The sequence below is a fragment of the Streptomyces sp. NPDC050416 genome, assembly GCF_044458845.1.
Classification (GTDB): domain Bacteria; phylum Actinomycetota; class Actinomycetes; order Streptomycetales; family Streptomycetaceae; genus Streptomyces.
Genome location: NZ_JBITII010000015.1, coordinates 60810 through 118480, shown reverse-complemented (window position 1 = coordinate 118480; position 57671 = coordinate 60810). Strand labels below are relative to the sequence as shown.

General features: G+C 70.6%; 45 protein-coding genes (1 of these 45 only partly in view). 15 read left to right on the top strand and 30 right to left on the bottom strand.

The genetic code is table 11. The features are described 5' to 3' along the window. On the top strand, positions 1-612 hold the 3' end of the coding sequence (locus tag ACIBL4_RS35910; protein WP_399415999.1) for a DNA topoisomerase (ATP-hydrolyzing) subunit A. Its footprint begins 1845 nt before the window's first position; 612 of the gene's 2457 nt are visible here — the last part of the coding sequence; the start codon falls outside the window, past its left edge; the stop codon is at positions 610-612. Positions 613-630: 18 nt separating this feature from the next. Here ACIBL4_RS35910 and ACIBL4_RS35905 read toward each other — a convergent pair whose 3' ends face one another. Next, a complete protein-coding gene (locus ACIBL4_RS35905; protein WP_399415998.1) occupies positions 631-1695 on the bottom strand; it encodes a CobW family GTP-binding protein in 1065 nt (354 codons plus the stop codon). Positions 1696-2016: 321 nt separating this feature from the next. On the opposite strand from ACIBL4_RS35905, the gene ACIBL4_RS35900 reads away from it, so the two are divergent. Next, positions 2017-2574, top strand: a complete 558-nt coding sequence (locus tag ACIBL4_RS35900; RefSeq protein WP_399415996.1) for a DUF6082 family protein — start codon at positions 2017-2019, stop codon at positions 2572-2574. Positions 2575-2874: 300 nt separating this feature from the next. Then, on the top strand, positions 2875-3114 hold the full coding sequence (locus ACIBL4_RS35895; protein WP_399415995.1) for a hypothetical protein: 240 nt from the start codon (positions 2875-2877) through the stop codon (positions 3112-3114). A gap of 133 nt (positions 3115-3247) precedes the next feature. Here the strand turns inward: ACIBL4_RS35895 and ACIBL4_RS35890 are convergent, their stop codons facing one another. Beyond that, entirely contained in the window at positions 3248-4408 is a 1161-nt protein-coding gene (locus ACIBL4_RS35890) for a citrate synthase/methylcitrate synthase (protein ID WP_399415994.1), read from the bottom strand. 109 nt (positions 4409-4517) lie between these two features. Here ACIBL4_RS35890 and ACIBL4_RS35885 point away from each other — a divergent pair, with 109 nt between their 5' ends. The 4 genes from ACIBL4_RS35885 (at position 4518) to ACIBL4_RS35870 (ending at position 9229) form a co-directional block, all read left to right on the top strand. Beyond that, positions 4518-5777 carry a citrate synthase family protein gene (locus ACIBL4_RS35885; RefSeq protein ID WP_399415993.1) on the top strand — a complete coding sequence of 420 codons (1260 nt, stop codon included), beginning with the start codon at positions 4518-4520 and terminating at the stop codon, positions 5775-5777. A gap of 53 nt (positions 5778-5830) precedes the next feature. Beyond that, on the top strand, positions 5831-6775 hold the full coding sequence (locus ACIBL4_RS35880; RefSeq protein WP_399415991.1) for a sucrase ferredoxin: 945 nt from the start codon (positions 5831-5833) through the stop codon (positions 6773-6775). 103 nt (positions 6776-6878) lie between these two features. Continuing rightward, complete coding sequence (locus ACIBL4_RS35875; protein WP_399415990.1) at positions 6879-8549, top strand: ATP-binding protein; 1671 nt, start codon at positions 6879-6881, stop codon at positions 8547-8549. Further along, a complete protein-coding gene (locus ACIBL4_RS35870; protein WP_356923605.1) occupies positions 8549-9229 on the top strand; it encodes a response regulator in 681 nt (226 codons plus the stop codon). Before ACIBL4_RS35875 ends, ACIBL4_RS35870 begins: the two co-directional genes overlap by 1 nt. Before the next feature lie 29 nt (positions 9230-9258). Here ACIBL4_RS35870 and ACIBL4_RS35865 read toward each other — a convergent pair whose 3' ends face one another. From ACIBL4_RS35865 to ACIBL4_RS35855, 3 genes are read right to left on the bottom strand one after another with little or no spacing between them, the layout of a single operon-like run. Beyond that, positions 9259-10320, bottom strand: a complete 1062-nt coding sequence (locus ACIBL4_RS35865; protein ID WP_399415989.1) for an ABC transporter substrate-binding protein — start codon at positions 10318-10320, stop codon at positions 9259-9261. Between the two features lie 53 nt (positions 10321-10373). Then, positions 10374-11237, bottom strand: a complete 864-nt coding sequence (locus tag ACIBL4_RS35860) for an ABC transporter permease (protein WP_399415988.1) — start codon at positions 11235-11237, stop codon at positions 10374-10376. Further along, positions 11227-12042: an ABC transporter ATP-binding protein gene (locus ACIBL4_RS35855; protein WP_399415987.1), complete on the bottom strand. Its 816-nt coding sequence runs from the start codon at positions 12040-12042 to the stop codon at positions 11227-11229. Before ACIBL4_RS35855 ends, ACIBL4_RS35860 begins: the two co-directional genes overlap by 11 nt. A gap of 161 nt (positions 12043-12203) precedes the next feature. On the opposite strand from ACIBL4_RS35855, the gene ACIBL4_RS35850 reads away from it, so the two are divergent. Next, positions 12204-12899 carry a response regulator gene (locus ACIBL4_RS35850; protein ID WP_399415986.1) on the top strand — a complete coding sequence of 232 codons (696 nt, stop codon included), beginning with the start codon at positions 12204-12206 and terminating at the stop codon, positions 12897-12899. Between the two features lie 72 nt (positions 12900-12971). On the opposite strand, the gene ACIBL4_RS35845 is transcribed toward ACIBL4_RS35850, so the two are convergent. The 6 genes from ACIBL4_RS35845 to ACIBL4_RS35820 form a co-directional block, all read right to left on the bottom strand. After that, positions 12972-14564, bottom strand: coding sequence for a cation acetate symporter (locus ACIBL4_RS35845; RefSeq protein ID WP_399415985.1), 1593 nt, complete (start codon positions 14562-14564; stop codon positions 12972-12974). Further along, on the bottom strand, positions 14561-15115 hold the full coding sequence (locus ACIBL4_RS35840) for a DUF485 domain-containing protein (RefSeq protein ID WP_399415984.1): 555 nt from the start codon (positions 15113-15115) through the stop codon (positions 14561-14563). The genes ACIBL4_RS35845 and ACIBL4_RS35840 overlap by 4 nt, the downstream gene beginning before the upstream one ends. A gap of 69 nt (positions 15116-15184) precedes the next feature. Beyond that, positions 15185-15868, bottom strand: a complete 684-nt coding sequence (locus ACIBL4_RS35835) for a response regulator (protein ID WP_399415983.1) — start codon at positions 15866-15868, stop codon at positions 15185-15187. Continuing rightward, positions 15865-17016: a sensor histidine kinase gene (locus ACIBL4_RS35830; RefSeq protein ID WP_399415982.1), complete on the bottom strand. Its 1152-nt coding sequence runs from the start codon at positions 17014-17016 to the stop codon at positions 15865-15867. Before ACIBL4_RS35830 ends, ACIBL4_RS35835 begins: the two co-directional genes overlap by 4 nt. Further along, a complete protein-coding gene (locus ACIBL4_RS35825) occupies positions 17013-17537 on the bottom strand; it encodes a DUF1453 domain-containing protein (RefSeq protein ID WP_399415980.1) in 525 nt (174 codons plus the stop codon). The genes ACIBL4_RS35830 and ACIBL4_RS35825 overlap by 4 nt, the downstream gene beginning before the upstream one ends. Positions 17538-17913: 376 nt before the next feature. After that, on the bottom strand, positions 17914-20037 hold the full coding sequence (locus ACIBL4_RS35820) for a type IIA DNA topoisomerase subunit B (protein WP_399415979.1): 2124 nt from the start codon (positions 20035-20037) through the stop codon (positions 17914-17916). 442 nt (positions 20038-20479) lie between these two features. Here ACIBL4_RS35820 and ACIBL4_RS35815 point away from each other — a divergent pair, with 442 nt between their 5' ends. Beyond that, positions 20480-20713, top strand: coding sequence for a hypothetical protein (locus ACIBL4_RS35815; protein WP_356923528.1), 234 nt, complete (start codon positions 20480-20482; stop codon positions 20711-20713). Between the two features lie 247 nt (positions 20714-20960). On the opposite strand, the gene ACIBL4_RS35810 is transcribed toward ACIBL4_RS35815, so the two are convergent. The 7 genes from ACIBL4_RS35810 to ACIBL4_RS35780 form a co-directional block, all read right to left on the bottom strand. Beyond that, entirely contained in the window at positions 20961-21797 is an 837-nt protein-coding gene (locus ACIBL4_RS35810) for a S1 family peptidase (protein WP_399415978.1), read from the bottom strand. A 136-nt stretch (positions 21798-21933) separates the two neighbouring features. Beyond that, entirely contained in the window at positions 21934-23466 is a 1533-nt protein-coding gene (locus ACIBL4_RS35805) for an RNA polymerase sigma factor (protein WP_399415976.1), read from the bottom strand. 428 nt (positions 23467-23894) lie between these two features. Beyond that, a complete protein-coding gene (locus ACIBL4_RS35800) occupies positions 23895-24782 on the bottom strand; it encodes a FadR/GntR family transcriptional regulator (protein ID WP_399415975.1) in 888 nt (295 codons plus the stop codon). Positions 24783-24943: 161 nt separating this feature from the next. After that, positions 24944-27145: an ATP-binding cassette domain-containing protein gene (locus tag ACIBL4_RS35795; protein WP_399415974.1), complete on the bottom strand. Its 2202-nt coding sequence runs from the start codon at positions 27143-27145 to the stop codon at positions 24944-24946. 110 nt (positions 27146-27255) lie between these two features. Next, positions 27256-28014, bottom strand: coding sequence for an NUDIX domain-containing protein (locus ACIBL4_RS35790; RefSeq protein WP_399415973.1), 759 nt, complete (start codon positions 28012-28014; stop codon positions 27256-27258). 130 nt (positions 28015-28144) lie between these two features. After that, on the bottom strand, positions 28145-30067 hold the full coding sequence (locus tag ACIBL4_RS35785; protein ID WP_399416050.1) for a glycogen debranching N-terminal domain-containing protein: 1923 nt from the start codon (positions 30065-30067) through the stop codon (positions 28145-28147). 612 nt (positions 30068-30679) lie between these two features. Further along, positions 30680-32536, bottom strand: coding sequence for a DUF4192 domain-containing protein (locus tag ACIBL4_RS35780; RefSeq protein ID WP_399415972.1), 1857 nt, complete (start codon positions 32534-32536; stop codon positions 30680-30682). 141 nt (positions 32537-32677) lie between these two features. On the opposite strand from ACIBL4_RS35780, the gene ACIBL4_RS35775 reads away from it, so the two are divergent. Together ACIBL4_RS35775 and ACIBL4_RS35770 are read left to right on the top strand one after the other, a co-directional pair. Next, complete coding sequence (locus ACIBL4_RS35775) at positions 32678-34843, top strand: RecQ family ATP-dependent DNA helicase (RefSeq protein ID WP_399415971.1); 2166 nt, start codon at positions 32678-32680, stop codon at positions 34841-34843. A 358-nt stretch (positions 34844-35201) separates the two neighbouring features. Then, complete coding sequence (locus ACIBL4_RS35770) at positions 35202-35816, top strand: hypothetical protein (RefSeq protein WP_399415970.1); 615 nt, start codon at positions 35202-35204, stop codon at positions 35814-35816. A gap of 351 nt (positions 35817-36167) precedes the next feature. Here the strand turns inward: ACIBL4_RS35770 and ACIBL4_RS35765 are convergent, their stop codons facing one another. The 3 genes from ACIBL4_RS35765 to ACIBL4_RS35755 all read right to left on the bottom strand — a co-directional run bounded on the left by ACIBL4_RS35765 (position 36168) and on the right by ACIBL4_RS35755 (position 38270). Then, on the bottom strand, positions 36168-36797 hold the full coding sequence (locus tag ACIBL4_RS35765) for a hypothetical protein (RefSeq protein ID WP_399415969.1): 630 nt from the start codon (positions 36795-36797) through the stop codon (positions 36168-36170). A 68-nt stretch (positions 36798-36865) separates the two neighbouring features. Then, positions 36866-37567, bottom strand: coding sequence for a ribonuclease HII (locus tag ACIBL4_RS35760; protein ID WP_356923537.1), 702 nt, complete (start codon positions 37565-37567; stop codon positions 36866-36868). Positions 37568-37649: 82 nt separating this feature from the next. Beyond that, positions 37650-38270 carry a TetR/AcrR family transcriptional regulator gene (locus tag ACIBL4_RS35755; protein WP_399416049.1) on the bottom strand — a complete coding sequence of 207 codons (621 nt, stop codon included), beginning with the start codon at positions 38268-38270 and terminating at the stop codon, positions 37650-37652. Between the two features lie 187 nt (positions 38271-38457). Between ACIBL4_RS35755 and ACIBL4_RS35750 the strand changes: the two genes are divergently transcribed. Beyond that, entirely contained in the window at positions 38458-40005 is a 1548-nt protein-coding gene (locus tag ACIBL4_RS35750) for an MFS transporter (RefSeq protein WP_399415967.1), read from the top strand. Positions 40006-40396: 391 nt separating this feature from the next. Here ACIBL4_RS35750 and ACIBL4_RS35745 read toward each other — a convergent pair whose 3' ends face one another. From ACIBL4_RS35745 to ACIBL4_RS35735, 3 genes are all read right to left on the bottom strand, one after another. Next, complete coding sequence (locus ACIBL4_RS35745) at positions 40397-41305, bottom strand: ADP-ribosylglycohydrolase family protein (protein ID WP_399415966.1); 909 nt, start codon at positions 41303-41305, stop codon at positions 40397-40399. Positions 41306-41317: 12 nt separating this feature from the next. Next, positions 41318-41977, bottom strand: coding sequence for a histidine phosphatase family protein (locus ACIBL4_RS35740; protein ID WP_399415964.1), 660 nt, complete (start codon positions 41975-41977; stop codon positions 41318-41320). Between the two features lie 151 nt (positions 41978-42128). Further along, positions 42129-42734 (bottom strand): YdbC family protein, encoded by a 606-nt coding sequence (locus ACIBL4_RS35735; RefSeq protein ID WP_307177836.1) that lies wholly within the window; start codon positions 42732-42734, stop codon positions 42129-42131. 155 nt (positions 42735-42889) lie between these two features. Between ACIBL4_RS35735 and ACIBL4_RS35730 the strand changes: the two genes are divergently transcribed. Then, entirely contained in the window at positions 42890-43423 is a 534-nt protein-coding gene (locus ACIBL4_RS35730) for a TerD family protein (RefSeq protein WP_399415963.1), read from the top strand. A gap of 229 nt (positions 43424-43652) precedes the next feature. Here ACIBL4_RS35730 and ACIBL4_RS35725 read toward each other — a convergent pair whose 3' ends face one another. Both ACIBL4_RS35725 and nrdR read right to left on the bottom strand, forming a co-directional pair. Further along, positions 43653-46538: a vitamin B12-dependent ribonucleotide reductase gene (locus ACIBL4_RS35725; RefSeq protein ID WP_399415962.1), complete on the bottom strand. Its 2886-nt coding sequence runs from the start codon at positions 46536-46538 to the stop codon at positions 43653-43655. Between the two features lie 164 nt (positions 46539-46702). After that, a complete protein-coding gene (nrdR, locus tag ACIBL4_RS35720) occupies positions 46703-47263 on the bottom strand; it encodes a transcriptional regulator NrdR (protein WP_399415961.1) in 561 nt (186 codons plus the stop codon). A gap of 620 nt (positions 47264-47883) precedes the next feature. Between nrdR and lexA the strand changes: the two genes are divergently transcribed. After that, entirely contained in the window at positions 47884-48663 is a 780-nt protein-coding gene (gene lexA / locus ACIBL4_RS35715) for a transcriptional repressor LexA (RefSeq protein WP_030845416.1), read from the top strand. A gap of 227 nt (positions 48664-48890) precedes the next feature. Here lexA and ACIBL4_RS35710 read toward each other — a convergent pair whose 3' ends face one another. The 4 genes from ACIBL4_RS35710 to ACIBL4_RS35695 all read right to left on the bottom strand — a co-directional run bounded on the left by ACIBL4_RS35710 (position 48891) and on the right by ACIBL4_RS35695 (position 55948). After that, entirely contained in the window at positions 48891-50867 is a 1977-nt protein-coding gene (locus tag ACIBL4_RS35710) for an ATP-dependent DNA helicase (RefSeq protein ID WP_399415960.1), read from the bottom strand. A 245-nt stretch (positions 50868-51112) separates the two neighbouring features. Then, positions 51113-51994 (bottom strand): GNAT family N-acetyltransferase, encoded by an 882-nt coding sequence (locus ACIBL4_RS35705; protein WP_399415959.1) that lies wholly within the window; start codon positions 51992-51994, stop codon positions 51113-51115. 82 nt (positions 51995-52076) lie between these two features. Next, positions 52077-54083, bottom strand: a complete 2007-nt coding sequence (locus ACIBL4_RS35700) for an IucA/IucC family protein (protein ID WP_399415958.1) — start codon at positions 54081-54083, stop codon at positions 52077-52079. 455 nt (positions 54084-54538) lie between these two features. Further along, a complete protein-coding gene (locus tag ACIBL4_RS35695) occupies positions 54539-55948 on the bottom strand; it encodes a diaminobutyrate--2-oxoglutarate transaminase family protein (protein ID WP_399415957.1) in 1410 nt (469 codons plus the stop codon). A 340-nt stretch (positions 55949-56288) separates the two neighbouring features. Here ACIBL4_RS35695 and ACIBL4_RS35690 point away from each other — a divergent pair, with 340 nt between their 5' ends. Beyond that, positions 56289-57512 carry a trypsin-like serine peptidase gene (locus tag ACIBL4_RS35690; protein WP_399415956.1) on the top strand — a complete coding sequence of 408 codons (1224 nt, stop codon included), beginning with the start codon at positions 56289-56291 and terminating at the stop codon, positions 57510-57512. The last annotated feature ends 159 nt before the right edge of the window (positions 57513-57671 follow it).

The window sequence follows — 57671 nt, the reverse complement described above, 5'->3', positions numbered from 1 at the left end:
ACGCTCGACGAGTCGTCGCCCGGCCTTGCGCTCGGCACGGCACAGGGCGTCGTCAAGCGCGTGGTGCCGGACTACCCGGCCAACAAGGAAGAGCTCGAGGTGATCACCCTCAAGGAGGGCGACCGGATCGTCGGCGCGGTCGAGCTGCGCACCGGCGAGGAGGATCTGGTCTTCATCACCGACGACGCCCAGTTGCTGCGCTTCCAGGCGTCCCAGGTCCGGCCGCAGGGCCGCCCGGCCGGCGGTGTGGCCGGCATCAAGCTCACCGAGGGCGCGAAGGTCATCTCCTTCACGGCGGTGGACCCGGCGGTGGACGCCGTGGTCTTCACCGTCGCCGGCTCGCGGGGCACGCTGGACGACTCCGTGCAGACGACGGCCAAGATGACCCCGTTCGACCAGTACCCGCGCAAGGGCCGCGCCACCGGCGGCGTCCGCTGCCAGCGATTCCTGAAGGGCGAGGACTGCCTGTCCCTGGCCTGGGCGGGCCCGGCCCCGGCACTCGCCGCGCAGAAGAACGGCACCCCGGCCGACCTCCCGGACATGGACCCGCGGCGTGACGGCTCGGGTGTGTCCCTGGCGAAGACGGTGGCCGTGGTGGCGGGGCCGGTCTAGAACCCTCCGGCGGAGGGCTCAGGCAGGCTCTGCGTCTGCCGGGTCCTCCTCCGGGTTCTGTACGTACCTGAGGACGCCCCACATGCCGCGCTCGTCGGCGTGCGGGGCGTCGCTCCTGCACGCGCCGAGTTCCTTGTCGAGGGCGGGGGCGTCGATGCCGGAGCCGATCAGGACCAGCTGGGTGAGGCGCTCGCCGCCGGCCGGCCAGGGCTCCGGGTAGAAGCGCAGGAACCGCCCGACGGCATGGACGGCGTAGCGGTCCCGCACGTCGTAGGGCCCGAAGTCGACATAGCCCTTGATCCGGTACAGCCCCTCTGGACGGCTGTCGAGGAACTCCATGAGCCGGCGCGGGTCGAGGGGCTCCTTCGAGACGAACGACAGGCTGTCGTAGGCGCTGTGCAGGTGCTCGGCGTGGTCGTCCGCGCCGTGCTCGTGCAGGTCGTCGAAGGACAGCTGCCCGATGCGTTCCTCGCTCGGCCGGCAGTCGAAGAGGAACTCGGGGTCGATCCGGCCGTAGGAGGCCGGGACGACGGCGGCGCGGTCGACGAGGGAGCGGACCACTCCGAGGACGCGTTCACCGTCCGCCGCCCGGTCGAGCTTGTTGACCACGACGAGATCGGCCAGCGCGAGATGCCGGTCGATCTCCGGGTGCCTGGACCGGGTGTCGTCGAACTCGGCGGCGTCCACGACCTCGACGAGCCCGCCGTACACGATCCCCGGATGCTCGCTGGCGAGCACCATCCGCACGAGTTCCTGCGGCTCGGCCAGCCCGCTCGCCTCGATGACGATGACGTCGATGCCTAGGGAGGGTTCCGCCAGCCGTTCCAGGTACTGGTCCAGCTCGCTCGCGTCGACGGCACAGCACAGACAGCCGTTGCCGAGCGAGACCGTCGAGTCGCCGAGCGCTCCCGCCACGGCCATCGCGTCGATCTCGATGGCCCCGAAGTCGTTGACGATGGCGCCGATACGGCTGCCGCCGCTGCGGTGGAGGAGGTGGTTGAGCAGTGTGGTCTTCCCCGAGCCGAGGAATCCGGCCAGGACGACGACCGGGATCTGCTGCGGTTCCGGGCTCGGCAGGCTCACCGTGCGACCTCTCTCACGCCGACGCGTGCACCGGCTCGCGTTCCCGGCGCACGTATGAGGATGGGATGCCGCCCCAGGATACGAGCCGTCGGAATCGCGGCGAAGTGAACGATTGTTAGCAGCACTCGCGGGGCAGACGTTGGGCATGGCGCCGGTTTGTGCGACCCTCGCTTCCCTCCGTGCGCCTCCTCTCCGCCTCCCCGCCGATCAGAGCCGCTCGGCACTCTGGGAGACGGCAAGCGCCGCCCACCGCTCGCCGGTCCCCTTCAGTCGACCCGCGTACCGACGACCGGCGGACGGCCGCCTGAATCGGGGGTTGACATGGGCACACGGAAAATGAGCTTTCGGGGGCTGGGTGCCACCGCCTCGGCAGGGATCGTCCTGGCGGCGGGCGCCGCCGTCGCCATGGCCGCGCAGCGGCCGGCGTTCCATGCGTTGCGTACCCGGATCGAGCATCTGGAGGAGGCCGCACAGTCACAGCGCCGGGCCAACTTCGCCCACCAGCAGCGCCTGCACTGGGAGTTGCTGAGCAAGGCGATGGACGATCCGGAGCTGGCCGAGGTGCTGGACGTGTACGACGGGACCGTCTCGCCCAGGAAACTCCGCCAGTTCCTCTTCGCCAACGCCCTCTACACGAACGCCCTGTGCTATCACCGCATGGGCAACATGAGCCGGGAGGAGTTCTTCGGCTTCGCCCGGAGCATGCTGCAGAACGCCGCCTTCAGGGAGTACTGGTACGCCTCCCGCCCCCATCGGGCGACCCTCGCCGACTCGTCCCAGGAGGCCAGGCTCGGACGCATGGTCGACGACCTTCTCGTGCAGTTGGAGGAGGCGGACACCGACCAGTGGTGGGTGGTCGGGGAGCCGCCGGGCGAGTAGGGGGCTCCTGGTGGAGAGCGATCAGAAGCCCCCTGGCGCCGGGCCCCGGCCGTAAGCGCCGTACCTTCCGGATCACTCTCTTGAACGCATCACACGGCTGGGCGGTAACGAACCCATAAACCGGCGCGTTTCCCCAGATGCCCACAAGGTTGACTACTGCGCATCCCGCGAACCGGGTCGACCACCGCCGAACCGCCGCTCCACGCCGCCCGGTTGTCGAGGCCGCGGCCCCACAGGGCCGCATCGCACCGCAGGCTACAGTGCGCACCAAGCCTCGAGATCAAAAGGAACGCCAGAACAGTGAGCCACATCATCCGTCGGATTGGCACCCCTCCGAGCGCGCGGGGAAGTGCGACTGGTGCCAATTGCCCCGATATCTTCGAGCTGTCCGACGGCAGGTTCGCTGTAATCGGCACCGACCTCACCGAAGAACTCGACGGGAAGCTCCCCGGCGACGCGTCCAGAGCGGACTACGAGCGCATCGTCGTGGTCTCGCGCAGGACCCTCATCGACGCCAAGGCCGATATTCCCGACGCCTGATCTCGTCGGATGCCCGTCCGGTCCGCGGACATGCCTGTCGCCCCCGCGGGTCGGACCTCCGTCGAGCCGGTCCTGCGGCTCGGGTCCGGCACCTCCTGGTGCCGGACCCTCCGTGTTCCTGCGGCGCCGGCCGTCAGGCGGGCACGGGTGCCGGCGCCTCCGGTCCCACATAGCGCGCCACCGGCCTGATGATCTTCGTGTCCTCCGCCTGTTCCAGAATGTTGGCGCTCCAGCCGACGACGCGCGCGGCGGCGAAGGTCGGTGTGAACATCTCGCGGGGCAGGCCGCAGAGTTCCATGACCACGCCCGCGTAGTACTCCACGTTGGTGTGGAGTTCACGGCCGGGCTTCAACTCCGTCAGGATCGCCTCGACGTGCCGTTCGACCTCCACGGCGAAGTCCACCCGCGGGCCACCGAACCCCTGGGCGACCTCGCGCAGCATCCGCGACCTGGGGTCCTCCGTGCGGTAGATCGCGTGCCCGAAGCCCATGATGCGCTCACCGGCGAGCACCCGCTGCCGCACCCAGGAGTCGATACGGTCCGGGGTGCCGATCGCGTCCAGGGTGTCCAGCGCACGACTGGGCGCTCCCCCGTGCAACGGCCCCGACAGGGCCGCCAACGCACCGGCGAGGCACGCCGCCACGTCCGCACCCGTCGACGCGATGACCCGGGCCGTGAAGGTTGATGCATTGAATCCGTGATCAATGGTTGAGATCAGGTATTGCTCGATCGCCCGTGCGTGCCGCTCGGTCGGCACCGAACCGGTCAACATGTACAGGTAATTGGCCGCGTACGACAGGTCCTCACGCGGCTCCACCGGCTCGAGTCCCTTCCCCAGCCGGTGCAGCGCGGTGAGCAGTGTGGGTACGGCCGCGGTCGCCTCGACGGTGTCCTGCCTGCGCCGGTCGGCATCGATGTCGTACACGGGCCGGAAGCCCTTGGCCGCGCCCAGCAGCGACAGCGCCGTGCGCATCCCGGCGAGCGGGCCGGAGCGCCCGCCGGCCGCCGCGATGGCCGGCAGGGCCGTACGGACCTCGTCGGGCAGCCGCCGCAGCGCCGCGGTCCGCGCCGCGAAGGCCTCGCTCTGCCCCGGGTCCGGCAGGTCGCCGTGCACGAGCAGATGCCAGACGTCCTCGAAGGCGCGGGTCCGCGCGAGGTCGACGGCGGAGTACTGCCGGTAGTGGTAGAAGCCCTCGACGCCACGGACGTCACCGATCCGGGTGTCGGTGACGACGACACCGGCGAGTCCCCGCGGTGCGTCGATGAGAGCGGTTGCGGACCTGTTGACGGACATGTCTTCCTCCCTGGACTTGATTCGACTGTCCATGGTTGACTTACTTGGTGTCAATATTGATTGAATCAATATGCCAGTCAATGGGCCGCTAGGCGGATACGGTGACCCCATGCGCGATCAAGAACCCGCCCCCCTCGACGCGGAAAGTCGGCTGAGCACCAAGGAGGCCGCCGAGCTGCTCGGTGTGAAGCCGGAGACCGTCTACGCGTACGTGAGCCGCGGTCAGCTCAGCAGCCGGCGGGTGGCCGGCGGCCGGGGCAGCACCTTCGACGCCAGGGAGGTCGAGGCGCTCGCCCGGCGCAACAGGCGGGAGAGCGCCGGGAGTTCCCCCTCCGGTGGCGAGTTGTCCGTACGGACCCGCATCACACTCATCGAGAGCGACCGCTACTACTATCGCGGTGTCGACGCCGTCGACCTGGCCACGCGGCACACCTACGAGGAGGTCGCCGAGTGGCTGTGGACCGGCCGGATGCGGCCGGGCAGCACGTTCACCGCACCGGCCGCCTCGGTCGCCGTGGCCCGCCGGGCCGTCGACGCGCTGCCCGACCACGCCGCGCCCACCGACCTGCTGCGCGTCGCGACGATCGCCGCCGCGACCGCTGACCCGCTGCGCTTCGACCTGTCCGAGGACGCCGTGCTCGGCACCGCGCGCACCCTCATTCCCACACTGGTCGCCGCCCTGCCCCCGGCGTTGCGCGACCGCCGTGACGAAGGCCCCCTGGCCCACCGTCTGTGGTCCAGGCTGTCGGCGCACAAGGACCCCGATGAGGCGTCCCTGCGGGCCCTGGACACCGCGCTCGCCCTCCTCGTCGACCACGACCTGGCCGCCTCGACCCTCGCGGTGCGCGTCGCCGCGTCGGCCCGTGCCCACGCCTACGCGGCGGTCTCCGCCGGACTCGGGGTGATCGAGGGCCCGCTGCACGGCGCGGCCAGCGGGCTCGCGCACCGGCTGCTCCAGGACGTGCTCGACCAGGGCGACGCGGCACCGGTGATCGCGGACGAACTGCGCGCGGGCCGCCGTATCCCGGGGCTCGGCCACCGGCTCTACCCGGGCGAGGACCCACGCGCGCGTGCCCTGTTCGCCCTCCTGGAGCGGATCCCGCGCGCGGAACCCGCTCTCCTCGCCGCCCGCGACATCGTCGAGACCACCGCCCGCCACACCCCGCTGCACGCCAACGTCGACCTCGCGCTCGCCGTGCTCACCACGTCCTGCGGCATGCCCCCGACCGCGGGCGAGACGATCTTCGCGGTGGCCCGAACGGCGGGCTGGATCGCGCACGCCCTCGAGGAGTACGGCGAGCGCCCGCTGCGCATGCGTCCGAGCGGTCTCTACGCGGGGCCGAAGCCGCCGCAGCCACTGCCGGAGTAGGCAAGGGCGGGGCCGGAATGAGCCGCGGCCCAACTCAGGTTAGGCTCACCTCTGTGAGTACGTGCTCAAGCGTCTCCCGGGACTCCGACGAGCCCGTTTCGGGAACCGCGGCCACCGCGAGGACCTGGCTGTTGCTGGAACAGCCCGGTCCGTGGGGTGCCAAGGCGCTCACTTCGAGCCACCTGGACCCCGCGCTGGGCCGCGCCCTGGAGGCGGCCGCCAAGGACACGGGCGTACGGATCGCGCTCATCCGCCGCCCCGGACGCCACGCGGACCAACGGATGCCCGCCACCCGCCGGGTGTACGCGGCCCACACCGTTCCGGGAAACGTGTGGCTGCACGGCGCCACCACCTCGGACCCCGGGCAGCTCCTCGATCTCGACTTCGCCGCACTCGGCCGGGGCGACCACGGCACCTTCGACGCGGTGCTCGGCGGACGGCCCCACGAGGGTGATCCGCTCGCCCTCGTATGCACCAACGGCAAGCGCGACCGCTGCTGCGCCCTCCTCGGCCGCCCGCTCGCGGCCGAACTCGCCGCGTCCGGGGTCGAGGGCGTCTGGGAGGTCACCCATCTGGGTGGTCACCGCTTCTCCCCGACAGCGCTCGTGCTGCCATACGGATACGCGTACGGCCGGGCCGAGGCGCACACCCTCAAAGAGGTCCTGCACGGCGCTCGGGAGGGGCGGATCGTCGTCGAGGGGTGCCGGGGCAGCTCGGCCTGGGAACGGCCCGGCCAGGCGGCCGAGCTCGCCGTGCGCACCACGACAGGCGAATACGCCGCGGAGGCGCTGAGTGTCGTGCGGACGGCCGGCGCGGCCCCGCGCTGGGAGGTGACCGTCGTCCACGCCGACGGGCGTCGCTGGCAGGTCGAGGTGGCCCAGGGCGCGGCGCTGCCGCCCCGGCCGGAGAGCTGTGGAGCGGCGGTCCTCGGTTCACCCGCGCGGATGGACGTGGTGGCGGTGCGCGAGGTGAGGATGACGACGGCGCTCGCCGGCTGACCGGTCCGCCGACCGCGGTGCGGGCCGTCTTCTCAAGCATTGATCCAGAGATCCACGCCACACCCGTTACGGCAGGTAGCCGGCCCCACGTACCTTCTTGGGTATGAGCCCCACTCCCCCCGCACGCCGCCTGCGCCTCGGCCTGCCGCGGCGGGTGTTCTCGCAGGTACTGCTGATGCAGGTGGCGATCGCCGCGGGAGTCGCGGTCCTCGCGACCGGGCTGTTCCTCGCGCCCCTGAGCGACCAGCTGGACGACCAGGCGATGCGCCGCGCCCTCGCCATCGCGCAGACCACCGCGCAGCAGCCGGGCCTCGCGGAGGAAGTGAGGGACACGCCTCCCTCACCGAACGGTCCGGTGCAGCGGGAGGCGGAGCGGATCCGGAAGGCCACCAAGGCCGAGTACATCGTGGTGATGGACTGGCGCGGCGTGCGCTGGTCGCACACCGACCCGAAGCAGATCGGTGGCATCGTCTCGACCGACCCGGGCCAGGCCCTGGCCGGCAAGGAGGTCATGGAGATCGACAGCGGCACCCTCGGCCGCTCCGCTCGCGGCAAGGTGCCGCTGCGTGACAGCGACGGCAGGGTCGTCGGCGCCGTCTCGGTCGGCATCGCCTACGACAGCGTCCGGGCCCGGCTGATCCACGCGATCCCGGGGCTGCTGGCGTACGCAGGAGGTGCCCTGGCCGTCGGCGCGCTGGCCGCGTGGCTCATCTCCCGGCGGGTCCACCGGCAGACCAGGGACCTGGCCTTCTCGGACATCGCGGCACTGCTGTCGGAGCGGGAGGCGATGCTGCACGGCATCCGGGAAGGCGTCGTCGCCCTGGACCGCAGCGGTCGTATCCGCCTCGTCAACGACGAGGCGCAGCGCCTGCTGAGCATCGGGGACGGGGTGGTGGGCCGCTCCCCCGACGAGGCGCTCGGCGCCGGCCGCACGGCCGATGTGCTGGCCGGGCGCGTGACGGGCACGGACCTGCTCACCGTGCGGGGCCAGCGGGTGCTGGTCGCCAACCGCATGCCCACCGACGACGGCGGCGCCGTGGCCACCCTGCGCGACCGCACCGAGCTGGAGCAACTGGGCCGCGAGCTGGACTCCACCCGCGGCCTGATCGACGCCCTGCGCGCCCAGGACCACGAGCACGCCAACCGTATGCACACGCTCCTGGGGCTGCTCGAACTGGAGATGTACGACGACGCCGTGGAGTTCGTCGGCGAAGTGGTCGGCGACCACCGGGCCACCGCGGAACAGGTCACCGAACGCATCGCGGATCCGCTGCTCGCCGCCCTGCTGGTCGGCAAGGCGACCGTCGCGGCCGAGCGGGGCGTCGCCCTGTGGGTGTCGGACCGGACCAGGCTGCCCGACCGGCTGATCGACCCCCAGGGGCTCGTCACCGTCGTCGGCAACCTGGTGGACAACGCCCTCGACGCCGTCGCGGGCAAGCCGCACGCGCGCGTGGAGGTCGAACTGCGCGCCGAGGGCCGTACGGTGATCCTCCGGGTGCGCGACACCGGCCCGGGAATCCCGCCGGAGCACCAGGAGTTGATCTTCACCGAGGGATGGTCCACGAAGAAGCCGCCCGCGCACCGAGAGCGGGGCATCGGGCTCTCCCTGGTGCGCAGGCTCGCCGAGCGGCAGGGGGGCAGCGCGACCGTCGGGGATGCTCATGGCGGGGGTGCGGAGTTCACCGTCGTCCTGCCGGAGGCGCTGGCCGAGCCTGGCCCGGAACCGGCCCTGACCGTGCCGTCAGCTCCGGAGACCGCCAAGGAGGAGTCGTGATGATCGAGGTCCTGGTCGTGGACGACGACACAAGGGTCGCGCGGGTCAACGCCGCCTACGTCGAGAAGGTGCCGGGCTTCCATGTCGCGGGTGAGGCCCACAGCGCGGCGGAAGCGCTGAGCCGGCTGGAGACGCTGCCCCGGCTCGACCTGGTGCTCATGGACCACTACCTGCCGGACGAGACGGGACTCGCGGTCGTGCAGGAGATGCGCCGTCGCGGCCACCAGACCGACGTGATCATGGTGACGGCGGCCCGGGACGTGTCCACCGTGCAGGCGGCGATGCGGCACGGCGCGTTGCAGTACCTGGTCAAGCCGTTCGCCTTCGCCGGTCTGCGCGCCAAGCTGGAGGCGTACGCGGAGCTGCGCCGCACCCTCGACGGCGGCGGGGAGGCGGAGCAGGCCGAGGTGGACCGCATCTTCGGGGCGCTGTCGGCCCCCTCCGAGCCGGATCTGCCCAAGGGGCACTCCCCCACCACCGCGGAGCTGGTCCGCCAGTCCCTGATGAACGCCGACGGGCCCCTGTCCGCCCAGGAGATCGCCGAACGGACCGGGGTGAGCCGCCAGACCGCCCAGCGCTATCTGAAGCTACTGGAGCGCACGGGACGCGCCAGGCTGACCCTGAAATACGGCGACGCGGGCCGCCCGGAGCACCGTTACGTGTGGGCGACCCGCGCCTAGAGAGGGCCGGTCGGAGGCCCTTTCGGGTGTCAGCCCGTGGCCTTCTTCGCGAACTCGGTCGTGTAGGTCCGACTCAGGTCGATCTTGGCGTTCTTGATGTTGGGGTTGAACGCCTTGAGCACCTTCTCGACCGTCTCGGGACCGTCCGCGGGCATCACGCCGTCCTTGGTGAACATCGGCAGTGTGCTCTTGATCGCCTGTGCGTAGAGGGCCCTGTTGCCCTGCGAGTAGTCGGCCGGCATCTTGGCGGCGATCTGGGACGCACTGTGGGTGGACATCCAGTTGAGCGTCTTGACGAATGCGTTGACCAGCTTCTGGACGGTGGCCTTGTGGCCGTTCACCCAGTCCGTCTGCATGTACAGACTCGACGACGGATAGGGACCACCGAGCGCCTCCTGGGACCCCTGCGGCGTCCGCATGTCGAGGAGGATTTTGCCCGCCTTCTTGTCCAGGACCTGCGCCACCGTCGGATCGGTCGTCATGCCGCCGTCGATCGAGCCCTTCTGGAGCGCCGAGATGAACGTCGGGCCGGCACCGACGGCGACGGGCGTGAAGTCGCTGACGCTCACGCCGTTCTTGACGGCGAGGTACTTGGTGAGGAAGTCCGTCGAGGAACCGAGGCCGGTGATGCCGAGCTTCTTCCCCTTGAAGTCCTTGGGCGAGGTGATGTCGCCCGCTGCCTTGGAGGAGACGATCTCGACCTCACCCGGCGCGCGCGAGAACTGCACGACCGACTCGACCTGCTTGCCCTTGGTCTGGAGGTCGAGGGTGTGGTCGTAGAAGCCGACGGCCCCCTGGACCTGGCCGGAGACCAGTGCCGTCTCGGCCTGGACGCCGGCGGGCTCGCTCAGCAACTGCACATCGAGTCCCTCCGCGCCGAAGTAGCCGAGCCGCTGGGTGAGCATGGCGGGCAGGTAGATGACCTTGTCCAGGCCACCGACCATGATCTTGACCTGCTCGCCCTTGCCGCCGCCTCCGCTGCCGGAGCCGGTCGACGCCGTACCGGCGGCGTCATTGGCACAGGCGGTGAGCGAGGACAGGGCGAGCAGGCCGACGGCGGCCAGGGCGGCGTATCGGGCGTTGGTGCGCATGGTGGTTCACGTCCTTGTGAAGGGAGGAAAAAGGGGGGCGTCCGGAGTGGGTGTCAGTGCTCGGAGTCCGCGGGCTTCCAGCGGAAGATGCGGCGCTCGGCGAACGTCAGCAGCCCTTCGGCGAGCAGCGCGACGACGGCGAGGATGACCATCGCCGCGTACACCCCGGCCGCGTTGAAGGTGCCCTGGGACTGCGCGACGAGCAGGCCGATGCCCTTGGTGGCACCGATGTACTCGCCGACGATGGCGCCGATGAGGGCGAAGCCGAAGCTGACGTGGAGGCTGGTGAAGATCCAGGACGTGGCGGACGGGATGACCACCTGAAAGGTCACCCGGCGGTCGCTCGCACCCAGGATCCGGGCGTTGGAGACGAGGTTCCGGTCCACCTCGCGGGCGCCCTGGAAGGCGTTGAAGAACACCGGGAAGAAGACCAGCACGACGGCCGAGGCGACCTTGGAGGCCGGGCCGAGCCCGAACCAGATCACGAAGATCGGCGCGAGGACGATCCTGGGAATCGAGTTGAGCACCTTGATGTATGGACCAAGAACATCGGCGAGCAAGGTGATCCGCCCCAGCGCGATGCCCAGCACGACGCCCGTGACCACGCCGAGGACCCAGCCGAGCAGTGCCTCGTAGAGCGTGTACCAGATCTGCTCGCCCAGGGAGCCGAGCGCGGTCCCGTGCATGACCCAGGTGGAGATCTGGTCCCAGATCTGGGAGGGCATGGAGAAGTTGAACGGGTCTATGACCTTGGCCCGGGACAGCACCTCCCACAGCCCGAGGACTCCGACCAGCAGCAGCGCCCGGACGAGGTTGATCAGGACTTTCCGCTTGCGTGCGGCCCGGGCCCGCGAGTAGGCACGGTCCGGTGCCTTGGCCGCCTCCACGACCGGTGTGCTGAGGAGCTCAGGCGACATGCGCGGCACTCCTCTCGCGCGTGATGCGCACCTCTTCGCCGAGGGACTCCCAGATCTCGCGGTAGATCTCTATGAACCGCGGCTCCAGGCGCACCGCCTCGACCTTGCGGGGCCGCGGCAGGTCGATGGTGAAGACCTGCTTGACGGTCGCGGGCCCTGCGGTCATCACGACGACCTTGTCGGCCAGCGCGATGGACTCCTCCAGGTCGTGCGTGACGAAGACGACCGAGGCGCGTGTGCCTTCCCACAGTTCGAGCAGCTCGTCCGACATCAGCGCCCTGGTCTGCACGTCGAGTGCCGAGAACGGCTCGTCCATGAGCAGGATCTCGGGGTCGTTGACGAAGGTCGCGGCGAGCGCGACGCGTTTGCGTTGGCCGCCGGAGAGCTGGTGCGGGTAGCGGTCCTCGAAGGCCTCGAGGCCCACCCGGGCCAGCCAGTCGCGCGCCTTCCGCTTCGCCTCCGCCTTGGGCACGCCCCGGAAGCGCGGTCCCGCCATCACGTTGGACAGCACCGTGCGCCAGGGGAAGGTGGCGTCCTGCTGGAAGACGAAGCCGACCTTGTCGCCGACGCCGCGCACCGGCTCCCCGGCGACCAGCACGTCGCCCTCGGTGGGCTCCTCCAGGCCGCTGACCAGGGTCAACGTGGTCGACTTGCCGCAGCCCGTGGGGCCGACGACCGCGACGAACTCCCCACGGCCGACCGTGAGGTCCAGGTCCCGGACGGCCGTGTGCAGGCCTCCCGACGGGGTCCTGAACGTCTTGCTCGCGCCCCGCAGCTCAATGGCGGGGCTGGTGTCTGCGCTCATGGCCGGGGACGGTAGGTCCGGCTCGGCCGGCGGCATCAGTCTTGTGAGCGCATACCGTTCTTTTGCTCGCAAGAGCCTGTTGTGCTCGTTTTGCGCGGGATACAAAAACGTAGCCGAAACAAGGGCTTGACGCCCGCATGGCCTTGAGGGAAAGAGGCCCGATGATTGACGTCCTGGTCGTGGACGACGACTTCCGTGTCGCCGAGATCAACGCGAAGTACGTGGGAAGGGTCCCCGGCTTCCGGGTGGCGGCCCGCGCGCACAACGCTGCCCAGGCGCTGGCGGCGGTGCAGCGCGGAGGGATCGACCTGGTCCTGCTGGACCACTATCTCCCCGACGGGACGGGGCTCGAACTCGTCCACCGCATGCGGGAACAGGGCCACGGCGCCGACGTCATCATGATCACTGCGGACGGCGACGTGGCGACCATCCAGGCCGCCATGCGCCTGGGCGCCCTGCATTACCTGGTCAAGCCGTTCACTTTCGCCGCGCTGCACACCCGCCTGGAGTCCTACGCCGCCCTGCGCCGCACCGTCGAGCGGGTCGGCGGCGGACGCGGCGTCGCCGTCCAGGAACAGGTCGACCGGATCTTCAGTGCCCTGCGCACCACCCCGGCCCTCGCGTCGCCGGGCCTGCCGAGCGGGAACTCGGAGCCGACGACGGAACTGATCTGCCGCGTCCTGCACCGCGCCGACCACCCGCTCTCCGCCCACGAGGTCGCCGCCGAGACCGGACTGAGCCGCTCCACCGCCCAGCGCTACCTGCGCCGCCTGGAACAGTCCGGCCGCCTGCGCCTCTCCCTCAAGTACGGCGACACGGGCCGGCCCGAACACCGCTACGCATGGGTGGCGCCGTAGCCCCAAGGCCTCGTGCGGGACCGCCCTGCACGGCCGTACGGGACCGCCCCCACAGCCGTGCAGGGCCGGCCCCTACGCGGCTCCCGCCCCGGTCAGCGACCGCACCTCGGTCTCCGCGTGCTTGGCCTCGTCCGGCACCTCCGACGCGGTGACCGTGCCCAGCCAGCCCGCGAGGAAGCCCAGCGGAATCGAGACCAGGCCGGGGTTCTGCAACGGGAAGTACTGGATATCGACGTTCGGGAACAGCGAGTCGGGGCTTCCGGAGGCCACCGGGGAGAGCACGACGAGCACCACGGCCGGGATCAGACCGCCGTAGACGGCCCACACGGCACCCCGTGTGGTGAAGCCACGCCAGAACAGGGAGTAGAGCAGCACCGGGAGGTTCGCCGACGCCGCGACGGCGAAAGCGAGGCCCACCAGGAACGCGACGTTGAGGTCCCGCGCCAGCAGACCAAGGGCAATCGCCACGACGCCGACACCGACGGCCGCGACCCGGGCCACGGCCACCTCGCTGCGGGGCTTGCCGCCCCGGCGCCGCAGGGACGCGTACAGGTCATGGGCGACCGAGGCCGAGGACGCGAGCGTGATCCCGGCGACCACCGCGAGAATCGTGGCGAAGGCGACCGCGGCTACCACCGCGAAGAGAACCGTTCCGCCCGTGGATCCGGCACCACCACCCAGGTCGAGCGCCAGCAGCGGAACGGCCGTGTTCCCGGACCCGTTCGACCCGCGTACCGCGTCCGGCCCCACGATCGCCGCCGCGCCGAACCCGAGCACGATCGTCATCAGGTAGAAACCGCCGATGAGCCCGACGGCCCAGACAACCGAGCGGCGTGCGGCGCGCGCGGTGGGCACGGTGTAGAACCGGGACAGGATGTGCGGCAGCCCCGCCGTGCCCAGCACCAGGGCCAGCCCCAGACTGATGAAGTCGAAACGGGCGGTCCAGTCCCCGCCGTACTTCAGCCCCGGCGCCAGAAACGCTTCCCCGTGACCGCTGCGCTCGGCCGCCGTGAGCAGCAGCCGGTCCAGGTCGCCGTGGAAACGCACCAGGACGAGCGCCGTCAGCGCGATCGTGCCGCCGAGCAGCAGGACTGCCTTGACGATCTGAATCCACGTCGTCGCCCGCATCCCTCCCAGCGACACATAGATCACCATGAGCGCGCCGACACCGATGACGGTCCAGGCCCGCGCCGCGCCGCTCGTGCCCCCGAGCAGCAGCGCCACCAGGCTGCCCGCGCCGACCATCTGCGCCACCAGATACAGAACGGACACTGTGACCGAGGAGGTTCCCGCCGCGATCCGTACCGGCCGCTCCCTCATCCGCGCCGCCACGACGTCGGCGAGCGTGAACCGGCCGCAGTTGCGGACCAGTTCGGCCACGAGGAACAGCACCACCAGCCAGGCCACGAGGAAGCCGACGACGTACAGCAGCCCGTCGTAGCCGAACAGCGCGATGAGCCCGGTGACCCCGAGGAAGGAGGCGGCCGACATGTAGTCGCCCGCGATGGCAAAACCATTCTCCATGGGTGAGAAGAGCCGCCCGCCCGCGTAGAACTCCTCCGCCGAACCGCGCCGGTTACGGCTCACCCATGTCGTGATCGCCAGCGTGACCGCGACGAACCCGCTGAACAGCAGCAGCGCCAGCGTCTGGTGTTCATCCGTCACGAGGCACCGCCGTTCACGCCGCGCGTCAGCTCCTGTGTGTCCCAGCGCAGGTCGAGCGCCGCCCGGTCCCTGCGCAGCCGCGCGTGCCGCGAGTACGCCCAGGTGAACAGGAACGTGGTCAGGAACTGCCCGAGCCCCGCCACCAGCCCCACGTTCACCACTCCCACCACGGGCCTGGCCATCAGCTCCGGCGCGGCTGTGGCAGCCACGACGTAACCCACGTACCAGGCGAAGAACGCCATGAAGGCCGGCACCACGAATCTCCGGTACTGCCGCCGCACCTCCTGGAAGGCCGCGCTGCGCTGCACCTCCAGATACACATCGGCCGCCGCCACCCCGGTCTCGCCCTCCCCGCGTGCCGACGGAACCACGACCGGAGCCTGCACTCCGGCACCGTCCGGCTCTCCCCACCCGGAGGCGAGGGCGTCGTACCAGGGATCGTCGTACCTCAGATCTCCGGCCTCCTCGGCCGGGCCGACACCGTCGATTCGCTCGACCGAACTTTCCTGACCAGCCCCGTCTCTACGGGGACGGCCCTTGCTTGGCTGCATGCCCAAGGATGGACAGAACGAGAAGATCCCCGACTCTTCTTCCCCTCGCGCTTCACCCCATCAGGTGACTCAGCGCACCGGGGGACGCACCAGCCCCTTTCCGTACGCGTAACGCACCGCCTGCGCACGGTCCTTGAGCCCCGTCTTGGCGAACAGGTTGTTGATGTGGGTCTTCACGGTCGCGGTGGAGACATGCAGCCTGCGGCCGATCTCCTGGTTGCTCAGCCCCTCGGCGATGAGCAGCAGCACTTCCGTCTCCCGCACCGTGAGACCGTCCGGTGCCTCGGGCGGCGCGGCCGGTCTCACCTCGGTCTCCGTCAGACGCTCCAGCAGCCGCCTCTGAATGCTGGGCGCGAGCCCCGCGTCCCCCGACAGCACGCTGTGCACCGCCCGGACGATCTCCTCTCCGCCGGCGTCCTTCGTGAGATAGCCGCGCGCTCCCGCTGCCAGTGCCGGGAAGAGCGACTCGTCGTCGGCGTACGTCGTGAGCACCACGACCTGTGTACCGGGGTGCTCCGCGCGGATCCTGCGGGTCGCCTCCACTCCGTCGCAGCGGGGCATCCGCAGGTCCATCAGGACCACGTCCGGGGCGACTTCGGCGACGAGCCGCACCGCCTCCTCCCCGTCCCCCGCCGCGCCGACGACCTCGACCCCGGGCAGCAGACCGAGCAGCATCACGATGCCCTCCCGCACCACGGTCTGGTCGTCCGCGACCACCACCCGAGCGGTCTTCCGCTCGGCCTCGTCCGTCATACCGGCACCTTCAACGTCACCACGAACCCCTCCTCGCCCGGCCCGGCCTCCAGCGAACCGCCCAGCAGCTCTGCTCGCTCCCGCATGCCCAGCAGACCGTATCCGGCTCCCGTCCCGGTCAGCTCGCCCGGCGAGCCGCCCGAGTCCCTCACATCCAGGGTCACTTCGTGCGGGTCGTAGTCGAGGCGCAGGCGCACCTTGGCGCCCGGGGCGTGCTTGCGGGCGTTCGTCAGAGCCTCCTGAGCCGCTCTGCGCACCGCCTGCGAAGCCTCGGCCGGCAGTGCTCTGCGTTCACCCGTGATGGTGATCTCGGCACCGTCGGTGGTTCCCGCCAATTGGTTCAGGAACTCCTCCAGCGGGGTCAGTTCCCCACGCAAGGCGGAGAGCGCCTGCCGTGTCTCGGCGAGCCCGCCACGCGCCATCTCCCGTGCCGCCACCACCCGTTCGAGAACCTGCTCCTGCTCCCCTCCGCGCTCGATCAGCAGCCGGGCCGCCTCCAGGTGTACGAGCTGGGCAGACAGGCTGTGCGCCAGCACGTCGTGAATCTCCCGCGCTATGCGGGCCCGCTCCGCGAGCGCCGCAGTCTCCGCCTCGGCCGCACGGGCGGCCCGCTCCTGGGCGAGCAGCCGCTGGGCGCTACCGCGAGCCTCGGCGTCCAGGCGCAGCGTGTATCCGGCCAGGGCGAGGCCGACGCCGGTGACCACGGATGTCAGCGGGTCGTCGTTGTCGACGACCCCGAACGAACCGAGCGCCACGCCCGCTGCGCTGAGGGCGACTGCCGGTGGGAGTCTCTCCAGCGCCGAGACGGCGCATCCACACCACATGACCAGGGCTGCGGCTTCGAAGCCCGACAGATGGGCCGCGACGGCGACGCCCTGAAGCAGCGCGAGCGACGCCAGCGACGGCCAGAGCCGGTGCTGGAGCGTGGTCCGGAAGAACACCCAGGCGAGCAGCGCCGCCAGAAGCACCCCGCCGGCTCCGGTCACCGCCTTCCACCCATGCGCCTCGCTCTCGGCGAAGGCACCCCACACGAGCACGCCGAGGACCAGAGCCCGCACCGTCCAGGCCAGCAGGCACCGGGGGCGTGAGAGTCCCTCGCGGCTGAGCGCCTCCTGGGAAGGCCAGCGTGTCCAGGCGTTCTCCTTCACACGCGCTCCTTCCCCGCAGGCGCAGATGTGCTGTCACCGTACGCCGGGCCCGAGTTCACGGCAGGGTGCAGCAACCGACCGCGCCAGACCAGGATCCCGGCCCGGACGAGCAGGGTGCCGGCGAGTCCCAGCAGGAGGGCGGAGCTGTCCTGGTGCACGCCCACCGCGGCGCCGAGCGCGAAGAGCCCGGCACGCAGCCCGATTCCGATGAGCCAGACGGCTACGCTCGCGCCGCTGCTCTTGCTCCACACGGTGCCGTCGGGCTCCGCCCATATACGGGTGGCCCAGGCCCAGCCCGCCCCGGTGGCCAGGCCGACGAGCAGTTCTGCGCCGAGCAGCAGCGCTGAGGCCGTGTGGTGACGGTCGTCGAGTATGCCGGGCTCGCGCAGTGCGACGACGGCCAGGATCGCGGGCAGGAGCCACCAGCGGCGCTCACCGTCGATGGGGGTTGCGCGGAACTGCCGGGCGATCACCAGCATGGCCACGACCACGATCACCAGCGCGTCGACGAGCCCGGACATCAGGACCTCCGTGAGCGATGAAGGAGATGCCGGCAGCGGTACCGCCGACGCCTTCGACGTTACGGAAATCGCCAGGTCACGGGATCGGAGTGCGGGTGGATCATGGGTGGATCCGCGACCGGCCGCTTCTCCACCCAGGGGTGGAGAAGCGGCTCAGGCACGAGGACCCGACGGCCCCGGCGACCTGGGTCGCCTCCGGGCCGGGTCCTATCCGGGCCGGGTCGTCCAAGCCGGTCCGTTTGTGCGCAAGGCATGGCACGGACCATGGGGCCGACCTACCGGCAGAGCCGGACTGAACGAGGACCACGGAGAACGAACCAGTCCGGACCTGCCCAGCCCGGCCCGGCCTCCGTGCCCGCCAAGGCCGGCGCAGCGGCTACGCGTCGATCCGCGACCGATCCAGTGTCGCCGCCGAGTTGGAGATGAACTCCTTGCGCGGCGCGACGTCGTTGCCCATCAGCAGATCGAAGACCTGCTCGGCTGCCTCAAGGTCGGAGAGGTTGATCCGGCGCAGGGTGCGGTGGCGCGGGTCCATGGTCGTCTCGGCCAGCTGGTCGGCGTCCATCTCGCCGAGACCCTTGTAGCGCTGGATCGAGTCCTTGTAGCGGACGCCCTTGCTCTGGAGCTCCATGAGCTTGTCGCGCAGCTCCCGGTCCGAGTACGTGTAGATGTACTTGTCCTGGCCCTTCTTCGGCTGGACGATCTCGATGCGATGCAGTGGCGGCACCGCCGCGAAGACCCGGCCGGCCTCGACCATGGGCCGCATGTAGCGGTGGAACAGGGTCAGGAGCAGGGTGCGGATGTGAGAGCCGTCGACGTCGGCGTCGGTCATCATGATGATCTTGCCGTAGCGGGCCGTGTCGATGTCGAAGGTCCGACCCGATCCGGCTCCTATGACCTGAATGATCGCCCCGCACTCGGCGTTCTTGAGCATGTCCGTCACGGACGACTTCTGGACGTTGAGGATCTTGCCGCGGATCGGCAGCAGCGCCTGGAACTCGGAGTTCCGGGCGAGCTTCGCCGTACCGAGCGCGGAGTCGCCCTCCACGATGAACAGCTCACTGCGGTCGACGTCGTCGCTGCGGCAGTCGGCGAGCTTGGCCGGCAGCGAGGAGGACTCCAGGGCCGTCTTGCGGCGCTGTGCGTCCTTGTGCTGCCGGGCGGCGATGCGCGTACGGGCCGCGGCGACGGCCTTCTCCAGCACGACACGGGCCTGCTGGGCGGCATCCCGCTTCGTGGACGTCAGGAACGCCTTGAGCTCCTTGCTGACCACGTTGTTCACGATGCGGCGGGCCGCCGAGGTCCCGAGGACCTCCTTGGTCTGGCCCTCGAACTGGGGCTCGGCGAGACGCACGGTGACGACCGCGGTCAGGCCCTCCAGGGCGTCGTCCTTGACGATGTCGTCCTCGGCGACGCGCAGGAGCTTCTTGGCGCGCAGCACCTCGTTCATCGTCTTGGCGACGGCCTGCTCGAAGCCCGCGACGTGGGTGCCGCCCTTGGGGGTGGCGATGATGTTGACGAACGACCTTAGCGTCGTGTCGTAACCGGTGCCCCAGCGCAGCGCGACGTCGACGCCGAGTTCCCGGGTGACCTCGGTGGGGGTCATCTGGCCGTGGTCGTCCAGGACGGGGACCGTCTCCTTGAAGGAGCCCTGTCCCGAGAAGCGGAGGACGTCGCAGACCGGCTTGTCGTTCGCCAGGTACTCGCAGAACTCACTGATCCCGCCGTCGAAGCGGAAGGACTCCTCGCCCTTGCTGCCGCCCTCGCCGAGCCCGTACTCGTCGCGCACGACGATGGTCAGGCCCGGCACCAGGAAGGCCGTCTGGCGGGCGCGCTGGTGGAGGTTCTCCAGGGAGAGCTTGGCGTCCTTGAGGAAGATCTGTCGGTCGGCCCAGTAGCGCACGCGCGTGCCGGTGCGGGTCTTCGGGATCTTCTTGGCCTTGCGCAGGCCGCTCTTGGCTTCGAACTTGGCGTCCGGGCCGTTTCCGGCGAAGGCGCCGGGGACACCGCGCCGGAAGCTGATCGCGTGGGTGTGTCCACCGCGGTCCACCTCGACGTCCAGACGGGCGGACAGGGCGTTCACCACGGAGGCACCGACGCCGTGCAGACCGCCGGAGGCGGCGTAGGAGCCGCCTCCGAACTTGCCGCCGGCGTGCAGCTTGGTCATGACGACTTCGACACCGGAGAGGCCGGTCTTGGGCTCGACGTCGACCGGGATGCCCCGGCCGTTGTCCCGGACCTCGACCGAGCCGTCGTCCTGGAGGATGACCTCGATGTGGTCGCAGTAGCCGCCGAGGGCCTCGTCGACGGAGTTGTCGATGATCTCCCAGAGGCAGTGCATCAGGCCACGGCTGTCGGTCGACCCGATATACATTCCGGGGCGCTTCCGCACGGCCTCGAGCCCCTCGAGGACGAGCAGGTGCCGCGCGGTGTAGTTGGAACCGTCCCGGTCTGCTCCTGCCAGCAGAGCTGTGGACGGCACGGACGTTTCGGCGGTCACGCGGTTCGCTCCTCGCTGAATTTCAGATGGGGCCCTCATGGGTAAGGGCGCGGCTTCAGTCACCGGTGAGAGGGTACCGAGGCCTGGTAGAGCCGTTGTAACGCCACCCTCGCCGGAAACTCACCCTAGTCCAGAGTCGTATGCTTGTTCGATCCCTCGTTGGAGTGAAGCACACATCACGTTCCCTTCGAGGCATGAACCATTTAGGCTCCGGGCACGTCCTCATGAACAACCGGCAACCCAGCCGGGAGGACCGACCACCGATACAACGCGAAGCTCCGTAAGACACATAGACACGCAATACGGCACATTCGCCGCCAACCGGCAGCAGACAGCCGCCTCGCAAAGATTTTTTCGAGGAAAAGCCACGAGCGGGAACGTTTTGGGGCTGGTTGGATGTTGACCCTGGTACGACAGCTCGTCGAGCTAGAGAAGAGGCGACGTGACTACTGTTCTGACCCCTGCGAGCCAGTTGACGGCCGCTGATCGCTGCGACCGCTGCGGCGCCCAGGCGTACCTGCGCGTCGTCCTGCTCAGCGGCGGAGAACTGCTCTTCTGTGCCCACCACGGGCGCAAGTTCGAGCCGGAACTCAAGAAGATCGCCGCTGAGATACAGGACGAGACGGAGCGGCTGACGTCCGCTCCCGCGACGACTGCCTCCGAAGAAGAGCGCTGACACCTCGCGTCCGACGACGAGCCAGCCCGGCACAGGCCGGTGAACGGGCGGCTGCCTCCACCACCGAGGCAGCCGCCCGTTCTCGTTCCCGCGCGTCCGCCCAGGTCCTTCTGTGCGCACGCCGCGCGTCTTCTTCGCCCCCATGCTCAGCAGAACGTGCACATGACCTTCACGCCGTGACCGGCCTTCACCGTCACGCCCGTGGACAGCTTCGTGCCCGCATTCAGCCTCACGCCGGTGTCCGGCTTCACGCCCGTGGCCACCCGAGCGTGCGCATGATGTCGGACACCCGCATGTACACCCCGGGGCTGCCGGCCCGGCCGCAGCCGATCCCCCAGGACACCAGGCCGATCAACCGCCCCTGGGCCACCAGCGGGCCCCCACTGTCACCCTGGCAGGCATCCCGGCCCCCCTTCGCTTCTCCGGCGCACAGCATGCTCCGGGCGTCGTAGACGCCGTCCGCGCCTCCCGGATACGCCTCCTCACAGAGCGCGTCGGGAAGCACCCGCACGCGTGCCGCCCGCAGGCTGTTCGGGTACTCCCCGGCGCCCGAGACGTCGCCCCATCCGTACACCGTCGCGGTCCCGCCCACGGCGTACGCGGGGTCACCGGCGGGTGCCATGCCGATGACCGAGTCGGCGGGGAGGGGCTCGGCCAGCGTGAGTACGGCGAAGTCCCCGACGTTGCTGACACCGTCGTAGACCGGGTTCACCCAGGTGTCCCGCACGGCGACTTCCCGGCCACCGCGGTCCGAGTTCAGGTCTGTGCGCCCCGCTATGACCCGGAGGTCGCGTACGCGCTCCGGTGGCCCGCCCAGGACCTCCTTGTCCAGGCAGTGGGCCGCGGTGAGCACGGTGGTGCGGCCGACCGCCACGCCGCCGCAGAACTGCCCCGCGCGCGTACCCCCGAACCGGTCACGACTGGACAGGGCGACCGTCCAGGGGCTCTCCGACGCGTCGACGGGGAATCCTCCTATGACCACCTTGTCGGCGGCCGCAGGCGCACTGGAGCCCACTGACAGGGCGGATACCGCGGCTGCCACGACCAGCGGTCCGGCCAGGGCCCGGCCAAAGCGATAACGCATATGCACTCCTCACTCCGTGGTGTCGGTGAGACACCCAGAGTGATTCACCCCGTGGCAGCCCGCACCCGCGGAGAGGCATGAAGAAGGCCCGGTCCCCTGAAGGGGCCGGGCCTTCCGCGTCGTACGACCGCGACGGCTAGTCGAGGTAGTCGCGCAGCACCTGCGAACGGGACGGGTGACGCAGCTTCGACATGGTCTTGGACTCGATCTGGCGGATCCGCTCACGCGTGACGCCGTACACCTTGCCGATCTCGTCGAGGGTCTTCGGCTGACCGTCGGTGAGACCGAAGCGCATCGAGACCACACCGGCCTCGCGCTCGGACAGGGTGTCGAGCACGGAGTGCAGCTGCTCCTGGAGGAGCGTGAAGCTGACCGCGTCGGCCGGGACGACCGCCTCGGAGTCCTCGATCAGGTCACCGAACTCGCTGTCGCCGTCCTCGCCCAGCGGGGTGTGCAGCGAGATGGGCTCGCGGCCGTACTTCTGGACCTCGATGACCTTCTCGGGGGTCATGTCGAGCTCCTTGGCCAGCTCCTCCGGGGTGGGCTCGCGGCCCAGGTCCTGGAGCATCTGGCGCTGCACGCGCGCGAGCTTGTTGATGACCTCGACCATGTGCACCGGGATACGGATGGTGCGGGCCTGGTCGGCCATGGCGCGGGTGATCGCCTGACGGATCCACCAGGTGGCGTACGTGGAGAACTTGTAGCCCTTGGTGTAGTCGAACTTCTCGACCGCGCGGATCAGACCGAGGTTGCCCTCCTGGATGAGGTCCAGGAAGAGCATGCCGCGGCCGGTGTAGCGCTTGGCCAGAGAGACCACCAGACGGAGGTTGGCCTCCAGGAGGTGGTTCTTGGCGCGGCGGCCGTCCTCGGCGATGATCTCCAGCTCGCGCTTGAGCTTCGGAGCGAGCTTGTCGGCGTTGGCCAGCTTGTCCTCGGCGAACAGACCGGCCTCGATGCGCTTGGCGAGCTCGACCTCCTGCTCGGCGTTGAGCAGGGGGACCTTGCCGATCTGCTTGAGGTAGTCCTTGACCGGGTCGGCGGTGGCACCGGCGGCGGCGACCTGCTGCGCCGGCGCGTCGTCCTCGTCCTCGTCGGACAGCACGAAGCCGGCGTTCTCCGTGCCCTCGGGCTCCTCGACGGCCTTGCCGGGAGCGGCCTCCTCGAGCACCTCCTCTTCGAGAAGCTCGACGTCGTCCTTCTTGGCGCTGGTCTTCTTCGCCGCGGTCTTCTTGGCGGGAGCCTTCTTCGCGGCCGCCTTCTTGGCGGTCGTCTTCTTGGCCGCTGCCTTCTTGGCGGGCGCCTCTTCCTCGGCGGCGGGCTCGGCGGCGGGCGCCTCCGGCGTGGCAGTGGGCTTCCTGGTGGTCACCGCCTTGGCCGCGACCGTCTTGGTGGCGGTGCGCTTGGCGGGACTCTTCGCTGCGACGCTCTTTCGGGTGCGCTTGGGCTCTGCGGCACTGACCATCAGCGTCACACCCTCTTCCTCGAGGATCTGGTTGAGGCTGCGCAGTACGTTCTTCCACTGAGTGGCCGGAATCTGGTCAGCTTCGAAGGCCCGACGCACGTCATCGCCGGCGATCTGCCCCTCAGCCTTTCCCCGCTCAATGAGAGCCATGACAGAGACGGACTCGGCGATCTCCGGCGGGAGCGTACGGGATGTGCTGGCCGACACGAACAACCTCTCGGAACGTTGGAAAACGGCTTCCGGCCCCGTCCACAGTGGACAGGAGCCGACCGCCGGCTTGGGGGTGGGCCGACGGCGCGGGCGGGGGCCGGGAAGATTCACAGCGCCGTGAACGGCGTCCGTATTCCCTCCGCGGCTGTCACCTCTTAGGTCATCGCGTTCTTCCCGCGAGCGTTACGCCCAATTCGCGTGGCCCGAGTCACACCCCGTAAGCGCACAAAAGAGATCAGACGCGGGCAAAGCAGGTCACATCTGGTTGTTATCCGGCCGCTCCGGCGGATCATGCGGCCCCTTCGCGCCGTCGGACCCCGCAGGATCGCCAGGATCCTGCGGGGTCCGACGGGAGGCGGATCACCGAACGGGCACTGCCACAGGAGGGGGGTGGCACACCCGGCCGCGCCGCCCGCGGAACGCGGTCAGTGCTCGCGGGGAGCGGGCACTACGCGTTCCACCCCGGGATGGACCGTGAGGAGTTGCCGCATCGCCGCCTCAGCCGCCGCTCCGTCGCCGGCGCCGAGGGCGTCGCAGATACGGCCGTGGTGCGCCAGCGACGTCTCGTTCGGCCGGTCACAGCCCGTGACCGGACCGCCGGAGACCTGGAGGGCCGCCGACACGATCCCGGAGAGGTGCTCCAGCATGCGGTTGCCGGCGACCTGGATGAGCAGCGAGTGGAACTCGGAGTCGGCGCGGGAGAAGGTGAGCGCGTCACCCTGCGCCATCGCGTGCCCCATGATCTCGACCATGTCCGCCAGGCGCTGCTGGACGTCCGCGCGCCCGTGCCCGGCGGCCAGGCGGGCGGCGAGCGGTTCGATCGTCCAGCGCAGCTCGCTCAGCTCGCGGCGCTGGTCGTCGCGCTGCGGACCGAAGGCCCGCCACTCGATGATGTCCGGATCGAGAAGGTTCCAGTCGCTGACGGGGCGCACGCGCGTGCCGACGTTCGGGCGGGCGCTCACCAGGCCCTTGGCCTCCAGGACGCGGAGCGACTCGCGGACGACGGTGCGGGAGACCTCGAACCGCTGGCCGATCTCCTCGGGCACCAGCGGGCGGTCGGCGCCCAGGTCGCCGGAGACGATCATCTGACCGAGCTGCTGGACGAGTTGGCCGTGCAGCCCGCGTCCGCGGCTGCCCGCGGCGCGCCTGCCCACCCGGCCCAGCTCGGGGTCCCCGCCGTCCCAGGCAGGGGCACCGACGCGGTCGACGGCGGGGGCCTCCGCGAAGGGGTAGCGGTCGAGTTCGCCCGGGCTCGCGAGGCCGGAGTCAGCGGAGCGGGCGGCGGTCATCATGGTGTGCGCAAGGGTACTCACGCATCCTTTGTCGGCGCCGCCTCCAACTCCCTTGAGGTCTTTGGTGAAAAGCACACGAAAGGGTGATCGCTCACCCCGTCGCAATTGACGCCTTATCGGAAAGAAATGGGCGTTCTGCGGGGAGTTGTGCGCATGGCCGGACTAAGGGTTACGGACAGTCGTCACCGGAACCGGCTCCGCAGCGCGGTGAGCAGGTACGCGCAGAGCAGTGCGGTCAGCGACAACGTCAGTGCGCCGCCGACGGGTTGGGAGATCACGCTGAACGCGGCTTCCAGATAGCGCTCTCCCCCGAAGGGCCATCGCGGCAGGAGAGCCTCGCGCAGCCGCATGGGAAGTCCCGCCGCGGTCCGCACGGACGGTCCTTCCAGGACCTTGTGCACCGCGGGTACGACGAGAAGCGGCACGGCGGCCACGGCGGCGAGCCCGGCCGTGGTGGACCGGAAGACGCCCGCCGCCAGTACGCCCGCCCAGGCGCAGCCGACCACGAGCCCGATCCAACTCGCACTCATGGGCAGCCAGTCGGCGGGAACCTGGGCGAGCTCCCGTCCGTAGACGAGATAGAGCACTTCGGCGTCGCAGCCGATGGTGAGGGCGGCCAGCATCAGTGCGGTGGCCGTGGCGACGAGCAGTTTGGCGGCCAGCAGCCCCAGCCGACGGGGCACGGTGCCGCGGTCCGCGGCCAGGGCGGGGTGGCGGAACTCGTCGCCGAAGGCCAGCGCGCCGAGCAGTCCCGCGCCGAGCGCCGCGGGCGGCAGGGGCAGCTCCTGTGGCCACGCGGCCAGCAGGCGCGGCTGCGGGGTGTGGCCGATCCGGGCGAGCACGACGGCGGTCACGGCGGACACGGCGAGCACGGCGGCCCCGGTGAGGAACCCGGTGCCGATCCCGGCGGCGCGGCGGATCTCGTAGCGGAGGGGGCGCAGGGGGCTGGGAGCGGGGCGGACGGAGATGGGAGGCGGCAGAGGGGGCAGAGCGTCGAGCGTGCGCGCCGTGCGTGCGCCGGCGCGGTGGAGAGCAAGAGGTGCCGTTGTCTCCTCAGGACGGGCCTCGGCGTCGGACAGGTGGCCGACCGAGGGAACGTCCGGGCTTTCCTGCGGCTCTGTGGCGGGCTGTGCGGGCCCGTCGGAGGACAACGGCTCGTCGGCGACCGGCTTCGGCGCGTCAACGGTAGGTCGTGGCTCAGCCGACGACTGCGGCTCGGCGCCGGCGGCCACGGGTTCGGCAGTGACCGGGACCGGCTCCGGCGCGTCGAGGGAGGGGCGCGGCTCACCGTTGGCGGCCTGGAACGCAATCGTTGTCCGGTGCGTGTCGGTGACATGCCCTGGCCTGGGGTCGGCGGATTCCGGCTCGGCGCCGATGCTCCCGAGCGTGCCGTCCGACGTTCGCCCTGTGTCGGCGACCCCGTGCGAGCCGCCCGCCGTCTGCCCTGCCGTGCCCGGTACCGGGTCACGGCTGACCTGCGGCTCACCTGCCCGCGTCGCTCCTGCCCCCGGCCCCATGTCGCCGATCTCGTCGGCGAGTTGGTGGACGACGATGCCGTGACGGAACGCCGTCTCGCCGACCTCGGCGCAGGTACTGCCGTACACGGAGAGGCGGTTGCCGCCTTCTCGTACGACTTCGACGGAGCGCCGCGCGGTGCGGGCCTGCTTGGTCAGGAGAACCGCCAGACGCGCCGCGTGCGGACTGCGTACGGCGACCCGGGGACGCAGGCGGGTGCGCGAGAACTCCGCGACCTCCTGGTCGGCCACGAGCCTGCCCTGCTCCAGCGTGACGACACGGTCGGCGATGCGGGCGGCCCCCTTGGGGTCGGCCGTGGTGAGCAGGACCGTGCCGCCCTGGGCGGCGTGGGCGCGCAGCATGCCGTGCAGCCAGTGGCTCTCGCGGACGGACAGACCGTCGGCCGGGTCGTCGAGGACGAGCGTGTGCGGATCGGCCAGGAGGACGCAGGCAAGGCCCAGGCGGCGGTCCATGCCGCGCGAGAGGGTACCGAGGCGTTCGTCGCGCAGGCTCACGAGCCCGACCGCCTCGAGGACTTCGTCGGCACGCCGGACCGGGACCCCTGCCGCGGCGCACAGCATGCGCAGATGACCGCGGACCGTGCGGGCCGGGTGCCCCGGCACGTCGCCCAGCAGCACACCGACTTCGCGCGAGGGATGGGCGATGCGGTGCAGGGGGCGGCCCCGGAAGTAGGTGATGCCACGCCCCTGTTGGAGTTCCAGCATGAGCCTGAGGACTGTCGTCTTGCCGGCGCCCGGTGCTCCGAGCAGCGCGGTGACGCGGCCCGCTCGCGCCTCGAAGGAGACGTCATCGGCTGCGGGCGGAAGCCCTTTGCGGGGGTTGCTGGTCAGTCCGAAGGCCTGGATCACCCGCAGCAAGATAGCGCGCTATGTCCGGTTTTTCGGGCAGCACGAGGCCTGCCTCGGGTACGACAATCTCCCGTGTCCGGGCAGCGGGCGCCGGGCGTTGCGGACCCGCGTCAGATCTCGGGGCGCAGCATCGGGGGGTTGAGGAGAGTCGCACCCCCGGCACGGAAGAGCTGAGCAGGGCGGCCGCCCTGACGGGTGGTCGTCCCACCGGTGGGGACGAGGAAGCCCGGTGTGCCCGTGACCTTGCGGTGAAAGTTGCGCGGGTCGAGCGCCACGCCCCAGACCGCTTCGTAGACACGGCGCAGCTCGCCGACGGTGAACTCGGGCGGGCAGAAGGCCGTGGCCAGCGACGAGTACTCGATCTTGGAGCGGGCGCGCTCCACTCCGTCCGACAGGATCTGCGCATGATCGAAGGCGAGCGGCGCCACCGGTTCGGCGTCACGCCCGTAACCGCCCTGCCGCAGCAGTTCCTCCACCGGGGCCCACCGCGCGTTGCTGGCGTCGCCACCGGCCCTGGGCGCGGGCAGGTCGGGTGCGAGCGCGAGGTGGGCGACACTGACGACCCGCATCCTGGGGTCCCGCTTGGGGTCGCCGTAGGTGGCGAGCTGTTCCAGATGTGCCCCGTTGTCCTGGGCTGGGACGGACGGGTCGTGGACGCGCAGTCCGGTCTCCTCGGCCAGCTCGCGCGCCGCGGCCTGCGCCAGGTCCTCGTCGGCCCTCACGAAGCCGCCGGGGAGCGCCCAGCGCCCCTGGAACGGCGGTTCCCCCCTGCGTACCGCCAGCGCACACAGGGCATGGCGGCGAACGGTCAGCACGACCAGGTCCACGGTGACGGCGAAGGGCGGAAACGCTGACGGGTCGTAGGGCATGCCGCGATCATAGTCGTCTGCCTGACGATAAACACTCCCTTCGCCGGCCGCATCGACGACTGATCCACTTCGGTCGGACATGGACTCCGCTGTGGGGCCCGGTGGTCCAGCAGTTGAACGTCGTACCAGGTCACGCCCCCAGTTGAAGTCCGTCGGCCGCTTCCTCGACCATGGCGAGGCCGAGCCGGCTGACCCGCACGGAGAACGGGGCGCCGGCGATCCGCAGGCCCGTGAAGCCGATCTCGCCCAGGGGCGCACTGCGCATCGGGCGCAGGGTGACCGTCCCGGCCGGAGCGTCGGGGCGCATGCCGACGAGCGTGGTCAGCAGCAGCACTCCGGCGGCCGCCGATGTGGCCGCGGGGCGGCAGGCCGCCGGGTGCGGGAGGGGGGCACTGCCCTCCGTACGTTGTTCCCCCGCGTACATGTCGGGCAGCCGGTGGGTGAAGGCCTCGGCGGCCGCGAGTACGCCGCGCAGCAGCGAGGTCGCCTCCTTGTCGTAACCGGCGGCGGCCAGACCCGCGACGGCGAGAGCGGTCTCCTGGACCCGTACGGCCCCGGCTCGGTGGCCGAACGGATTGAACCCCGGCTCCTTGGCGCCCAGCCCCCGCAGGCCCCAGCCCGAGTCCATGACAGGGCTGCCGAGCAGCCGGGCGAGGTTCTCGGTCTGCACCTTGTCGAGCAGACCCGGTGCCAGGGCGCCCTCGCCCAGCAGGCCGGTGTCGAGGAGGTGGACGGCGGCCGCGCCCAGGTGAGGCACCGGCCTGCCGTCCGGAGCACGGGCTGCCGCAGGCCGGCCACCCCCGCGGTCGTCGACCCAGAAGTCCCCGCGGAAGGCGGTCCGTAAGGCCTGCGCCCACTGCCGGAGTGCCGATCCGCCCGTGCGGCCGCAGGCGTCGAGCAGGTCGGCGCCGAGGAGAGCGGCACGGTGGGCGTGGGCCTGTGTCTCGCAGCGGACGGGACCGCCGGGATGCGGGTCGCGCAGATACGTGTCGTCGCCCACGGTGGTGCGCAGCCAGGTCAGACAGCGCTCGGCGGCCGGCAGCAGTTCCTCCGTCTCCTGCTCGCCGAGGCCCCAGCGGCGGGCCTCGGCGAGCAGTACGGGAAAGAGCAGCGTGGCCTCCGTACCGGTGCACTGGGGCGGAAGGTGCGGGCCCGCGTCCCGTCTCAGGCCGGGGATCATCCCGGACTGTGGTCCCGGACCGGTGAGTTGCGTACGGGCGAGGATCCGCAGCGTCCCCACCGCCAGGCCCGTACCGAGCGGCAGAGCCATCCGGGCGGCCACGAGCGCGTCGGCGGGGGCCAGACCGCAGCGCCAGGGTGCCCCGGCCGCGAGGTGCGTGTCGGCGGGGTTCGCGGGATCACGCAGCAGGAGGGCCTGGAGGTCCTCGATGCTCGTCCTCAGCAGTGCGGGGACTCTCGGGTCGTCGCCTTCCGCTCGTGCGGCGGCGAGTGGGCTGGTCGCGGCGCGGCCCACGGCTCGGAGAGGACCGGCGCCGTCGGGCCACACCCGCAGTTCCACGCTTCTGCTGCCGCCCGCCGGCAGGTCGAGCTCCCACCGCAGCAGCCCGGCCGAGGCCAGGGCGTCCGAGGGAGGCGGTGCGGCCGTGACGGAGGCATTGCCAGTGGCGCAGGACCAGCGCAGGCCTGAGTCGTGGACACTGGCGGGGAGTTCGGGTCCGGCGCGGCCCGAGGCGATCGACCCCAGGTCGGCCAGGTCCGTGCCCAGGGACACCTCGACCGGCAGACGCAGCGGACGGGGAGCCGAGTTGTGCAGGGTGATCCGCTCCGTGCCGTCCGCGAGACGGTTGCGTTCCACGACCACGTCCGGATCCGGGCCTGCCTGCGGCGACGTGCGGAGCGTGCCCACGAACCTGGCGCGGTCGGCCGCGGCCATACGGGCCTGCACGGCGAGCGGTTCCCGCCCGGCCACACGGACCTCGCACCGCGAGAGCACCCGTCGACCGGCGCGGTAGAACCCTTCCAGTCCCCGGCCGGTCATCTGCCCCTCCTGCGTCGAGATGGCCAGACCGGGAAGCGCGACACAGATCATCATGGTGTGGGCGGGCGGCAGGTCGGCGGACCAGCGCAACCCGGGGATCGTGGCGCCCCGAGGAGGCGCGGCGGGCTGCCCTGTGGGTGACGGGCCCCGGCTCTGGGCCACGGGCGGCGAGGGCGAGCCGTACCCCGACGCGGAACCGGGGCGGAGGTTCTGGCCCGCTCCCTGGGGTGACGAGCGGCCCCGGGCCGGTGAGGGCGGGCAGGTGTCCGGGCCGGTGGGCAGCGAGGCCAGTGAGGCGCCCCCGGGGAACCTGGGCCCGAAGCCGTCGACACGTGCCGCCGGCCGCGGAGGCGCGTTCTGGGCCCCCGACCGTGGAGTGCCCGCCTCGGGCCGGCCGGGGCCCGACCCACGAGGTGCTGGCGGCCCACCCGGGGCGTGGCGGTCGTCGGCGGCGGAGGGCGGAGTCGGCTGATGCATGGAGAGGCTTCCTCTGCGCTCTGTGCGCCTCGATCGGGTTGGGCGCCGGTGCCGGAGGGTTCCGGCGGGGCAGGAGCGGTGCGGCGTCACGGCCCGTCCAGGCGTTCCGCCACTCAGGTGAACGGCGTGAACCTCCTTCGGGTCACGCCTGTGTCCCCGCCCCGCGCGTCGCCGACCCCATGGGGACACTCACTCCTCCCCCTCCGTGCCCTGGCCGGGCTGTACGCCTTCCTGACCGATGCCCCCGCACGGCATGGCCGTCTTCCCCGACGTACGCGCACCCCTGCCGCCCGTGCGTCCGCTGCCGGACCGCGCCGTGCCCGCGTTGGCTCGCCCGGTACGCGTGCCGGTCTCTGCGGCACCGGCAGGGTGCGTAGGGCCTGCCGGTGTGCGCCGACGGGGAACCCGGGCGCTGGGGGCACGGTCCCCCCTCCGGGCATCACCCGGGGCGGTGCCGGCAGCACCGGTGGAACGGGTGGAACGGGCACGGCGTCGCCGACGTGAGGGCACCGCCGTGGACGCAGCTGCGGGCTCCGGCTCGAACGCGGCTGCGGGCTCCGGCTCGAAATCGGACGCGGCTGCCTCGCCCGTGACGACCTCGTCGGTGGCGGACCGAACGGGGGAGGCGTCGTGCTGCGCGACGGAGCCGGTCACCCGCCCGCCCAAGTCGTCCATAGGCACAAGGGAGTCGTCCGGCCGATCGGCAGACTCTTCCGCCCGAGGCGGGGATCCGCCCGCCCCGGCACCCATGCCGTCGACCCGAGCCGCCGACTCGACGGCTCCCGAGCGTCCACGGCCGTCGCGCTCCGCTCGCAGGCAGCTGCGGATCGATTCCGGGTCGAGACCTTCGTTGCAGGCCTGGTGCAGGAGACGGGCGAAGAGATAGTCGGGGTCCGCGCCCAGGGCCATGGCGAGGGCTTCCCGGGCTTCCAGTTCGTCGCCGGTGGACCAGGCGACCCATCCGGCGAGAGTGAGCGGCGCCGCGGCGTGCTCGCCGTAGGAGCCGACGCAGCGGCGGGCCAGCGACCGCCAGAGGCGCAGGGCGAGTCCGGCCTCGTCGCCCTCCATCCACTCGGCCGCGCGGTCACGGGTCGCGCGGTCCTGGAGGCCGAGGATCAGCCGGGCCGCCTCGTCGTGTGTGAGAAGTTCGTCGTCGCGGAGATCCGCCAGGAGCATGCCGGAGACGGGCTGTGCCCCGGCGAAGCGGTCCAGGACCCGCTCTGCCAGTCGCAGTGTCTCGTCGGCGACGTCGGCGCGACCGGCTTCGTCCAGGATCCTCGGGACCAGTGCCAGGCTGGCGGTGTCCAGGGCGCTCTCCTGCTCGAGAGCGGCGGCGTTCTCCCAGGGGAGCAGCCGGGCCCGCAGTTCCCGCAGCGTGCCGCGCACCTGGATGCCCGCGTAGGTGGCAGCAGCCGCCAGCACCGATGTGCCGGGCAGGCCCATGGGGGCGCCCTCCGGCGGGCAGCACACCGCGTTGTCACAGCAGAACGACCAGTAACGGCCGTCAGAGATGCACAGCGCCTCGACCACCGTCACGTCCAGGGAACCGCACTCCACGCGCAGCCTCTGCGCCAGCGGTTTCAGCCGCTCCATGACCTGGCGGCCGGACTCGCCCTTCTCCGGTTCCTGGCAGAGGAAGGCGACCATTGACTCGGGGCGGGCCCCTCGGCGCTCGCTGCCCGTCACCAGTCCGTGGGCCAGCTGCCGTGCCGCTGACGGCCAGTCGTCCGCGTTCGCGGGGATGCCGAGGCGGGCCCGGCCCCCGAACCGGCCTCGTCCGTCCTTGTCGTGCAGGGCTACCAGGACGATGCTGTCCTCCGGGCGGTACCCGAGCAGATACGGCAGGGCGTCGGCCAGTTCGGCCGGGGTGCGCAGGGTGACCTGGTGTTCGCCGCCGTGGCCGTCGAATGCGGGACCGGGGACGTGCGTCCCGGTCGCCTCGCCCGCCTGCTTCCGCGGTCCGCCGTCCTTGTGCTTGTCGTGCCCGTCGGGTCCCGTGATGTCGCCGTTTTCGGAGGATCCAGTCGCTTCGCTGTGATTCGTCATGCGGAGACGATCTCGCGGAATCTGAAGCTCCGCTTGACCCTGTGGATAACTCCGATCAGGGACACGTCACAGGAACAGCGAGATGCCGGGTCGACTCGTGCACCGCTCGCGCTGTCAGTGCCGTCCTGTTGTATGGAACGCATGGAGCACACGAGCAACGCGGATCTCCGGGCGGCGGCCGACACGGTCCTCGCCCGTCTCGTCGGGGACATCTCGGGAACGGCCCGGCTGCGTGAGGACCAGTGGCGGGCGATCGAGGCACTGGTCGCCGACAGACGCCGCGCCCTGGTCGTCCAGCGAACGGGCTGGGGCAAGTCCGCGGTGTACTTCGTGGCGACCTCGCTGCTGCGGTCGCGAGGCAGCGGTCCGACCGTGATCGTGTCCCCACTGCTCGCACTCATGCGGAACCAGGTCGAGGCGGCGGCCCGGGCCGGTATCCACGCCCGGACCATCAACTCCTCCAACACCGAGGAGTGGGAAACCGTTCAGGACGAGATCGCCGCGGGCGAGGTCGACGTCCTGCTGGTGAGTCCTGAGCGGCTCAACAACCCGGACTTCCGCGACCAGGTACTGCCCCGGCTCGCGGCCGCCACCGGGCTGCTGGTGGTGGACGAGGCGCACTGCATCTCCGACTGGGGCCACGACTTCCGGCCGGATTACCGCCGGCTGCGCACAATGCTCGCCGACCTCCCGCCCGGTGTGCCGGTGCTCGCCACCACCGCCACCGCCAACGCGCGTGTGACGGCCGACGTCGCGGAACAACTCGGCACCGGCGGCAGCTCGGACGCTCTCGTACTGAGGGGCCCGCTCGACCGGGACAGCCTGAGTCTGAGCGTGCTCCGGCTGTCGGACGCCGCGCACCGGATGGCCTGGCTCGCCGAACACATCGACGAACTGCCGGGTTCCGGGATCATCTACACACTCACCGTGGCCGCCGCCGAGGAGGTCACCGCCTTCCTCCGGCAGCGGGGGCACACGGTCACCTCGTACACGGGCAAGACGGAGAACGCCGACCGGCAGCAGGCAGAAGAGGATCTGCTCGCCAACAAGGTGAAGGCCCTGGTCGCCACGTCAGCGCTCGGCATGGGCTTCGACAAGCCCGACCTGGGCTTCGTGGTGCACCTCGGTTCGCCCTCCTCCCCCATCGCCTACTACCAGCAGGTGGGCCGTGCGGGACGCGGCGTGGAGCACGCCGAGGTGCTCCTGCTCCCCGGGAAGGAGGACGAGGCGATCTGGGAGTACTTCGCGTCGCTCGCCTTCCCCTCGGAAGAGCTGGTGCGCCGCACGCTCGACATCCTCGCTCACGCGGACAAGCCCCTGTCGCTGCCCGCCCTGGAGCCCCTGGTGGAGCTGCGCCGCTCCCGCCTGGAATCGATGCTCAAGGTCCTCGACGTGGACGGGGCGGTCAAGCGGGTCAAGGGAGGCTGGATCGCGACCGGGCAGCCCTGGACGTACGACGCCGAGCGGTACGCGTGGGTGGCGCGGCAGCGCAAGGCCGAGCAGCAGGCGATGCGCGAGTACGCGTCGACGACCGACTGCCGGATGGAGTTTTTGCAGCGCCAGCTGGACGACGAGGCCGCCAAGCCCTGCGGTCGCTGCGACAACTGCGCGGGCCCGCGCTTCACCGCGGACATGTCCGAGGAGGCGCTCGACGCGGCGCGCGTGGACCTGGGGCGTGCGGGTGTCGAGGTGGAGCCCCGCCGGATGTGGCCGACCGGGCTGCCGGCGATCGGAGTGGACCTGAAGGGACGCATCCCGGCCGGCGAACAAGCCGCTCCCGGACGTGCGTTGGGGCGCCTGTCGGACATCGGCTGGGGCAACCGGCTGCGGCCGATGCTCGCGCCCCAGGCACCCGACGGACCCGTGCCGGACGACGTGGCGAAGGCCGTGGTGGGCGTGCTGGCCGACTGGGCCAAGGGACCCGGCGGCTGGGCCCCGGGCGTGCCGGACCCGCAGCCCCGCCCGGTGGGCGTCGTCACCGTCGCCTCGCGCACCCGGCCCCAGTTGATCCACTCCCTGGGAGCGCGCGTCGCGGAGGTCGGCCGACTGCCTCTGCTGGGCACCGTCGCATACACGGGCGACGTGTACCCGGGGCCCCGGAGCAACAGCGCCCAGCGGCTGAAGGCGCTCGACGGGGCACTGACCGTGCCGCCCGCCCTCGCGTCCGCCCTCGCCGAGGTCCAGGGCCCGGTCCTCCTCGTGGACGACTACACGGAGACCGGCTGGACCCTCGCGGTCGCGGCCCGCATGCTCAGGCGCTCCGGTGCGCAGGGGGTGTTGCCGCTGGTGCTGGCCGTCCAGGGCTGACAGCACGTCGGGAGGCGCGGCCGCCACATCCTGGCCGGGCATCGGCCCTTCGACCGGGCAGCGCCACCTGCCCGGTCTCGCACACCTCTGGACGCCGCGCACGCCAGTGACGTACGAACGTGTCGTGCTCGAACGCCCCATGGGTGGCCCGGCGACGCACAGGGTGAGGATATTAGCCGCGCATCATCTGATAACGGTCGACTGCGCCAATTGCTCGTTGCCGCATTCAAGTTCGACAGGAAGAATTGAGGTCCGCTCCCGCACGGTACGACCGCCGATCCGGTAGGGCTTCGCTGCGGTGCGCGCTCCCCGATTCCGACCCCGCCCGCAGTGTGGGCGCGTAGCCGAAGGGAGGACCGTGACCTTCGGATTCGCTCCGGCCTCGGCAGCGGCATCGACGTCCGCCGCTTCCGCCAACCGCTTGCTCGAACCCGCGGAATGGGCCGCCGCCGGGATCCCGCTTCTCCGTGACCCCCGTGAAGTCGTCAGCGGACTGCACGCCCGGCACCACCCGCAGCCGGCGACCGCCGTCATCGCCGTGCTCGATCCGGACGAGCGGCTGCGGGCGAGTGCCTCTTTCGTCCGCCGGACGGCCGCGGCCGACGGCTGGATGTTCCGCAACGTGCTGCTGGCGCAGCTGCGCCGGATCATCCCGCACGATCTGCGACGCCGCACACCGGTACGCACCGCCGTGCTGCTCTACTGCCGTGAGGGCGACGCCCGTTGGACCGAGGAGGACGGCGCGTGGATGTGGGGGCTGCGCGACGCCTGCACCCTGCACGGGCTGCGCTGCGGGGCGTACATCACGCTGACCCGCGACGGCTGGCAGGTGCTCGGCGAGGGCCGCGGCGGACGCCGCCCGCACTCTGCGTCGGCACCGGAGCCGTTCGACACGTCGGAGGCACCGCTACCGCTGCCGCGCACCGGTGGCGCCGCCTCCGAGGTGCTGCGCCGCGCTGCGGCGGCACGCTGAGGTCTCCGGACAGACCGTTCCTGGGACACACCGTCCCAGGCACAAGCTGTCCCTGAGACCCCCTGGGAGGGACAGCTCCCCGCGAAGGCTGCGCTTGGGCAGACCGTCCCGCCCAGGGAGAGGTCCGCACGGGCTGTGAGGAGCCGTGCCCCGTCCTACGGCAGACCACGGTTCCTGTGACCGGCAGTCGGGGAACGAGCATCCCCGAACAGCACTGGCGCCACCCCGGCAGGACCGTGCGCAGCCACGGCGCCCAGCCCTCCGGGCATGCCGAACCACCCGCCGTGCGGAGCCGCCGGAACGGCGCCTGGGGTCAGCCCCCGGCGCCCGACCGGACGCCACGGCATGGACTCAGACGCTCGTGCCCAGCACCGAGTTGATCCGCTGCGGATCACCGCAGACGATCAGCAGGGCGGTGGCCCGGGAGTGGGCCAGGGACAGGGCGCTCGCGGCTGCGGCCTCGGCACCGCCGTTGACGGCGACCACGACCACTGGACGAGACGCGGCACGTCCGGCGACGGTGGCGTCCGTGTAGAAGACGTCGTCACCGGCGTCGTGCTGGGCCCAGTAGGAGGTCTCGCCGAACGACAGCTCGTGGGCGGCCCACGGGTGCTGTTCGCCGGTCGTGATCACCAGGACGTCGCCGGGGGCGCGACCGGAGTCCAGGAGCAGGTCCACGGCCTCCTCGGCGGCGTCGAGCGCGCCTTCGGCGGAAGCCGGGATCAGCTGGATCTGCGGGGTGGCCGGAGCGGCGGCATCGGCTGCCGGACCCGAGGGGCCGGGCTTGGCGGCCGCGTCACGCGGCGTGCGCTGCACCGGCGGCGCAGGCCGCACAGGACCGGGACGGCCAGGGCGCGACGGAGCCGCGGGACGGGGGCCGGGTACGGGGCGAGGGGTCGGCGCGGTGCGGCCGCTGGCCGGAGTGGCGCGGGGACCCTGGGCACTCTCGTGAATCTGAGGCTCCTCGGGAATGAGAGGCATGGGTTGATATTTATCAAACGTTGGTACGGCCCGCGTCGGCGGGTGGCGCATGCGTACGAACGAAACCGTCAGAAATCGAAGCCCAGCTGACCCTCGATTTCCGGAACACTTCCGTCCGTCCAGCTGCGGACCTTCTTGAGGTGCCGCCACTGGGGCAGCGCATCAAGATACGCCCACGACAACCGGTGGTGGGGGGTGGGGCCCCGCTCCGCCAGTGCGGCCTTGTGCACGGGTGAGGGATACCCGGCGTTGTCCGCAAAACCGAAGTCTGCATGGTCGATACCCAGTTCGGCCATCATTTTGTCGCGCTGAACCTTGGCGATCACCGAGGCCGCCGCGACCGCCACGCACGACTGGTCGCCCTTGATCACCGTACGGACTCGCCAGGGCGCACCGAGATAGTCGTGCTTCCCGTCGAGGATGACCGCGTCGGGGCGGACCGGCAAGGCGTCCAGGGCACGTCCTGCGGCGAGCCGCAGGGCGGCCGTCATCCCCAGGTGGTCTATCTCCTCAGGAGAGGCGTGCCCCAGGGCGTACGACGTCACCCACTTCCGCAGTTCCTCGGCGAGTTCGGTGCGTCGCTTGATGGTGAGCAGCTTCGAGTCGGTAAGACCCTCGGGCGGCCGGCGCAGTCCGGTGATCGCCGCGCAGACGGTGACGGGACCGGCCCACGCGCCGCGCCCCACCTCGTCGACACCTGCAACGATCTTCGCTCCGGTCGTGGCTCGAAGGGAGCGCTCGACGGTGTGAGTAGGCGGTTCGTACGGCATGGCGACCATAGGTTACGCCGCCCCGAACCGCCCGCGACACCCCGGTCGGCCATAGCAGCGCGACGGCCCCGGCCGGGCCCGGTCAGGTGACGCTCGACCGCAGCAGCGGAACCATCAACTGGTCGATCATCTCCTCGATTTCCTGGTCCCGCCATTCACAGCCGCACATCTTGGAGCGGTACATCATCATCGCCGGGATGGCATCGAAGACGTATCCGTTCGCAGCGTCGGAACGTACCTCGCCTCGCCTGATTCCGCGCTCGATGACGTCCCGCAGCATCTTGATGGTGGGCTCGACGACCCCGTCGAAGATCACGGCATGGAACCGCTCGGCCTGCGTTGTGTCACATTCGTGAATCACCGAGCGAAGCGCGAAGCCCGGGCGGGAGAACATCGCGTCGCGGGCTCTCCGGCAGAGCGCCAAGAGGTCCTCGCGCACGCTCCCCTCGTCCGGTACCGCCTCGAAGCGCGGCAGTCCGGCGCGCAGGGCGTCGGCGACGAGGTCCTCCTTGGATGGCCAGCGACGGTAGACGGCGGCCTTTCCGGTCTGGGCACCTGCGGCGACGCCTTCCATCGTCAGGCCGTTCCAGCCGACGGTGCTGAGTTGATCCAGCGCGGCGTCGAGGATCGCGCGTTCGAGCACGGCGCCGCGGCGGCGGGCGGCCGTCTGAGCGGGGGCGTCCGCCCAGCTCGGGGTAACCATCGAACTCTCTCCAACGAGCAGATGAAGCGGGGATTCCGGGGTGGGGGGACGTGCCGGGCGGCGGCAAAGGGGGACGTGCCGCACGACGACGCCACAAGTGAACGCTTGCGTTCACTGTCGGGGACTCACTGCCTTTGACGCGGCAGTGAACGCGAGCGTTCACTAACGCACTCGTGGGGGACCCATAGTGACAACCTCTCCATTGCTCAAGGACCAGAAGCCAGGTGCGGCACGCCGGGACGGACACCCCGGCATCGCGCTCACCGTCATCGCGGCCTGCCAACTCATGGTGGTACTCGACGCGACGATTGTGAACATCGCGCTCCCGCACATTCAAGACGCACTCAAGTTCAGCACCACCGACCTCACCTGGGTCGTCAGCTCCTACACACTCACCTTCGGCGGTCTGCTGCTCCTCGGGGGCCGCGCCGGTGACCTCCTCGGGCGCCGCAGGGTGTTCATGACCGGCATCCTGCTGTTCACCTTCGCCTCGCTGCTCGGCGGGCTCGCCCAGGAGCCGTGGCAGTTGCTGGCCGCGCGGGTCCTCCAGGGCGTGGGAGGCGCGATCGCGTCGCCCACCTCGCTGGCGCTCATCACCACCACGTTCCCCGAGGGCCCGGAGCGCAACCGGGCCTTCGGCGTCTTCGCCGCGGTGTCCGCGGGTGGTGGTGCCATCGGCCTGCTCGCGGGCGGCATGCTCACCGAGTGGCTCGACTGGCGCTGGGTGCTCTTCGTGAACGTGCCGATCGGTGTGCTGATCGCCGTGCTCACTCCGCTCTACATCAGCGAGTCCGAACGGCACACCGGACGCTTCGACATAGCGGGCGCGGTGACCTCGACCGCGGGCATGGCGTCCCTCGTCTACGGCTTCATCCGGGCGGCGGACGAGGGCTGGCGGGACAGCCTCACCATCGGGTCCTTCGCCGCCGCGGTGGTCCTGCTGCTGGCCTTCGGGATCATCGAGTCCCGGGCCAGGGAACCGATCACCCCGCTGCGGATGTTCACCGACCGGAACCGCTCGGGCACGTACGTGATCATGCTGAGTCTCGCGGCGGCGATGTTCGGCATGTTCTTCTACATCGTGCTGTTCGTGCAGAACGTGCTCGACTACAGCCCGATCGAGGCGGGGCTCGCCTTCCTGCCCGTGACCGTCGTGATCGCGCTCGGCGCGGGTCTGTCGCAGCGGTTCCTGCCGGTGCTGGGCCCGAAGCCGTTCATGGTCCTGGGCTCGACGCTCGCGGCGATCGGACTGGCCTGGCAGGCGCTCATCAGCTCCGACAGCTCGTACGTCGGCGGGGTTCTCGGCCCGATGCTGGTGTTCGGCTTCGGTATGGGCCTGAACTTCGTGACACTGACGCTCACCGCCGTCTCCGGTGTGGCCCAGCACGAGGCCGGCGCCGCGTCCGGACTGCTCAACACCACGCAGCAGGTGGGCGGATCGCTGGGTCTGTCCATCCTGACGACCGTGTTCGGCACGGCGACCAGGGACGAGGCGGAGAAGCAGCTTCCGCAGTTCATGGCCGAGGGCTCTCCCGAGCAGAAGGCGGAGTTCGCCACGACGCATCAGCTGCCCGCGCCGTGGGGGCACGAGGTGCTGGCCCAGGGCATCTCCGCCGCCTTCATCCCGGCCGCGGCCATGGCCGTCCTCGCCCTGGCCACCGCCTGGCTGGTGATCCGGGTCCGCAAGAGCGACCTGGAGGCTCTCTCCGGCTCGGCCGGGCCGGGGCTGGGCTGACGCGAAGGCACCGCGAGACGGCTTCGGCGGCTCGCCGACGGGCCCGGAAGGGGCCTGCCGGCGGCTGCCGGGCCGGTCCACGACCGGTCGCGCTTGTCGCAGACGGCGTGCGCATGCGTTCCACCAGTGGATCAGAACAGCCAGCAGAACCTCCATGATCACCCCCTTCGCCCTCACGTTAGGCACCTCCAGCGCGTGCCGCCTCATGGCTCGCACCGCTGATGTCGCGACAACGAGCGGACGGTCACGGAGAGTTCCCAATGCGCACGGAGAGTTCTGATGCGCGCTGGAGGGTGCTGATGCGCAGGCAAAGTTCCGATGACCACCGGTTCTGATGGCTGGACCAACGCAGGGTTCTGCTGGCTGGACCACGCAGAAGAGGTTCTGACCGCTAGACCGACGCCGGCACCCAGTCCGGCAGCGGCTCCGTCCGCGCCACCCACTCGGCGGGCGGCGCCCCCGCCTTGCCCGAGGCGATCACGCCGCCCACGATGGCACAGGTGGTGTCGACATCCCCGCCGACCTGGGCGGTCGTCCAGAAAGCCTGCTGGTAGTCACCGAGACTTCGCGCGGCCGACCAGAGGGCGAAGGGCACCGTGTCATGAGCGGTCGTCCGCCGGCCGCATCCCAGTACCGCCGCGACCGTGGCCGGGTCGGCGTAGTCGAGCATGTCCCGGGCCCGGCGCAGTCCCGCGCCCACCGCGCTCTTCTTCGGCACCAGGTCGATGACCCCATCGAGGAGGGCCTCGGACCCGGGCGGCCCACCGGGAGCGGCGGCGAACGCGGCGGCCGCGGCGACGGCCATGGCGCCGACGACGGCCTCGCGATGCTGGTGGGTGGTGTAGGCCGAGATCTCCGCCTGGTGGGTGGCCTGCTCCGGGTCGTCCGCGTACCAGGCGCCCAGCGGGGCGATCCGCATCGCGGCGCCGTTGCCCCAGGACCCCTGTCCGTTGAAGAGCCCGGCGGCGAGTTCGCGCCAGTCGCCGCCCTCCCGGACGAGCCGCAGCAGGCGGTTGACCGCGGGTCCGTAGCCCCGGTCGAAATCGTGGTGCTCGGCGAAGGAGCGGGCCAGCGCGTCCTGGTCGATGCGGTGGTGAGCAACCAGGACGGCGACGACGGAGCCGGCCATCTCCGTGTCGTCGGTCCACTGCCACGGCCCGGACGGAAGCTCGCGGCGCTTCAGCAGCGGGTAGTTCACGGGCACGAAGTACTGGGAGCCCAGGGCGTCCCCGACGGACAGGCCGCGCAGGCTGGCCAGGGCGCGGTCCAAGCGCCCGTCGGGGGAGGAATCATCGGTCATCGCCCTGCCACTCTATCCAGTGATCCCGTAAGGCTCGGGATCTCGCCAGCGGTCGAACGGCCGGTCAAGCGTGTACTTGCCGTCGTCTCCCAGAACGAGCATGCGCACCTCGCCGTTCCCCGGGTTCGACAGCGACTCGAATTCGGCGACCGTCCAGTGGAACCACCGCATGCAGAACAACCGCATGGCCAGACCGTGAGTGACGATCAGGACGTTCGGCGGATGGTCCGGGTCCTCGAAGCTGCGGAACAGACTCTCCAGGAAGCCGCCGACCCGGTCGTAGACGTCGGCGCCGGACTCTCCCTGGGCGAAACGGTAGAAGAAGTGGCCGTACGCGTCCCGGTAGGTCTTCTGGAGGCGGACCTCGTCACGGTCCTGCCAGTTGCCCCAGTCCTGCTCGCGCAGCCGGGGTTCCTCGCGCACCCGTATGAGCCCGGGGGCGAGGCGGAAGGCGCGCAGCGTCTCGTGCGTGCGGCGGTACGGGGAGACGTACACGCTGACGCGCTCGCCGCCGAACAGCTCGCGCAACTGCTCGCCCGTCGCCTCCGCCTGCCGCCGACCGCGCTCGGTCAGCGCCAGGGCATGGTCGGGTTCACGCTCGTACACGGAGTCATCAACATTGCCCGTTGACTCGCCGTGCCGGACAAGGACGATGCGCCGTGGTCGTGCCATGCCAAAACCCTAGATCGGGTGAGGCCACATCGAGCACTCGTACCGCCCCCATACAGCGTAGGTCACACACATCCTGCACCAAAGATCACACAGGTCGCACGCCTGTCCGGCCGGAATCAATCAGTCCGGGCCCGCCCGGCCCGCCCGGAGATCAGACCGTCCAGCTCGGCTCCATGTCCACGACGTCCCCGGTGAGTGCCGCCACGTCCGCCTCCGTCTGGGCCCGCAGGGCGAGCCGCTCCACGCGTTCCGTGCGGTACTTGCCGTGCTCGGCGGCCGACCGCCACATCGACAGCACCATGAACTCGTTCCCGGGTGCCTCACCGAACAGCCCGCGCACCATGCCGGGCGAGCCGGCCATCGCAGGGTTCCAGACCTTCTCCTGCATCAACACGAAATGCTCGACCCGCTCCTCGTGGACACGGCACAGCGCCACGCGCAGCAGGTCGGCGTCCGTGAAGCGCGGTTCGAACCCGGTCTTCACATCGAAGCGGTAGTCGAAGAGCCTGACCTGAGCGTCCTTGAACGTGCCCGACTGTGCCGACGCAAGCCGGTCGTGGGACCGCGCCATGAAGGAGTCGTAGAAGGCGCGGCTCTCCCAGAACGCGAAGATGTGCGCCACGTCCGGCCGCCCCCGGCTCCAGCCACCCCCCTGTCCCCGAAACCCCGGCTCCCCCAGAAGCCCCGCCCACTTCCGCTGCCCCCGCTCGAAACCGCGGCGGTCCACCACGGTGCAGCGAATCCACTTGACCAGCACCGCGCCATGGTAAGGCCACGGAGCGTGGCGTCGGTCACTCTCGGCTCGACCGCTCTCCGGCGCGCGCACCCGCAGGCGTGGCAGGATGGACAAGCAGTCATGGCTGCCCGGCAGTTGAGGCGAACGGGCGGGTCGGTACGGGGAAGGGGACGCTGGTGGACGGGCTGAACAAGGGGCTGCGCAAGGTCGAGATCGCGGTGCGGTGGGATCCCAGTCCGGCGGGGCAGCCGTCCACCGACCTGGACCTCATCGCGGCGACCTACCCCGCGGAGAGTCCATACGGTGATCCCTCATACGTCGTCCACTTCGACAGCCGCTCCCCCGACGGCACCATCTATCTCAACCGGGACAGCAAGGACGGCCAGGGCTTCGGCTACGACGAGGTCATGACGCTGGAACTCGACCGGCTCGACGTCCGCTACCCGCGCGTGGTGGTCGGTGTCGTCATCCAGCAGCGCCCGGCGGAGCGCACGTTCGTCAGTGTGGTGAACCCCGGGTTGCGTATCCGCGAGGGGTACACGGTCCTGGCCGAGGACGATTTCGGGGGTGTCCTGGGAGCCACGGCGGCGACGGTCGCGGAGTTCGTCCGGGACGGTTCCGGTCCCTGGGACTTCCGCCCCGGCCTCCGTGGCTTCGAGGGTGACCCCGTGGACTTCGCCAGGACGATGGGTGCCGCACACCAGCCGTGAGTTGTCCCCGGACAGCCCATGGGGCCGGGGGTGAGCCCCGTGTCCCCGGGTGGCTGGGACTGACGCCCGGCTGGTCGACGGCCGCTGGGTCGAACGCCCTCCCCGCCGTCCGGACTCGGGTGAACCCCCTGTGTACTGGACAGGCGCCCCGGCTTCCCGAGCCCGTGACGACAAGAGGGGCACCGGCCCGAAGGCGGTGCCCCTCTGTCATCTACTCAAGGCGCTGGCGTCAGCTGCAACCGCTGGTCGAGCCGCAGCCCTCGCAGATGTAGCAGGAACCGGCGCGCTGCATCTTCGTGCCGCACGAGAAGCACAGCGGGGCGTCGGCCTGGATGCCCAGCTGCATCTCCACCAGTTCGGCACTGGTGTGGGCCGTCTGCGGGGCGGGCTTGGCCACCTCTTCGTTCTTCGGCGCGGAGACGGCCTTCAGCTCCTGGGCCCGCGGCGCCGACTGGGCCAGGCCCTCGACGTCGACCTCGTCCTCGTTCGGCTCGTACGAACCGGTCTCCAGGTGACGCTGACGCTCCTCGGCGGAGTGGATGCCCAGCGCGGAGCGCGTCTCGAACGGCAGGAAGTCCAGCGCCAGGCGGCGGAAGATGTAGTCGACGATCGACTGGGCCATCCGCACGTCCGGGTCGTCCGTCATACCGGCCGGCTCGAAGCGCATGTTCGTGAACTTCGAGACATACGTCTCCAGGGGGACGCCGTACTGGAGGCCGACGGAGACCGCGATGGAGAAGGCGTCCATCATGCCCGCGAGGGTCGAGCCCTGCTTGGACATCTTCAGGAAGACCTCGCCGAGACCGTCGTCCGGGTAGGAGTTGGCGGTCATGTAGCCCTCGGCACCGCCGACGGTGAAGGACGTGGTGATGCCGGGACGTCCCTTCGGAAGGCGCTTGCGGACCGGGCGGTACTCGACGACCTTCTCGACCTTGGCCTCGACGGCGGCGGGCTCCTCGGTCTTCTCCTTCTTCTCCTCCCACTTCTTGGTGGAGAGCGGCTGGCCGACCTTGCAGTTGTCGCGGTAGATCGCGAGCGCCTTGACGCCCAGCTTCCAGGCCTCGAAGTAGATCTCCTCGACCTCCTCGACGGTCGCCGTCTCCGGCATGTTGACCGTCTTGGAGATGGCGCCGGAGATCCACGGCTGGATCGCGGCCATCATGCGGACGTGGCCCATCGGGGAGATGGCCCGCTCGCCCATGGCGCAGTCGAACACCTCGTAGTGCTCGTGCTTGAGACCGGGCGCGTCGATCACGTTGCCGTGCTCGGCGATGTGGGCGACGATCGCCTCGATCTGCTCTTCCAGGTAGCCGAGGCGGCGCAGGGCCTGCGGGACGGTGCCGTTGACGATCTGCATCGAGCCGCCGCCGACCAGCTTCTTGAACTTGACCAGGGCGAGGTCGGGCTCGACACCGGTGGTGTCACAGGACATCGCGAGGCCGATCGTGCCGGTCGGGGCCAGCACGGACGCCTGGGAGTTACGGAAACCGTTCTTCTCGCCGAGGCGCAGCACGTCCTGCCACGACTCGCTGGCGGCGGCCCACACCGGGGTGTCCAGGTCGTCCATGCGGACGGCCTTGTCGTTGGCGTCGGAGTGCTGCTTCATGACGCGCTTGTGGGCGTCGGCGTTGCGGGCGTAGCCGTCGTACGGGCCGACGACCGCGGCGAGTTCGGCGGAGCGGCGGTACGCCGTACCCGTCATCAGGGAGGTGATGGCGCCGGCGAGGGAGCGGCCGCCGTCGGAGTCGTAGGCGTGGCCGGTGGCCATCAGCAGGGCGCCGAGGTTGGCGTAGCCGATGCCGAGCTGGCGGAACGCGCGCGTGTTCTCGCCGATCTTCTGGGTCGGGAAGTCGGCGAAGCAGATCGAGATGTCCATCGCGGTGATGACCAGCTCGACGACCTTCTGGAAGCGCTCGGCCTCGAAGGACTGGTTGCCCTTGCCGTCGTCCTTCAGGAACTTCATGAGGTTCAGCGAGGCCAGGTTGCAGGACGTGTTGTCCAGGTGCATGTACTCGCTGCACGGGTTCGACGCGGTGATCCGGCCGGACTCGGGGCAGGTGTGCCAGTTGTTGATGGTGTCGTCGTACTGGATGCCGGGGTCGGCGCAGGCCCAGGCGGCCTCGGCGATCTTGCGGAAGAGCGACTTGGCGTCGACCTCCTCGATGACCTCGCCGGTCATCCGGCCCCGCAGACCGAACTTGCCGCCCTGTTCGACGGCCGTCATGAACTCGTCGTTCACCCGGACCGAGTTGTTGGCGTTCTGGTACTGGACGGAGGCGATGTCGTCGCCGCCCAGGTCCATGTCGAAGCCCGCGTCGCGCAGGACGCGGATCTTCTCCTCTTCCTTGACCTTGGTCTCGATGAAGTCCTCGATGTCGGGGTGATCCACGTCGAGGACGACCATCTTGGCGGCGCGGCGGGTGGCGCCACCGGACTTGATCGTTCCTGCGGAGGCGTCGGCGCCGCGCATGAAGGAGACCGGACCGGAGGCGTTGCCACCGGAGGACAGCAGCTCCTTGGAGGAACGGATCCGGGAGAGGTTCAGGCCGGCACCGGAGCCGCCCTTGAAGATCATGCCCTCTTCCTTGTACCAGTCGAGGATCGACTCCATGGAGTCGTCGACGGACAGGATGAAGCAGGCGGAGACCTGCTGGGGCTGCTTGGTACCGACGTTGAACCAGACAGGGCTGTTGAAGCTGAAGATCTGGTGCAGGAGGGCGTACGCCAGCTCGTGCTCGAAGATCTCGGCGTCGGCGGGCGAGGCGAAGTACTTGTGGTCCTCGCCGGCCTTCCGGTACGTCTTCACGATGCGGTCGATCAGCTGCTTGAGGCTGGTCTCACGCTGCGGGGTGCCGACGGCACCGCGGAAGTACTTGCTGGTGACGATGTTGACCGCGTTCACCGACCAGAAGTCGGGGAACTCGACGCCACGCTGCTCGAAGTTGACCGAGCCGTCGCGCCAGTTGGTCATGACGACGTCACGGCGCTCCCAGGCCACCTCGTCGTACGGGTGGACACCAGGGGTGGTGTGGATGCGGTCGATACGCAGGCTCTTGCTCGCCTTGGCGCTCTTGGCGCGGGAACTCCGTGCCGGACCGCTCGCCGTCTCTGTCATGCCGCCTCCCTGTACGGGCGAAAACGCCCTGAAGTGCCCCGTTGTTCCCGTGGCACGGTGTTCTGTCTGATGCTGCGGGCACCCACTCACATCGCCCGCAACAGGTCTTCACATCGCCGCCGCCCGGCCGGGCCCGGAGCTGCCGTCCGGGTCCGGCCCGCCGGTCAGTCGGCGGCGCCTGCGGGCTCGGGGACGTGTCCCGTCCCTCCGGACCCGCGGTCGTCTTCCTGGCTCCCCGCCCCCGCGTCCTCGCGGTCTCCGTCGTCCGCGTCGGGGCGTCCCGTCTCTTCCCTGAGCTCCGCGATGGCCGCCTCGAAGTCCTCGAGCGAGTCGAACGCCCGGTAGACGGAGGCGAAGCGCAGATACGCGACGAGATCGAGTTCCTGCAACGGGCCGAGTATGGCCAGCCCCACGTCGTGGGTGGTCAGCTCGGCGCTTCCGGTGGCCCGCACCGCCTCCTCGACCCGCTGGCCGAGCTGGGCGAGCGCGTCCTCGGTGACGGGCCGTCCCTGACACGCCTTGCGCACACCATTGATGATCTTGGTACGGCTGAATGGTTCGGTGACTCCGGACCGCTTGACCACCATGAGCGAGCACGTCTCCACAGTCGTGAAACGACGGGAGCAGTCAGGGCACTGGCGGCGCCTGCGGATGGACGTGCCGTCGTCGGTCGTACGGCTGTCGACGACACGGCTGTCAGGGTGCCTGCAGAAGGGGCAGTGCATAAACTCCAACCCTCCTCACAGCAGACTCATAAGCATCGCTGGGCCTCCTGTGCCCCACGAAGCAGCCCCAAGCATAGGCGATGACCATGGCCGCGAAGACCCGGGGGACCACAACTTGTGGGCTGCTGCTGCAATCCAACCACTAGATGTGGGGATTGGCTCATACATGCACGCCAATACGCGCGTGTCGCGCGCATAGCCGCAGGTGACGCGCGACCGGCCCCGCCGCACCCGCCTCGCGCGCCCTCAGCGGCACCATCGAATAGGCCCGGCCGACCTCGCCGGCCGCATCCGTACGCGTACAGCCGTATCGCTGCGGCACATGCGGAGATACCGTGGTCGCCGCGAGGAGGGGACGTGGGACTCCCGCACAGATGAGGGCTGATCCCGGGGCGGGAGAATGCCGGATGGCAGACTGGGCGGCAGACCCCGAGGCGATCACCCGGCGGTGAAGAGTACAGCAATGGGCGCTTTTGCCCGCCAGGTGGAGCGGTAGCCAATACACCCGGAAACATGATCGCGTCAGCCGATTCGCGATTTTTCACTCGAACGTGTGTTTGGCGCAACCTTTCGAAAGCAACTACCGTTGTCCAGCAGGGAGACCATCGAGAGGGGCCGACGTGACCACCACCGCAGACAGTGCCGCCATCACTGCCCAGGACCGCTCCCAGGGCCGACTGGAGCCGGTGCATGCGATGAACGAAGCCACGAACCCTGAGGGGCACAAGCGCTCCCTGCCGGGGCGACCTCCCGGCATCCGGGCGGACAGCTCCGGGCTCACCGACCGCCAGCGCCGCGTGATCGAGGTCATCAGGGACTCCGTGCAGCGGCGCGGCTACCCGCCGTCGATGCGCGAGATCGGCCAGGCCGTCGGCCTGTCCAGCACATCCTCCGTCGCACACCAGCTGATGGCGCTGGAGCGCAAGGGCTTCCTGCGCCGCGACCCGCACCGCCCGCGCGCGTACGAGGTGCGCGGTTCCGACCAGGCCGCCTCCGTGCAGCCCACGGACACCGCGGGCAAGCCGGCCGCGTCGTACGTCCCGCTGGTCGGCCGCATCGCCGCCGGCGGGCCGATCCTCGCCGAGGAGTCCGTCGAGGACGTCTTTCCCCTCCCCCGCCAGCTCGTCGGCGACGGTGAGCTGTTCGTGCTGAAGGTCGTCGGCGACTCGATGATCGAGGCCGCCATCTGCGACGGCGACTGGGTGACGGTCCGCCGCCAGCCGGTCGCCGAGAACGGCGACATCGTGGCCGCGATGCTCGACGGTGAAGCCACCGTCAAGCGCTTCAAGCGCGAGGACGGCCACGTCTGGCTCCTGCCGCACAACGCGGCCTACGAGCCGATCCCCGGCGACGACGCGACCATCCTCGGCAAGGTGGTGGCCGTACTGCGCCGCGTCTGAGTCTGCGCACCGCGTCGGGTGGGCCGCCCAAGTCGGCCCGCCCTCTGACCGGGCCCCGGGACCCCTGCGCCGGTTCCGGGGCCCTGCGCTGTCCGGGCCCCGGTAGGCGGTGTCCTGGGGCTCCGGTGCGCGGGATGTCCGGAGGCTCCGGTACGTGGCGTCGGGGCCCAGTACTCCTGGTGTGGAGGCCGGCCCGCGGCTCCGTCGCCGCAGGCCGACCCTGGGGCTCAGTCGGCTTCCGACTGCTTCGCCACCGCGTCGATCGCGGCCAGCGACTTCCGTACCTGGTTGCGGTCCGTCGTGTACCAGAAGTCGGGCAGTGAGGCCTTCAGATAGCTGCCGTAGCGGGCCGTCGCCAGACGCGGATCCAGTACGGCGACCACACCCCGGTCGCCCGACGCCCGTACGAGACGGCCGGCGCCCTGGGCCATGAGGAGCGCGGCATGGGTGGCGGCGACAGCCATGAAGCCGTTGCCACCCGCGTCTTCCACGGCCTTCTGGCGGGCGCTCATCAGGGGGTCGTCCGGGCGCGGGAACGGGATCTTGTCCATGACGACCAGCTGACAGCTGGGTCCGGGGACGTCCACGCCCTGCCACAACGACAGGGTGCCGAACAGGCAGGTCTTCGGGTCGGCCGCGAAGTTCTTGATGAGCTCGCCGAGCGTCTCCTCGCCCTGGAGGAGAATCGGGAACTCCGGGATCCGGGAACGCAGTTCCTCGGCGGCCAACTGGGCACCCCGCATGGAGGAGAACAGGCCCAGGGTGCGGCCGCCCGCCGCCTGGATGAGCTCCGTGAGCTCGTCGAGCATGTCCCCGCGGTCGCCGTCCCGCGCGGGGCGCGCCAGGTGCTTCGCGACGTACAGGATGCCCTGCTTGCGGTAGTCGAAGGGAGATCCGACGTCGATTCCCTTCCACTGCGGGAGGTCATCGCCCTCGGTGCCTTCGGGGGCGAGCCCGAGGGACGCACCGACGCCGTTGAAGTCGCCGCCCAGCTTCAGCGTCGCGGACGTCAGGACCACGGAGCGGTCCGCGAAGAGCTTCTCCCGCAGCAGGCCCGAGACGGACATGGGGGCGACGCGCAGGGAGGCACCGAAGCGGTCGTGGCGCTCGTACCAGACCACGTCCCACTCGGAGCCGTTCGTGATCCGCTCCGCCACGTCGTGCACATTCTCCACGGAGGCCAGCGCCTGCTTGCGGACCGCATCCTCGTCCTGGACGGACTTGTCGCGGGTCGTGCCGATGGCGGAGATGACGGTGCGGCACGCGTCACGCAGTGCCATGAGGGCGTAGCCCAGATCCTCGGGGATCTCCTCCAAGCGGCCGGGCAGCGCGAGCTCCATCAGCCGCTCAAAGCCCTCGGCGGCGGTCTGGAGCTGGTCCGCCGCCTTCTCGTTGACGAGTTTCGCGGCCCGGCGCACCGCGCGGTTGACCTGGCCGGGACTGAGCTCACCGGTGGCGACTCCGGTGACCCGCGAGACCAGCTCATGGGCCTCGTCGACGATCAGCACCTCGTGCTGCGGAAGGACCGGGGCACCCTCGATGGCGTCGATCGCGAGCAGAGCGTGGTTGGTGACGATGACCTCCGAGAGCTTGGCGCGCTCGCGGGCCATCTCGGCGAAGCACTCCGCTCCGTACGCGCACTTCGAGGCGCCGAGGCACTCCCTCGACGACACCGACACCTGGGCCCAGGCCCGGTCCGAGATGCCGGGTGTGAGGTCGTCGCGGTCGCCGGTCTCCGTCTCGTCGGCCCAGTCACGCACCCGCAGCAGGTCCTGGCCCAGCTTGCTGGTGGGCGCGGCCGCCTCGAACTGGTCGAAGAGGCCCTCCTCCTCGTCCTGCGGGACACCCTCGTGCATACGGTGCAGGCACAGGTAGTTCGACCGGCCCTTGAGCATCGCGAACTCCGGGCGGCGGCGCAGCAGGGGGTGCAGCGACTCGACCGTTCTCGGCAGGTCGCGCTCCACCAGCTGGCGCTGGAGGGCCAGGGTGGCGGTCGCGACGACGACACGCTCCCCGTGCGCGAGCGCGGGCACCAGGTAGCCCAGCGATTTACCGGTGCCGGTGCCGGCCTGGACCAGCAGGTGGGAGCCGTCGTCGATCGCCTCTGCGACCGCTTCGGCCATGGCCACCTGCCCGGGGCGCTCCGTACCGCCGACGGCAGTGACGGCAGCATGCAGGAGTTCGGGGAGTGAGGGCTTCGTCATAGCGCGACCACCCTACGACCCAGCACCGACAAACGGGTGATCAAGGCGGGGACGGGGGACGGGATCAAGACCTTGGGCTCCTCGGTACGGGTGGCTCGGATGGGTGGGTTGGGGGGTGGACGCGAGGTGGGGCGGTGCTGCGGGGGACATGACGCCGGCGAGCAGCTCAAGAATTTTCTGCGGCGCGGGTGGGAACTGCGGCGATCCCCGCCGCGTTCAATGAGTGATGGCGCGGTGACACAGCGCTACATCAGATGTCGAGTGGACCGGTCTCGGATCATGAGGGCGGCTCGCTTGTCGGGCAGGTCGACCTCGGCGGAGAACCGGAAACCGGCGGTCAGGAAGGCGGCGATGGAGGGGGTGTTGCGAATGTCGGGCTCAGCGATGACGCGTGCGCAGGAGGGCCGCTGCGCGAGTACGAGATCGGCTGTGGCTCGGAGCAGCAGACCGCCGAGACCACGCCCTCTGCAGGCGACAGCGCCGATCAGGAGGTGGATTCCGGTGTCGTGAGGCCGGGCCGGGTAGTGGCGGGCCAAGGGGTCCAGATCCGCCCGGTAGATCTCCCAATAGCTCATCGGTGTTCCGCCCAGGACACCGATGCACGGCACGCTGCGTCCGTCGCCGGCCAGCTGGGACAGCAGATGGTCCTGGGTCACGTGCTGGGGACCGGACAGCTCCCAGAACGCCGCAGCGGTGGGGTCGTTCATCCAGCGGCTGATGAGCGGAAGATCGCGTTCGACACGCACGGGGACGAGGTGGAAGAGGCCCACGGGTGTGTCGGTCGGGCCCCAGTCGGCGACGCGGTCGAGGAGATCGTCCGACACGGAGGGCTGTGGGGTGGTCTGGCCCGGCCACCAGACTCCCCGGCTGCCGGACGCCTCGTCCGCGATGGGGGCGAGGAGTTCGTCTGAGAGGCGTAGGTCCATAGTGTCTTCCCCGTGGCCGTCCGCACCGGAATCCGCACCGAGGTCCGCACCGGCATCTGCGGCGGCTCCCGCGCTGGAGTTGAGGTCGGAACCGGTATCGGAACCAGCGGAGAAACGGGCGTTGGAGCCGGCACCGGCGTTGACGTCGGCCGCGGCCGGGACAGCGGCACCGGCATCGGCGGCCCGGTCGGCGGAAGGCACCAAACGCTCCTCTCGGGAAAAGGGGTGAGGCGTGTCCTCAGGGATGAAGGAGGTCGGTTGTGTTCGGGGACGGTCAGAGTGATCAGAGGTGCAGGGGGTTGGCGATGGTGACGTAGACGGACTGGGTGTCGACCGGACCGACGAGTTCGTCAAGTCCGTGGAGCCGGGTCAGCAGATTGGCCTTGCAGCGCAGCACGGGTGAGTCGAGCAGCCGGGCCGGCAGCGAGGAGCGCAGTCGGGCCGGACCGGCGGCGACGTTCCCGAGAAAACGGCGGAAGGCGGCGAGCAGCAGCCGCTCGTCGGCCAGCCCCTGGGAGCCGAACGCACCGACGAGACCGAGGACGTTGTTGACCGCCAGGTAGTAGACGAAGCGCTCATCGGTGACCTCGTCGCAGACGAACGTGTCGCTCCGCTCACCGACGCCCGGCAGCCGGGCGTCGAGGTCCGCGCGCCGGGACTCGCGGAAGTAGTAGCCCTGGTTGTCGCGGTAACGGCCGCCCGTCGGCCATCCGTCGGCGTCCAGCAGGAGCAGAGTGTTCTGCTGGTGAGCCTCCAGGGCGATGCCGGCCTCACCGTCCAGCCACAGGACGGGACGAACGACGTGCTCAAGGTAGCGCAGGAACCACTCGGCGGCGACGGCTCCGCGGGACCGACCGGTCCGGCGGGCGAGACGCGCAATGACTTCGGCCAGCCGGGATCGAAGGAGCTGGCCGTGAATTTCCGGGTGGTCGGGAGCGGTTCCCGGCCGTGCGGATGAGCACGGGCGCGGGGAGACGAATCCGGCGACGCAGGAGACATCGTCCGAGGGGCTGAACGGGTTGTGGCGGATGACCACGTCCAGCCCGGTCAACGGGGCGCCGTCGGAGCCTCCGAAACCGCCGAAACCTCCGGTTCCATCGGAACTCCCGGATCCATCGGAACTCCCGGATACGCCGGATCCGTCCACAGCGATCCAGGCCGGGTCGCGCACGATGTCGAAGCACGGGTGAACGGCCCGCCATTGCTGCGCCAGTCCGCTGCGGAGCAGGCGGTGGACCTCGACACCGCGATGGAGTTCCTTACGGAGGTTCTCTCGACGGGAGTTGGTGATGCGCAGGCCCAGCGACAGCTTGAGCATCGCGGGGGCACCGGATCGGTAGACGGTTCGTACGGAGGAGGTGGGGTGCCAGGGAGTGCCGTGGGCGCCGAGGTCGCGGAGCAGTCCGCTCTCGAGCAGGGCGGCGATCTCCGGGCGGTGCCGGACCCCGCGTGCCTGCCAGGGATGCAGGGGCAGTGGGACGTACCCGTCCGGCAGAGGCAAGTCGGACCCGGCCAGACGTGCGGTGAGTCGGGCCGCGGGGACAGGGCGGCCGCGTTCGGTCCAGGCGGAGTCGGTGGCGAGGACGGAGGGGGCGACAGCCATCCAGTGCAGAGGGAAGGATCCGCGCAACTCGGGCGAGTACAGCCGTGCTTCGGCCTCCGAGAGACCCTCGCGGCTCTTGGGGGTCGGGTGCAGGGGATGTCCGAGGAGGAGTGACTGTTCCGCGGTGAGGAAGAGATCGGAGCCGTCCAGCGGGAGTTGGCGACGGTCGCTGAGGAAGGAGGTGACGTGGCGGAGGGAGTCGGCGACACCCGCGACGAGTTCAACGCCGTCGACGCCACGGCCGCCGTTCTCACGGCCAGGACCATGACCATGGCCGTTACCGTGACCTTCGTCGTTACCGTGGCCTGGTCCGTGTCCGTGTCCGAGTCCGTCTGCGGACGTTTCCCTGGAGAGCAGCGCCGCGATCGTGACGGCGTCGGCCGGTGGAGCGTGGTCCGGTGCGCCGGCAAGACGCGGGAGGCCGAAGCGGTGCCAGCCCGTCGGGGACCAGTAGCGGACGGGGACAATCAGGGCCGTGCCGCTGGCGGGCAACGGGATGCGCAGAACCCCGTCGGCAGGGGCGGGCTGGCCGGTCTCGCGCACCCAGCAGCGCAACAGCGCCTCCACAGCTGCTGCCTGGGCGACGATGTGTGGGTCGGGGTGCTCCAAGGGGTCGGTGACAACCCCGTCAGCCCGCACCTCGGCACCCCGCACCTCACCGCTCAGCCCCTCGGCGAGCTGCGTCACCCCAGGCCTCAGACACGGGACCGCGGAGACCGCCGGGTTCACCGGATCGACCCGGTTCACCGGATCGACCGGGTCCGCCGGATCCACCCGGCTCCCCCGATCAACCGGGTCCGCCGGATCCACCCGGCTCCCCCGATCAACCGGATCCACCCGGTTCCCCCGATCGACCGGGTCCGCCGGATCCACCCGGTTCCCCCGATCGACCGGGTTCCCGAGATCCACCCGGTTCCCCGCATCGACCGGGTTCCCGAGATCCACCGGGTTCGCAAGGCTCGCCGGCATCCCCAACCCCCGGACATCAGCAGAGCCTCCTCCCGGCGTCGTGGCGTAGTCGTCGGGCTTGGGGGTGGTGTTCAAGGCAGGTACCTCGTTGGGTGGTCCGAGACGGCGGAGTGGCAGGCTCCTGGCATGAGCGCTCACGGCATGGAGGCTCACGGCATCGACGCTCATGGCGTCTACGGCGCCGCGGCCGTACCCCCACCGCACCGGGCCGCCGCCCGAATCGCGTCGGCCAGGCGGTCCTGCACGGCGGCTGCCTGTTCGTCGGTGATGGTCAGGGGCGGCAGCAGCCGGACGACGCCGGCGTGCCGGCCGCCGAGTCCGACGATGAGGCCACGCCGCAGGCACTCTCGTTGGACGGCGGCTGCCAGTTCGGAGGCGGCGGGAAGAGGCTTCCCCGCAGCCCCGACCGTCTGCCCGGCTTCCCCGGCCGCGCCCTCACGGTCCACGAACTCCACCCCGATCATCAGCCCCCGCCCCCGCACCTCCCCCACGCACGGAAAGTCCCCGACCAGTCCTTGGAGTTGGCTCAGCATGCGTTCCCCGAGTGTCGCCGCGCGTTCGGCGAGGTGGTTTTCCCGGACGTGGGTGAGAGTCGCGGTGCCGGCGGCCATGGCGAGTTGGTTGCCGCGGAAGGTGCCGGTGGGGGCACCTGGTTCGGGGACGTCGAGGTCGTCGCGGTGGACGACGACGGCCAGCGGCAGGCTGCCTCCGATGGCCTTGGACAGGACCATCACGTCGGGGGTCACTCCGCTGTGCTCCACGGCCCAGAAGGCGCCGGTCCGCCCGACGCCCGTCTGGATCTCGTCGGCGATCAAGGGGATGGACCGGTCGGCCGTGAGCTGCCGCATGCGCCGCAGCCAGGCGTCCGGTGCGGGGATCACCCCACCCTCGTCCTGGACGGGCTCGACGATCATCCCGGCGGGGAGCGAAGCGCCGGAGCCGGGGTCGTCGAGGATGGACTCGGTCCAGCGGGCGGCGAGGTCGGCCCCGCGCTCGCCCCCGACGCCGAAGGGGCAGCGGTAGTCCTGCGGGTAGGGCAGGCGGGTGACCCGTACGTCGTGGGCGGCGGCGGACGCGTCGAATGTCCCGGCCGCCCTTCCGTGGGAGGCGCCGGTGAACGCGATGAGGCCGGTCCGGCCGGTCGCCGCGCGCACCAGGGCGCAGGCGGTCTCCACGGCGTCGCTGCCGGCCGGTCCGCAGAACAGCACGCGGGACCGGTCGGCGAGCCCTGGGGGCAGGGTGCGGAACAGCTCGGTGATGAAGGCGTCCTTGACGGGGGTGGCCAGATCGAGGGCGTTCAAGGGCGCGCCGGAGTCGAGGACCTTGCGGATGGCTTCCAGGACGACCGGGTGGTTGTGCCCGAGGGCGAGCGCGCCGGCGCCGGAGAGGCAGTCCAGGTAGCGGCGGCCGTCCGCGCCCTCGATGGTCAGTCCCCGGGCCCGCACCGGCACGATCGGCAGGGCGCGGGCGTAGGTGCGGGCCGCGGACTCGCGCGCCGGCTGGCGGCGCAGAATCCCTTCGTGAGCGGCGCGCGCTCCCGGTGCCGTGCCGTCGACGGCGCCGGGGAGGGCCCTCACCGGCATACGCCCCACAGTGGCCTCCTCGGACGCACATCCCCCATGGGTGGTTTCCGTCACGACTTCCCTGACCTCCCACTGGGCACGGGCACAGAGGACCGCACACAGACAGCAGGCCCCCAACCGCTACCAACCCCGATCGGCTCACCGGGTTACGGGTTGCCTCAAGATCCTTTCCGTGACGGAACTGTTGCGGTTCCGTCGGGCCGCCCCCACAGCCACCGCATAGTGTGTGGTGCCGTTCCCGGACGCCGTGAGCTTGGCCTGAACTCCCCGTGAGCCGGCGGAAACCAGGCCCTGAATACCGGTTCGTCCATGTTCGTTACGCATCAGGGGGAGTCACATCATGCGATCCACACGGCCGTCGTCCACCACCAGCCGAGGCGGGAGGGCGCGCCGCGGCAACTCCCCCGTACTGGCCGCGATGGCCCTCGCCTCGGCGCTCGCGCTGACCGCCACCGCCTGCGAGTCGGGCGACGCCGCGGCGGGCGGGGAGGCCTCCGCGTCGGCCGGCGCCTCCGACGACGGCAAGCTGAGGATCCCGGACGACATCAGGGACCGGCTCCGCGAGCACGGGATCGACATCGACAAGTGGAAGAACGGCGCCTGGAAGAACTGGGACCGGGACGACTGGCTGCGCGAGGCCAACGAGTACATCAACCCGATCATCGAGGGGCTCTGGGACCCGGACCGGATGCGGGACGCCGAGGAGCCCGACCAGGGCGTCGACGACAGCGACCTCTCCGGTGACCAGGGCGTGACCGATCCCACGCCCGAGCCGGTCGAGGCGCAGGCCGTGCCGCCGTCGTACCACGCCAACGCGCCGACGGCCGGGAAGGTGTTCTTCGACTCCCCCAAGGGCTCGGCCGTCTGCTCGGCGACGGTGGTGAAGGACCCGGCCCACCCGGGCAAGTCCAACCTCGTGTGGACGGCGGGCCACTGCGTGCACGCGGGCAAGAAGGGCGGCTGGTACCGCAACATCGCGTTCGTGCCGTCGTACAACGACGACGGCAAGCCGGTCGCGGAACTGGAGAACGCCACCAGGCAGGACGTCGCTCCCTACGGCGTCTGGTGGGGAGACTGGGCGCAGACCTCGGACCAGTGGATCGAGCAGGGCGGCGCGACGGGCGGGGACGGCGCGCCCTACGACTTCGCGGTCATCCATGTGACGCCCGAGAAGGGCAGCGGTGGCAAGTCCCTGGAGGAGGCGGTCGGTTCGGCACTGCCGGTCGACTTCAAGGCTCCCGCCGTACCGAAGGTGAAGAGCGTCACGGCGATCGGCTACCCGGCCGCACCGCCGTACGACGGACAGAAGCTGTACCGGTGCCAGGACCAGCCGGGCCGGCTGTCGGTCACCGCGTCGGATCCGACGATGTACCGCATCGGTTGCACCATGACCGGCGGTTCGTCCGGCGGAGGCTGGGTCGCGACGGGCTCGGACGGCAAGCCCGCCCTGGTGTCCAACACCTCGATCGGCCCGGTGAGGTCGGGATGGCTGGCCGGTCCGCGCCTGGGCGAGGTGGCCAAGGGCGTGTACGACTCGGTCAGCGGGAAGTTCGCGGGCCGCTGACGGCCGGCTGATCACAGTCGGCGGGGGGGTGGCCGCCTGGTGCACCGGCAGCGCACCCGGTGCACCGACAAGGCACCGGGTGCGCTGCCGGTGCACCGGCCCGTGGACTCACGGGAACCGTCACCCCCCCACCCCGGGACACCCACAACTCCACCGCCC

Excerpts from the sequence above, each read along its gene's own strand:
- ACIBL4_RS35900 (WP_399415996.1), top strand. The coding sequence starts at position 2,017 with ATGGGCACACGGAAAATGAGCTTTCGGGGGCTGGGTGCCACCGCCTCG.
- ACIBL4_RS35890 (WP_399415994.1), bottom strand. The coding sequence starts at position 4,408 with ATGTCCGTCAACAGGTCCGCAACCGCTCTCATCGACGCACCGCGGGGA.
- ACIBL4_RS35885 (WP_399415993.1), top strand. The coding sequence starts at position 4,518 with ATGCGCGATCAAGAACCCGCCCCCCTCGACGCGGAAAGTCGGCTGAGC.
- ACIBL4_RS35875 (WP_399415990.1), top strand. The coding sequence starts at position 6,879 with ATGAGCCCCACTCCCCCCGCACGCCGCCTGCGCCTCGGCCTGCCGCGG.
- ACIBL4_RS35870 (WP_356923605.1), top strand. The coding sequence starts at position 8,549 with ATGATCGAGGTCCTGGTCGTGGACGACGACACAAGGGTCGCGCGGGTC.
- ACIBL4_RS35865 (WP_399415989.1), bottom strand. The coding sequence starts at position 10,320 with ATGCGCACCAACGCCCGATACGCCGCCCTGGCCGCCGTCGGCCTGCTC.
- ACIBL4_RS35860 (WP_399415988.1), bottom strand. The coding sequence starts at position 11,237 with ATGTCGCCTGAGCTCCTCAGCACACCGGTCGTGGAGGCGGCCAAGGCA.
- ACIBL4_RS35855 (WP_399415987.1), bottom strand. The coding sequence starts at position 12,042 with ATGAGCGCAGACACCAGCCCCGCCATTGAGCTGCGGGGCGCGAGCAAG.
- ACIBL4_RS35850 (WP_399415986.1), top strand. The coding sequence starts at position 12,204 with ATGATTGACGTCCTGGTCGTGGACGACGACTTCCGTGTCGCCGAGATC.
- ACIBL4_RS35840 (WP_399415984.1), bottom strand. The coding sequence starts at position 15,115 with ATGCAGCCAAGCAAGGGCCGTCCCCGTAGAGACGGGGCTGGTCAGGAA.
- ACIBL4_RS35835 (WP_399415983.1), bottom strand. The coding sequence starts at position 15,868 with ATGACGGACGAGGCCGAGCGGAAGACCGCTCGGGTGGTGGTCGCGGAC.
- ACIBL4_RS35825 (WP_399415980.1), bottom strand. The coding sequence starts at position 17,537 with ATGTCCGGGCTCGTCGACGCGCTGGTGATCGTGGTCGTGGCCATGCTG.
- ACIBL4_RS35810 (WP_399415978.1), bottom strand. The coding sequence starts at position 21,797 with ATGCGTTATCGCTTTGGCCGGGCCCTGGCCGGACCGCTGGTCGTGGCA.
- ACIBL4_RS35790 (WP_399415973.1), bottom strand. The coding sequence starts at position 28,014 with ATGCCCTACGACCCGTCAGCGTTTCCGCCCTTCGCCGTCACCGTGGAC.
- ACIBL4_RS35785 (WP_399416050.1), bottom strand. The coding sequence starts at position 30,067 with ATGATGATCTGTGTCGCGCTTCCCGGTCTGGCCATCTCGACGCAGGAG.
- ACIBL4_RS35780 (WP_399415972.1), bottom strand. The coding sequence starts at position 32,536 with ATGACGAATCACAGCGAAGCGACTGGATCCTCCGAAAACGGCGACATC.
- ACIBL4_RS35775 (WP_399415971.1), top strand. The coding sequence starts at position 32,678 with ATGGAGCACACGAGCAACGCGGATCTCCGGGCGGCGGCCGACACGGTC.
- ACIBL4_RS35765 (WP_399415969.1), bottom strand. The coding sequence starts at position 36,797 with ATGCCTCTCATTCCCGAGGAGCCTCAGATTCACGAGAGTGCCCAGGGT.
- ACIBL4_RS35760 (WP_356923537.1), bottom strand. The coding sequence starts at position 37,567 with ATGCCGTACGAACCGCCTACTCACACCGTCGAGCGCTCCCTTCGAGCC.
- ACIBL4_RS35755 (WP_399416049.1), bottom strand. The coding sequence starts at position 38,270 with ATGGTTACCCCGAGCTGGGCGGACGCCCCCGCTCAGACGGCCGCCCGC.
- ACIBL4_RS35745 (WP_399415966.1), bottom strand. The coding sequence starts at position 41,305 with ATGACCGATGATTCCTCCCCCGACGGGCGCTTGGACCGCGCCCTGGCC.
- ACIBL4_RS35740 (WP_399415964.1), bottom strand. The coding sequence starts at position 41,977 with ATGGCACGACCACGGCGCATCGTCCTTGTCCGGCACGGCGAGTCAACG.
- ACIBL4_RS35725 (WP_399415962.1), bottom strand. The coding sequence starts at position 46,538 with ATGACAGAGACGGCGAGCGGTCCGGCACGGAGTTCCCGCGCCAAGAGC.
- nrdR (WP_399415961.1), bottom strand. The coding sequence starts at position 47,263 with ATGCACTGCCCCTTCTGCAGGCACCCTGACAGCCGTGTCGTCGACAGC.
- ACIBL4_RS35710 (WP_399415960.1), bottom strand. The coding sequence starts at position 50,867 with ATGACGAAGCCCTCACTCCCCGAACTCCTGCATGCTGCCGTCACTGCC.
- ACIBL4_RS35695 (WP_399415957.1), bottom strand. The coding sequence starts at position 55,948 with ATGCCGGTGAGGGCCCTCCCCGGCGCCGTCGACGGCACGGCACCGGGA.
- ACIBL4_RS35690 (WP_399415956.1), top strand. The coding sequence starts at position 56,289 with ATGCGATCCACACGGCCGTCGTCCACCACCAGCCGAGGCGGGAGGGCG.